Source organism: Tessaracoccus luoxuelianae (assembly GCF_055326245.1).
The window spans coordinates 1-55,064 of record NZ_JBUZNO010000006.1; the positions used below are offsets into that span (position 1 = coordinate 1).

At 69.0% G+C, this 55,064-nt stretch carries 62 protein-coding genes (1 of these 62 running past the window's edge); 36 read left to right on the forward strand and 26 right to left on the reverse strand.

The genetic code is table 11. The features are described from left to right. The first annotated feature begins 55 nt into the window (after positions 1-55). Positions 56-412 carry an SRPBCC family protein gene (locus ACZK39_RS09940; RefSeq protein ID WP_182781591.1) on the forward strand — a complete coding sequence of 119 codons (357 nt, stop codon included), beginning with the start codon at positions 56-58 and terminating at the stop codon, positions 410-412. 110 nt (positions 413-522) lie between these two features. After that, on the forward strand, positions 523-897 hold the full coding sequence (locus tag ACZK39_RS09945; protein WP_344676886.1) for a hypothetical protein: 375 nt from the start codon (positions 523-525) through the stop codon (positions 895-897). Positions 898-936: 39 nt separating this feature from the next. Here ACZK39_RS09945 and ACZK39_RS09950 read toward each other — a convergent pair whose 3' ends face one another. After that, the gene (locus ACZK39_RS09950) at positions 937-1,452 is read right to left on the reverse strand and encodes a hypothetical protein (RefSeq protein WP_463613223.1); all 516 of its coding nucleotides are present in this window, start codon (positions 1,450-1,452) and stop codon (positions 937-939) included. Between the two features lie 145 nt (positions 1,453-1,597). Here ACZK39_RS09950 and ACZK39_RS09955 point away from each other — a divergent pair, with 145 nt between their 5' ends. Further along, positions 1,598-1,732: a type II toxin-antitoxin system Phd/YefM family antitoxin gene (locus ACZK39_RS09955; RefSeq protein WP_385899803.1), complete on the forward strand. Its 135-nt coding sequence runs from the start codon at positions 1,598-1,600 to the stop codon at positions 1,730-1,732. Positions 1,733-1,880: 148 nt separating this feature from the next. Here the strand turns inward: ACZK39_RS09955 and ACZK39_RS09960 are convergent, their stop codons facing one another. After that, positions 1,881-2,348: an Rv1443c family protein gene (locus ACZK39_RS09960; protein WP_077343896.1), complete on the reverse strand. Its 468-nt coding sequence runs from the start codon at positions 2,346-2,348 to the stop codon at positions 1,881-1,883. A 329-nt stretch (positions 2,349-2,677) separates the two neighbouring features. Here ACZK39_RS09960 and ACZK39_RS09965 point away from each other — a divergent pair, with 329 nt between their 5' ends. The 3 genes from ACZK39_RS09965 to ACZK39_RS09975 all read left to right on the forward strand — a co-directional run bounded on the left by ACZK39_RS09965 (position 2,678) and on the right by ACZK39_RS09975 (position 3,930). Next, positions 2,678-3,121, forward strand: a complete 444-nt coding sequence (locus ACZK39_RS09965) for a hypothetical protein (protein ID WP_463613224.1) — start codon at positions 2,678-2,680, stop codon at positions 3,119-3,121. Between the two features lie 229 nt (positions 3,122-3,350). Next, positions 3,351-3,641: a BrnT family toxin gene (locus ACZK39_RS09970; RefSeq protein WP_385900477.1), complete on the forward strand. Its 291-nt coding sequence runs from the start codon at positions 3,351-3,353 to the stop codon at positions 3,639-3,641. Next, positions 3,631-3,930 carry a YlcI/YnfO family protein gene (locus tag ACZK39_RS09975; protein ID WP_182781596.1) on the forward strand — a complete coding sequence of 100 codons (300 nt, stop codon included), beginning with the start codon at positions 3,631-3,633 and terminating at the stop codon, positions 3,928-3,930. The genes ACZK39_RS09970 and ACZK39_RS09975 overlap by 11 nt, the downstream gene beginning before the upstream one ends. 75 nt (positions 3,931-4,005) lie before the next feature. On the opposite strand, the gene ACZK39_RS09980 is transcribed toward ACZK39_RS09975, so the two are convergent. Together ACZK39_RS09980 and ACZK39_RS09985 are read right to left on the reverse strand one after the other, a co-directional pair. Next, positions 4,006-4,785, reverse strand: coding sequence for a hypothetical protein (locus ACZK39_RS09980; protein WP_463613225.1), 780 nt, complete (start codon positions 4,783-4,785; stop codon positions 4,006-4,008). Between the two features lie 864 nt (positions 4,786-5,649). Then, positions 5,650-6,126: a hypothetical protein gene (locus ACZK39_RS09985; protein WP_463613226.1), complete on the reverse strand. Its 477-nt coding sequence runs from the start codon at positions 6,124-6,126 to the stop codon at positions 5,650-5,652. Between the two features lie 347 nt (positions 6,127-6,473). Between ACZK39_RS09985 and ACZK39_RS09990 the strand changes: the two genes are divergently transcribed. Further along, on the forward strand, positions 6,474-7,034 hold the full coding sequence (locus tag ACZK39_RS09990; RefSeq protein ID WP_463613227.1) for a hypothetical protein: 561 nt from the start codon (positions 6,474-6,476) through the stop codon (positions 7,032-7,034). 298 nt (positions 7,035-7,332) lie between these two features. On the opposite strand, the gene ACZK39_RS09995 is transcribed toward ACZK39_RS09990, so the two are convergent. Beyond that, on the reverse strand, positions 7,333-7,629 hold the full coding sequence (locus ACZK39_RS09995; protein WP_463613228.1) for a hypothetical protein: 297 nt from the start codon (positions 7,627-7,629) through the stop codon (positions 7,333-7,335). A 279-nt stretch (positions 7,630-7,908) separates the two neighbouring features. Then, complete coding sequence (locus ACZK39_RS10000; RefSeq protein WP_459055128.1) at positions 7,909-8,631, reverse strand: hypothetical protein; 723 nt, start codon at positions 8,629-8,631, stop codon at positions 7,909-7,911. Between the two features lie 427 nt (positions 8,632-9,058). Here ACZK39_RS10000 and ACZK39_RS10005 point away from each other — a divergent pair, with 427 nt between their 5' ends. Continuing rightward, on the forward strand, positions 9,059-9,379 hold the full coding sequence (locus ACZK39_RS10005) for a nucleotidyltransferase family protein (RefSeq protein ID WP_463613229.1): 321 nt from the start codon (positions 9,059-9,061) through the stop codon (positions 9,377-9,379). A 39-nt stretch (positions 9,380-9,418) separates the two neighbouring features. Continuing rightward, entirely contained in the window at positions 9,419-9,694 is a 276-nt protein-coding gene (locus ACZK39_RS10010; RefSeq protein WP_463613336.1) for a HepT-like ribonuclease domain-containing protein, read from the forward strand. Between the two features lie 95 nt (positions 9,695-9,789). On the opposite strand, the gene ACZK39_RS10015 is transcribed toward ACZK39_RS10010, so the two are convergent. Further along, positions 9,790-9,984: a hypothetical protein gene (locus ACZK39_RS10015; protein WP_463613230.1), complete on the reverse strand. Its 195-nt coding sequence runs from the start codon at positions 9,982-9,984 to the stop codon at positions 9,790-9,792. Positions 9,985-10,333: 349 nt separating this feature from the next. On the opposite strand from ACZK39_RS10015, the gene ACZK39_RS10020 reads away from it, so the two are divergent. After that, positions 10,334-10,498 carry a hypothetical protein gene (locus ACZK39_RS10020; protein ID WP_463613231.1) on the forward strand — a complete coding sequence of 55 codons (165 nt, stop codon included), beginning with the start codon at positions 10,334-10,336 and terminating at the stop codon, positions 10,496-10,498. 222 nt (positions 10,499-10,720) lie between these two features. On the opposite strand, the gene ACZK39_RS10025 is transcribed toward ACZK39_RS10020, so the two are convergent. Next, positions 10,721-11,815, reverse strand: coding sequence for a cobalt-precorrin-5B (C(1))-methyltransferase (locus tag ACZK39_RS10025; protein WP_463613232.1), 1,095 nt, complete (start codon positions 11,813-11,815; stop codon positions 10,721-10,723). Between the two features lie 229 nt (positions 11,816-12,044). Between ACZK39_RS10025 and ACZK39_RS10030 the strand changes: the two genes are divergently transcribed. After that, positions 12,045-12,416, forward strand: a complete 372-nt coding sequence (locus ACZK39_RS10030; RefSeq protein WP_463613233.1) for a hypothetical protein — start codon at positions 12,045-12,047, stop codon at positions 12,414-12,416. On the opposite strand, the gene ACZK39_RS10035 is transcribed toward ACZK39_RS10030, so the two are convergent. From ACZK39_RS10035 to ACZK39_RS10050, 4 genes are all read right to left on the reverse strand, one after another. Next, the gene (locus ACZK39_RS10035; protein ID WP_182781628.1) at positions 12,413-13,069 is read right to left on the reverse strand and encodes a response regulator transcription factor; all 657 of its coding nucleotides are present in this window, start codon (positions 13,067-13,069) and stop codon (positions 12,413-12,415) included. The two genes, ACZK39_RS10030 and ACZK39_RS10035, sit on opposite strands and share 4 nt — an antisense overlap. After that, positions 13,066-14,148 carry a sensor histidine kinase gene (locus tag ACZK39_RS10040; RefSeq protein WP_182781629.1) on the reverse strand — a complete coding sequence of 361 codons (1,083 nt, stop codon included), beginning with the start codon at positions 14,146-14,148 and terminating at the stop codon, positions 13,066-13,068. The genes ACZK39_RS10035 and ACZK39_RS10040 overlap by 4 nt, the downstream gene beginning before the upstream one ends. Positions 14,149-14,312: 164 nt before the next feature. Then, the gene (locus ACZK39_RS10045) at positions 14,313-15,128 is read right to left on the reverse strand and encodes an alpha/beta fold hydrolase (protein WP_463613234.1); all 816 of its coding nucleotides are present in this window, start codon (positions 15,126-15,128) and stop codon (positions 14,313-14,315) included. Positions 15,129-15,168: 40 nt separating this feature from the next. Then, positions 15,169-15,822 (reverse strand): precorrin-8X methylmutase, encoded by a 654-nt coding sequence (locus ACZK39_RS10050; RefSeq protein ID WP_182781631.1) that lies wholly within the window; start codon positions 15,820-15,822, stop codon positions 15,169-15,171. Between the two features lie 212 nt (positions 15,823-16,034). On the opposite strand from ACZK39_RS10050, the gene ACZK39_RS10055 reads away from it, so the two are divergent. From ACZK39_RS10055 to pyrE, 10 genes are all read left to right on the forward strand, one after another. Further along, positions 16,035-16,709, forward strand: coding sequence for an energy-coupling factor ABC transporter permease (locus ACZK39_RS10055; RefSeq protein WP_463613235.1), 675 nt, complete (start codon positions 16,035-16,037; stop codon positions 16,707-16,709). Then, positions 16,702-16,977, forward strand: a complete 276-nt coding sequence (gene cbiN, locus ACZK39_RS10060) for a cobalt ECF transporter S component CbiN (protein WP_220489042.1) — start codon at positions 16,702-16,704, stop codon at positions 16,975-16,977. Before ACZK39_RS10055 ends, cbiN begins: the two co-directional genes overlap by 8 nt. A gap of 142 nt (positions 16,978-17,119) precedes the next feature. Then, on the forward strand, positions 17,120-17,863 hold the full coding sequence (cbiQ, locus tag ACZK39_RS10065; RefSeq protein ID WP_182781633.1) for a cobalt ECF transporter T component CbiQ: 744 nt from the start codon (positions 17,120-17,122) through the stop codon (positions 17,861-17,863). Next, on the forward strand, positions 17,848-18,660 hold the full coding sequence (locus tag ACZK39_RS10070; protein ID WP_370585683.1) for an energy-coupling factor ABC transporter ATP-binding protein: 813 nt from the start codon (positions 17,848-17,850) through the stop codon (positions 18,658-18,660). The genes cbiQ and ACZK39_RS10070 overlap by 16 nt, the downstream gene beginning before the upstream one ends. Next, positions 18,657-19,256 carry a precorrin-6Y C5,15-methyltransferase (decarboxylating) subunit CbiT gene (cbiT, locus tag ACZK39_RS10075; protein ID WP_182781635.1) on the forward strand — a complete coding sequence of 200 codons (600 nt, stop codon included), beginning with the start codon at positions 18,657-18,659 and terminating at the stop codon, positions 19,254-19,256. The genes ACZK39_RS10070 and cbiT overlap by 4 nt, the downstream gene beginning before the upstream one ends. After that, the gene (locus ACZK39_RS10080; RefSeq protein ID WP_459055082.1) at positions 19,253-19,378 is read left to right on the forward strand and encodes a hypothetical protein; all 126 of its coding nucleotides are present in this window, start codon (positions 19,253-19,255) and stop codon (positions 19,376-19,378) included. The genes cbiT and ACZK39_RS10080 overlap by 4 nt, the downstream gene beginning before the upstream one ends. Then, a complete protein-coding gene (cobBC, locus tag ACZK39_RS10085) occupies positions 19,372-22,146 on the forward strand; it encodes a bifunctional hydrogenobyrinic acid a,c-diamide synthase/histidinol phosphate aminotransferase CobBC (protein ID WP_463613236.1) in 2,775 nt (924 codons plus the stop codon). The genes ACZK39_RS10080 and cobBC overlap by 7 nt, the downstream gene beginning before the upstream one ends. A 341-nt stretch (positions 22,147-22,487) precedes the next feature. Beyond that, positions 22,488-23,543 carry a nicotinate-nucleotide--dimethylbenzimidazole phosphoribosyltransferase gene (gene cobT / locus ACZK39_RS10090; RefSeq protein WP_459055078.1) on the forward strand — a complete coding sequence of 352 codons (1,056 nt, stop codon included), beginning with the start codon at positions 22,488-22,490 and terminating at the stop codon, positions 23,541-23,543. A 236-nt stretch (positions 23,544-23,779) separates the two neighbouring features. Next, complete coding sequence (locus ACZK39_RS10095; protein ID WP_463613237.1) at positions 23,780-24,589, forward strand: sortase domain-containing protein; 810 nt, start codon at positions 23,780-23,782, stop codon at positions 24,587-24,589. Continuing rightward, positions 24,586-25,128 carry an orotate phosphoribosyltransferase gene (gene pyrE, locus ACZK39_RS10100; protein ID WP_463613238.1) on the forward strand — a complete coding sequence of 181 codons (543 nt, stop codon included), beginning with the start codon at positions 24,586-24,588 and terminating at the stop codon, positions 25,126-25,128. Before ACZK39_RS10095 ends, pyrE begins: the two co-directional genes overlap by 4 nt. Here pyrE and ACZK39_RS10105 read toward each other — a convergent pair. Beyond that, positions 25,121-27,358, reverse strand: a complete 2,238-nt coding sequence (locus tag ACZK39_RS10105; protein ID WP_463613239.1) for a malate synthase G — start codon at positions 27,356-27,358, stop codon at positions 25,121-25,123. The genes pyrE and ACZK39_RS10105 overlap by 8 nt on opposite strands. Positions 27,359-27,390: 32 nt before the next feature. Beyond that, the gene (gene aceA, locus ACZK39_RS10110; RefSeq protein ID WP_182781639.1) at positions 27,391-28,665 is read right to left on the reverse strand and encodes an isocitrate lyase; all 1,275 of its coding nucleotides are present in this window, start codon (positions 28,663-28,665) and stop codon (positions 27,391-27,393) included. 133 nt (positions 28,666-28,798) lie between these two features. Between aceA and ACZK39_RS10115 the strand changes: the two genes are divergently transcribed. The 6 genes from ACZK39_RS10115 (at position 28,799) to fbaA (ending at position 34,289) form a co-directional block, all read left to right on the forward strand. Continuing rightward, positions 28,799-30,271 carry a helix-turn-helix domain-containing protein gene (locus ACZK39_RS10115; RefSeq protein ID WP_463613240.1) on the forward strand — a complete coding sequence of 491 codons (1,473 nt, stop codon included), beginning with the start codon at positions 28,799-28,801 and terminating at the stop codon, positions 30,269-30,271. Positions 30,272-30,344: 73 nt separating this feature from the next. Beyond that, positions 30,345-31,124, forward strand: coding sequence for a LemA family protein (locus ACZK39_RS10120; protein ID WP_182781641.1), 780 nt, complete (start codon positions 30,345-30,347; stop codon positions 31,122-31,124). Between the two features lie 204 nt (positions 31,125-31,328). After that, positions 31,329-31,874 carry a YceI family protein gene (locus tag ACZK39_RS10125; RefSeq protein ID WP_463613241.1) on the forward strand — a complete coding sequence of 182 codons (546 nt, stop codon included), beginning with the start codon at positions 31,329-31,331 and terminating at the stop codon, positions 31,872-31,874. Between the two features lie 91 nt (positions 31,875-31,965). After that, positions 31,966-32,601, forward strand: a complete 636-nt coding sequence (locus tag ACZK39_RS10130) for a TrmH family RNA methyltransferase (protein ID WP_459055070.1) — start codon at positions 31,966-31,968, stop codon at positions 32,599-32,601. A gap of 22 nt (positions 32,602-32,623) precedes the next feature. Continuing rightward, on the forward strand, positions 32,624-33,163 hold the full coding sequence (locus tag ACZK39_RS10135) for a hypothetical protein (RefSeq protein WP_182798691.1): 540 nt from the start codon (positions 32,624-32,626) through the stop codon (positions 33,161-33,163). A 97-nt stretch (positions 33,164-33,260) separates the two neighbouring features. Continuing rightward, positions 33,261-34,289 (forward strand): class II fructose-bisphosphate aldolase, encoded by a 1,029-nt coding sequence (gene fbaA, locus ACZK39_RS10140; protein WP_182781645.1) that lies wholly within the window; start codon positions 33,261-33,263, stop codon positions 34,287-34,289. 175 nt (positions 34,290-34,464) lie between these two features. Here fbaA and ACZK39_RS10145 read toward each other — a convergent pair whose 3' ends face one another. After that, complete coding sequence (locus ACZK39_RS10145; protein WP_459055067.1) at positions 34,465-34,815, reverse strand: rhodanese-like domain-containing protein; 351 nt, start codon at positions 34,813-34,815, stop codon at positions 34,465-34,467. A gap of 143 nt (positions 34,816-34,958) precedes the next feature. Between ACZK39_RS10145 and ACZK39_RS10150 the strand changes: the two genes are divergently transcribed. The 7 genes from ACZK39_RS10150 (at position 34,959) to ACZK39_RS10180 (ending at position 43,568) form a co-directional block, all read left to right on the forward strand. Further along, positions 34,959-36,476 carry a sugar ABC transporter ATP-binding protein gene (locus ACZK39_RS10150; protein ID WP_463613242.1) on the forward strand — a complete coding sequence of 506 codons (1,518 nt, stop codon included), beginning with the start codon at positions 34,959-34,961 and terminating at the stop codon, positions 36,474-36,476. Then, positions 36,473-37,480, forward strand: a complete 1,008-nt coding sequence (locus tag ACZK39_RS10155; RefSeq protein ID WP_370585674.1) for an ABC transporter permease — start codon at positions 36,473-36,475, stop codon at positions 37,478-37,480. The genes ACZK39_RS10150 and ACZK39_RS10155 overlap by 4 nt, the downstream gene beginning before the upstream one ends. 65 nt (positions 37,481-37,545) lie before the next feature. Then, positions 37,546-38,595, forward strand: coding sequence for an ABC transporter substrate-binding protein (locus ACZK39_RS10160; protein ID WP_182798689.1), 1,050 nt, complete (start codon positions 37,546-37,548; stop codon positions 38,593-38,595). Between the two features lie 147 nt (positions 38,596-38,742). Beyond that, the gene (locus ACZK39_RS10165; RefSeq protein ID WP_463613243.1) at positions 38,743-40,512 is read left to right on the forward strand and encodes an L-fucose isomerase; all 1,770 of its coding nucleotides are present in this window, start codon (positions 38,743-38,745) and stop codon (positions 40,510-40,512) included. Between the two features lie 110 nt (positions 40,513-40,622). Further along, the gene (locus ACZK39_RS10170) at positions 40,623-42,035 is read left to right on the forward strand and encodes a rhamnulokinase (RefSeq protein WP_463613244.1); all 1,413 of its coding nucleotides are present in this window, start codon (positions 40,623-40,625) and stop codon (positions 42,033-42,035) included. Further along, entirely contained in the window at positions 42,032-43,015 is a 984-nt protein-coding gene (locus ACZK39_RS10175) for a LacI family DNA-binding transcriptional regulator (RefSeq protein ID WP_463613245.1), read from the forward strand. Before ACZK39_RS10170 ends, ACZK39_RS10175 begins: the two co-directional genes overlap by 4 nt. Before the next feature lie 115 nt (positions 43,016-43,130). Beyond that, the gene (locus ACZK39_RS10180; RefSeq protein ID WP_182781652.1) at positions 43,131-43,568 is read left to right on the forward strand and encodes an RbsD/FucU family protein; all 438 of its coding nucleotides are present in this window, start codon (positions 43,131-43,133) and stop codon (positions 43,566-43,568) included. Between the two features lie 267 nt (positions 43,569-43,835). On the opposite strand, the gene lplAB is transcribed toward ACZK39_RS10180, so the two are convergent. Genes lplAB through ACZK39_RS10205 form a run of 5 tightly spaced genes read right to left on the reverse strand, consistent with a single transcriptional unit; the run spans position 43,836 to position 46,989 of the window. Beyond that, on the reverse strand, positions 43,836-44,885 hold the full coding sequence (lplAB, locus tag ACZK39_RS10185) for a lipoate-protein ligase LplAB (RefSeq protein WP_463613246.1): 1,050 nt from the start codon (positions 44,883-44,885) through the stop codon (positions 43,836-43,838). 23 nt (positions 44,886-44,908) lie between these two features. Beyond that, positions 44,909-45,145: a thioredoxin family protein gene (locus ACZK39_RS10190; protein WP_182798685.1), complete on the reverse strand. Its 237-nt coding sequence runs from the start codon at positions 45,143-45,145 to the stop codon at positions 44,909-44,911. 21 nt (positions 45,146-45,166) lie between these two features. After that, entirely contained in the window at positions 45,167-46,207 is a 1,041-nt protein-coding gene (locus ACZK39_RS10195) for a permease (RefSeq protein ID WP_463613247.1), read from the reverse strand. Positions 46,208-46,210: 3 nt separating this feature from the next. Beyond that, positions 46,211-46,513, reverse strand: a complete 303-nt coding sequence (locus tag ACZK39_RS10200; RefSeq protein ID WP_182781656.1) for an ArsR/SmtB family transcription factor — start codon at positions 46,511-46,513, stop codon at positions 46,211-46,213. A gap of 47 nt (positions 46,514-46,560) precedes the next feature. Further along, entirely contained in the window at positions 46,561-46,989 is a 429-nt protein-coding gene (locus ACZK39_RS10205) for a hypothetical protein (protein ID WP_463613248.1), read from the reverse strand. A gap of 126 nt (positions 46,990-47,115) precedes the next feature. Between ACZK39_RS10205 and ACZK39_RS10210 the strand changes: the two genes are divergently transcribed. Further along, the gene (locus ACZK39_RS10210; RefSeq protein WP_463613249.1) at positions 47,116-48,783 is read left to right on the forward strand and encodes an alpha/beta hydrolase; all 1,668 of its coding nucleotides are present in this window, start codon (positions 47,116-47,118) and stop codon (positions 48,781-48,783) included. On the opposite strand, the gene ACZK39_RS10215 is transcribed toward ACZK39_RS10210, so the two are convergent. The 5 genes from ACZK39_RS10215 to ACZK39_RS10235 form a co-directional block, all read right to left on the reverse strand. Further along, entirely contained in the window at positions 48,753-49,556 is an 804-nt protein-coding gene (locus ACZK39_RS10215) for a sulfite exporter TauE/SafE family protein (protein ID WP_463613250.1), read from the reverse strand. The genes ACZK39_RS10210 and ACZK39_RS10215 overlap by 31 nt on opposite strands. Beyond that, positions 49,553-49,900 carry a rhodanese-like domain-containing protein gene (locus tag ACZK39_RS10220; protein WP_220490761.1) on the reverse strand — a complete coding sequence of 116 codons (348 nt, stop codon included), beginning with the start codon at positions 49,898-49,900 and terminating at the stop codon, positions 49,553-49,555. The genes ACZK39_RS10215 and ACZK39_RS10220 overlap by 4 nt, the downstream gene beginning before the upstream one ends. Beyond that, complete coding sequence (locus ACZK39_RS10225; protein WP_463613251.1) at positions 49,897-51,270, reverse strand: rhodanese-like domain-containing protein; 1,374 nt, start codon at positions 51,268-51,270, stop codon at positions 49,897-49,899. Before ACZK39_RS10225 ends, ACZK39_RS10220 begins: the two co-directional genes overlap by 4 nt. A gap of 81 nt (positions 51,271-51,351) precedes the next feature. Beyond that, complete coding sequence (locus tag ACZK39_RS10230; protein ID WP_182781661.1) at positions 51,352-52,023, reverse strand: fructose-6-phosphate aldolase; 672 nt, start codon at positions 52,021-52,023, stop codon at positions 51,352-51,354. Positions 52,024-52,060: 37 nt separating this feature from the next. Next, complete coding sequence (locus tag ACZK39_RS10235; RefSeq protein WP_459055043.1) at positions 52,061-52,336, reverse strand: hypothetical protein; 276 nt, start codon at positions 52,334-52,336, stop codon at positions 52,061-52,063. Between the two features lie 9 nt (positions 52,337-52,345). Here ACZK39_RS10235 and ACZK39_RS10240 point away from each other — a divergent pair, with 9 nt between their 5' ends. Continuing rightward, positions 52,346-54,229, forward strand: a complete 1,884-nt coding sequence (locus ACZK39_RS10240) for a hypothetical protein (RefSeq protein ID WP_459055041.1) — start codon at positions 52,346-52,348, stop codon at positions 54,227-54,229. Between the two features lie 42 nt (positions 54,230-54,271). On the opposite strand, the gene ACZK39_RS10245 is transcribed toward ACZK39_RS10240, so the two are convergent. Continuing rightward, positions 54,272-55,064 carry the 3' portion of a serpin family protein gene (locus ACZK39_RS10245; protein ID WP_463613252.1) on the reverse strand. The gene runs 440 nt beyond the window's last position, so the window shows 793 of its 1,233 coding nt (coding positions 441-1,233); its start codon lies off the right edge, out of view; it ends in the stop codon at positions 54,272-54,274.

Genomic DNA, 55,064 nt, shown 5'->3' on the forward strand with positions numbered 1-55,064 from the left:
TGCCGAGAAGCGAGCTTTCGCGCGACGCTCACGGACCCTTGTCTAGCCTTGCCCCATGCAGATCCTGGGAGATAGGACCCGACAATTGCCGGCGCCGCCGCACGTCGTGTTCACCTCCCTGACACACCCAGGCCTTCCCGGTGCGCGTCCCTGGTTGGTGCTCCTGGACGACGAGGTGCCACCCGTCATCCTCAGCAGTCACGAGCCGCACCGTGTCCAGTGGAGCTCCCTGTGGCCCTCGCGGCCCAACGACCTCGTGGACCTCGAGCTCAGCCCCAAGGACGGTGGCACGCTGCTGCGGTTCATCCTGTCGACGCCCGACGAGGAACCCGACGCCAGCAAGCTCGGACACATGCGGAGACGACTCAACCACCTGCTGTTCGCTGACCTCCGCTTCTCCTACGGCCAGTGACGCACTCAACTGCCGCGGGTCACTCGTGCCTTTGGCGCTGATCCGATCGCTTTCACCCCGCCATCAGTGCGGTAGCGCCCCCAGGGCCCGGTCGCAGATAGGCTTCGATCATGTCAAGGGTGGATCCGCAGGACGATTCGATGATGCGGTGGGTTGTACACCACTACCGCTACGACCCGCTCCGCCGAGAACGCCGTCATGTGCTGGTCAGCGCCTTCGACAATGAGCGGGAGTTCGATGAGTGCATGAGCGAGCTCTCGAGGGAAGTCGAGAATCGGCGACGTGCTGAGCATGGAGATCAGCGCGAGCGTGTCACCGGAACGATTTGGGAGCCTGGTCACCTCGCGAGGGCAGCAACTGGACATCTGGTGCGCCGCGCGATCGAACACGGTGCGGATCCGAGCAGACTGCTCGACTCCGGCGAGTTGCCCGACAACATGGCGTTGCTGCACTTCGCCGACGGCGACTCTGAGGAGCAAGCCTAATCCTCAGCGGGCATCCGCCTATCCCGCTGGTTCCACGCTTTACTCCTCGCTGAGAGGCGCGGGCTCCAGCACAGCCCAGGCTTCTTGGTTGGTGAAGAGCTCCTTGAAGCGGATCTCCACTTCGTCGCTGCTATCAAGTGGCGGCATAGCCGCATCAACGTTGACTGCGGCGGGGAGTTCATCCGAACATTCCCAGGTCGCGCTGTCGGCGACCTTGACGCCGTTGACCCAAAGTTCTGGGGTGATCGAGCCTTCTCCGACACAGGACGCCCGCATCTGGTAGGCCAGTTTCGGGTCAGGGGTGGCGCCCTGTGCGGCTACTGCAGCGTTGTCGAGGTAGGTAATCCGGGCGACCTCGCCCTCGAGTTTCTCCGGCGCTACGAACGTCTCCGGCGCCGCGGACATCGAGGGATCCGGTGCTGCCGAGAGGGTGGACGTCGGGCTGGTCGGGGCTGGGTTGTTCTCCGTCGGGGAGGAGGTGGGTTCGGGTGCCGGGTCGACCGTGCAGCCAACAGTGACGAAGACGGTGGCGACAACAGCGAGGCGCAGCTTCATGAACCATGCATACACCACGAATTCGCTGCGGGTCCGAAGTCGTGCCCTGCAATCCTCCTCCAGCGCCCCGTCAACCCGAATTGTTCGTCGTGGAGCATGTGGTCAACGCTGAAGGCTGACCATCACCGGCCAGCGTGGCAACGCGGTGCTCATCGGCGAGGAGGACTGGCTCGCCATCCAGGAGACGCTGTTGCTTAAGTCGGTACCGGGGCTGGCCGATTCGATCCGGCGCGCCCTCGCGGAGGGCGTCGACGCGGGCTCGACCGAGCTTGACTGGTGAGTCCCTGCACTCTGGTGTACCCACGCCAAAGAACGCCAAGAAGGTGGCCTCCAGAGGGCTGAAGACGAAGACGCAGCACCTGCCGCCAGTAGCCCCTCACCGAACATCCGCTTCTGCCGCTTCGCGTGCGTCGCGACCCCCTCGATGGTCACTTGCCGAAGTACTCCTGCAACCGGCGGTGTCGATGCCTGAAGAAGGCATCTACCACGCGCTCCAAGAGGGCGGCGAGGCCCGGGATCGGCAGGCGCGGCCGAAAGGTCACGCGGTCGTGCACCCGCGTACCTCCTGCGACCGGCGTCAACGTCCGCTCGTGCTCCCAACACCGCATGCTCAACATCGTGGACCGCTCCAGGAACCGCCGGCCCGACTCGAGCTCGACAATAGTCAGGCGGTCGAAGTCGAAAGGGATGAGGCCGAACAGCCGGAGCCAGGCGCGGCCGACGGGTTGTCCAAGGGGGATGTCCTCGACTGACAGCCCGGCCGCTCCGGGTGGCATGCTCATCGTCATCCAGGGCCGCATCTCGAAGTTGATGCCGTCCGGATTCACGGCTCGATCCCACACATCGGACGCGGCAGCCGGGACGTTGACGTGATTCTCGACAGTCCTCGTCGTCACCCCACACTCCCTTGCTTTCCCGGGCCGTTGCTTCACCTTGCCACACGTCATGACGCGCGCGGCCGTCCGGATCTGCCGCGACCAGGGACTTTCTATTCCTCGTTGGGGTCGCTGTCTTGAAGTCGGACCAGGCCCAGACGGTTGAGCGGGGCGCAGATGTGGAGCACGTAGGTTCTGCCGCGTCGCTCGGTCTCTGCCCACTCGAGAATCTCGGAGACGTCGGCTCCAGTGATCTCAGTAGTTGTTGACCCCGGACCCGGGAACTCCACCTGAGTCTGGGAGACTCGATGTCAGGATTGGGCGAAGCTTACAGATTAGGGGGAGGACCCGTGAGAGCCAAGCCGCTGGCCTGGATCAACAGGAAGGTGCCGAGCACGATTCTCACGGTTGGCTTGGCCGCCTTCTGTATCTGGGCTGGTGTGGGAGAGCGCGCTGACTTGGACTTCCTCAAGGAACACGGCCGTCAGGCCACGGCCATTGTGATTTCGATCGACGGCGTGGGACGCCACACCACCACTGCCGTTCGGTTTGACAGCGTGCACGATGGCGTGGTGGAAGTGACGCTACATGAGGTCGTCGGCCCCGAGGAGGTGGGAGAGGAGATTGAGGTTGTTTATGACCCGGATGATCCCCAGCTCAACCTGGACATCCGAGCACTCGAAGACCCCTTTGTCCTCTATCGCTGGTGGTTCGCGGCTGGTGTGAGCGGCCTGCTGGCGGCCTTGACCGGTTTCGGGATCATCGACTGGCAACGCTGGTCAAAGCGGCGTTGAGAGGGCCACTGCGTGGGTCCGCCGACTCGAGCGAACGGAGCCGAGGCAGTGCACGCGGCCACACTCGTCGTGACCGACCCAGACCTGCAGATGCTCCCTCGCTGCCTGTGGCGTGACGGTCCCCTGAGCGATGCCGACATCCGCACATGCCGCGTGGTGCGCGGACGATTGTCTGAGACGGGTGACGACGGGCTTGGTGGCCGTATTGCGCGTGTAGTACGCTGGGATGGTGGATGAAGGCATCGACTGGCGGCATCGGGGCGACTACATCGCCAAGCATGGGCTGTCCCCGGTTGTTGCCGACGAAGCTTTCGCCGATCCCAACAGGTTGGTCATCGATCCGGATCCCGCGTCCGTGTCGGGCCGAACCATTCGGGTCATCGGCTGGGCAGCCTCCGTCCGGACACTGGTCACGATCATTGTCCTTCCCGATGAGGACGTCATTTGGGGAGTCAATGCCTGGCCATCGAACACCACCGATCAGCGCCGTTACAGAGAGGAGCGGACAGATGTCGATTAGTGATCTCATCGCGACCGAGGCCGAGGCGGCTGAACGCAACCCCGACGCCGTGATCAAGCCCGGCAGCAAGGTCACCCGCGGCCATCAGCGTGCCAAGACGCTCCAGGTTCGCCTGAACGTCGAGGAGTTGGAGACGTTGACGCGGCTGGCCGAACAGCGCGGGCTTCCCGTCTCCACTCTGGCTCGCGACCTCCTGCTGTCACAATTGGCGGGCCCAGACGAGTCCGCCAAGGCGCTGATTGCCAGGATCCGGGCAGAACTCGACGACCTTGCAACCCGCGTAGCCTGACGGGCCCCCGAACATCCGCCTCTGCCGCCGATGGTGCGGAGGTCTCCAGGGCAGAGCGTTGAGTGGCCGAGAGCCTTATGGCCCGACTGGCCTCAGAGGGCTGTCGTTTTCGGTCAGGAACGTGTTGTTGAGGAAGTACACCTGTCGCTCACGGAGGTCCGTGGTCCAACGGTCGGTGGCAACGCGTCCGACCTCAGTCCTCACCAAGCCCAGTTGTTTGAGCTCCTTGATGCCTCGGTGCCACGTGTCGTCCTTAATGGCAAGACACTGTCGGTCCCAGGGCGTGATTTGGGCACCCTCCTCGTCCGGCCGGCCTGCCAGCACGAGTCTCAGACACAGGTAGACGAAGAGTGCCCGCGCGCTCATGACGTTTGTCCAACCTCGGGCCCAGAGTTCAAGCGGAATCGTGATCCAGGGCGCTTGTGTGGGCTGGGGTGGGTGGATCGGGACGGAGACCATCGCTCCGTGACCAGCCCTCGGGGTCCGGGTCACCAGGCTTGTTCCTCCGGGACCGGCCTTCCCGAGCGTCGCGAAGGCGCGCCTGATCCGACGCGTCCCCGCGCCGGGGAGTGGATCCGCATCGTTCAACTCCTCGTAGCCGAGAAGTTCCGCCCAGTAGTGGTCCGGACGGGGTCTGAACAGTTCGTGAGGCGGCTTCCGCGTCAACATGACGAGTGTCAGGTACAGCTTCATCGGGACCTCTCCGAGCGCGAAGAGGTCAGCCAGGCCCGTAGACGCCTGATCCGGCCTCTTGATCCTCGCGTACTCCTCCGCGAGCTGCACTGTGCTGCGGCGCCCGGAGTGTTTCACCGCCTCGGTGAGCAGTCTCTTTGACGTGACGGTCACCGTTCCCATGTCAACCTCTCAAACTCGCATACCATGTCAGCGGCCCCAGCTGCGATCACGCTGTCGTGGGATCGTGGACTCTTGGCCTATGGTATCACCCGTGGTCATCTGGGATACGCGTCGCTGAAACGGTCAGACTCGTTGGCTTAGGCGTTGTTTGCCTGCGCAGCGGTTGTACTTTCATGCTGCTCGTATGGCTTCGCATGATGGCTGCAATGGCGTTCTAGGAGAGTTGAGATTGCAGGCCTCCGCCCTAGATCATTAGGTGGGGCCGAGACTTCACCTCGACCCCACCTTTGACGCTCAGAAAGGAGGTGGTTCGCATGAAGCGCGGATTTCGGCTGACGCTCACGTGGTCTCGTGGCTCAGTCTCCATCACGCTGGAGCCCTACAGACTGAGGGGGTGATCCCCGTCGTTGCACCGGCGGGGGCCACCCCCTCAGTCTGTACAAATCCGCCCTCTGTCCGCAACCGTAAGAAGGGCGCCCGTCGAACATGCGGATCTGCCGCGCCAGGGACGATTAACCTCGAGCTCATCGTCGGCGACTCCATCTGCCGCGGGGTCTTCGGCTTAGTTTAGAGCCACGTCCGTCAGCCACTGGGCGACTATTCCTGGCAGTGTGAACAACGCGCCACTCCACAAGCTCCAGATCGCCACGGCGGCGAAGCCGCACATGACAGCCAACTTGATCCAGCCGCTGCGGCCTTGCTTCCTTCGACTCGACACGTCCGTCTCCCTTTCCCGGGGCAGCGTCTGCCCGGTGCCCCAACCGTTTTGTAGCATGGCAGCAACCTCAGACAGATTCCTCGCACGCCCTTGGCGACGTGCGCAGACGCGCGCTCATGCCGCCGAGGGCGCTTTGGGACCGCGGGTCAGGCTTCCTGTGCTGCGGCTAGGTCACCGGTGACGTCGACGGCCTTCGGCAACGACAACAGGTCGGCCCCAAGACGGAACCGGAACCCGCCTTTGTGCGGGGTGCCCCGCTCCGCGATGGTCGCCGCCGGCAGCAGCACCGCGCGGGACAGTTCGACTGTGGCCGGGTCGAACAAGGCGTACACGCACGCGTCGAAACTGTCCGGCATGACATGCCCCCACTGCCCCGACCGCATCTCCGCTGCGGTCCGAACCCTCGCCTTCACCTGCACCCGCCCAAGATTGGGGGTGTCCACATCCCAGCCCTGATTGCCTCTCGCCGGCAGGGTGCCGTCATAGGCGCGCTGCACGAGAAGCTCGGCGTAGTCGCCGATCGGGGAGTTCGACGACCGCACGACCCCATTCGTCCTCAACTGTGCCAGGACGGCGTAATGCAGCCGCAACAGTGCCCGATTCGATAGTTCCCCCAATTCCATGACTGCCACTCCACCACACCTGAACCGGCCTGGTGCACGGTGCCCACCCAACTGGCGTCCCGGTTGCTCAGGTGTCCCCGATAACGTTCAACGGATCCAGGTGGCACGAATCAGGTCAGCTGACAGGGCTGCCAACTCTGGCACGCTGTGCGCTCGCTCATGCCGCGGTGCGCGAGGGTAGCCTTCGGCTTCGGTTCCCCGGGCAGTGACTCAGCGCCCCTGCTGGTAGAGGCCAGCACGTCGTTGTGGACCTCGGGGGTACCCGGCACGCCTGGATTCTGTAGGACCCGTTCGTCTCTCATCTCGTGTGCTTCTGATCCGATCTGGCCGATGGATAGGGTGTCCAAGTGGCGTTGATCCCTCCAGACGAATGGCTGCATGAGGTCTCCACGGCGCGACGCGCCGCAACGGGACCGTTGCGTGGCGTGATGCAACCCGGTGTCGTGCTGGGCTGGGGGTCTGCCGCCTTTGTGGGCTGGCTGGCGGTTTCCTGCGTGGTGGGCCTCCTTATCGTCGAAGGACTCGATTGGGTCACTGCGGCCCTCAGCGTGGCCGCGGGTGTCTTCGCTTGGCTTTCCGGGTGGCCCTTCGCGGTCGTGGTCACGTCCCGGGGCGTTCTCACAAGACGAGGCTTCGTTCGTTTCGATCGAATTGTGGCGGCTGGCTGGGCGTCGTCGGGAGAGCGCATGATTCCGCTGGCTGAGGGTTATGTGCCTGTCCTCGTTGTTGAGGGGGATTCCGGTGCGTTGGAGTGGTGGCCGCTGGCCGAGGTTCGCAAGGGCGCAGTGTCGTCAACTGAGAAGAGCCGAATGCGCTTGCTTAAGCGCCTCGTCGGGGCAAGGGATGTGGATCATGTTCCCATCCCGTCTGAAGTTGCCCCCTCGCTGAGCTGGCCTTGGGGCGCGTGAAACTATGTAGTGGCAAGAGCGCCGGTTGCCCGGAGCACGTGCGCTCCCACGCTGACGGCGCATCAGCATTTGGCACAGACTGACGCAGTGACACGCTTACGGCTCCGCGCAGGCCGGCCGAGGGGGATGCCGAACATCCGGACATGCCGCCGACCGAGCGTACGTTTCTCGCGTTTGCATGTCCAGCTGCGCTCCGCCTTGAGAAGTCTGATTCGGTCGGATTCGCGCGATCGTGATCCTGGGCTTGAGTCGGCGGGTCTTCGACGTCGAACTCGTGGGCCTGCTATTGATGCTGCGTCTACGCCGTGGCGATAAGTGTCGCAATCCCGAGCGCGATGACCGCGACCACCAAAACGACGATGATCAGCCAACGCAGGCGCTGGGTTCGCGTGGCCCGCGTCTCTCCAGCGGTGGAGCCGGGGGTGGGTGGCCTGTCGTGCTCGGAGAGTTCAGGCGGGATCTCGCCGACGACGGTCACGGGAGCGTCGCCGGCTGGGTTAACGCAGGTCCGGGCGGGATCGGGAAGTGGAGCGTTGATCCACCGCCCGGTGATCGGGTCGAACCGCTCTTCCGCGGGCGGCAGTACGCGTTCCATGGACCCAGTCTGACAGCGGGCCAGCCCTCTCGGACCCTTGCAGCTGGGAACACCCCGCCCGTCGGAGTGGATCCATGCCGCGAAACCAGATCGGGCTCAGGAGCCAAACGACCCGATGTCTGCCGACACCGCCTCCCACGCGGTGACGCTCGGACCTGAGGAGCTGAGTGCGCTCACGGCACGACGGAGGGCTGCACAGCCAAGGATGCAAACCACGCAGTGACAGCGACCAGCGAAAGCAGACCTGGGGCCACCGTGGGCCACAGTCGCTTGGCGACGTCATGGGCTCCAGCGGGTGGCTCCGGTTTCGCAGAAGCTGGTGCGGACTGCCGGGCCTTCGAGGCAGGCGGCGTCGACCAGGGCGCGATCGCCGATGGGCTCGTGAAGGGAAACGGTCATCTGGACGCTGTCGTTGCCCTGGCAGTTCTGGGGCTCGTTGCCAGGGAGCGGTTCGGCGTCGACCCGGATGATGATGTCGTCGATGCCGAGTGAGACAACTGGCTGGGCGATCGCTCCGGTCACCCCGCTGGAGCACTCTGCGCGAGTGACCTCGATAGTGACGGTCGTCGACGTGGCGGTCACGCGCTCGGAGTCGGCGAGGGTCCAGGTCGCGGCTGCGCCCACCTGGGGCGGGATCGTGGCGGTGACTTCGGGGATCGCCGGGTTCGAATCTGGCAGGGCGGTCCGGGTCGCGTCGTCGAGCAGCGGGCGGATGGCGTCGTACACCCGGTTGTAGAAGCCGCTGCCGGGGTCGTCGACGCGCCCGGGGGTGCCCGACTCGTCTTCATAGACGGCCGTCGGCAGGATCCGCAGCACCGGGAGGTTCGCGTCGGCGGGGGTGACGACGAAGCCGCGGAAGCCGGGCCCGGGGTCCGGCGGGTCGGCAGGGATCACCTCCCCGGCAGCCGCACTATCGCCGATCATCAGGTACATTTCCTCGGCAACGTCAGGGTCGAGCGGGAGCTGCGGGTTCTCCCGTCCCGAGTAAAGGTCGACTATCACGGTGGTCCGGCTGGGCGGGGCCGCGGGCGCGTCGGAGACTGGCGTGCTGCAGCCCGAGGCGGCCAGTCCGATGCCGGCCGCCACGATGATGCCAACGGCTGCCGCCAGCCAGCGCCGTACTGTAGGGGCGGCAGGTTGGGGGCCCGGTCGGGCGGCGCGGTCGACCGGACCGAGCGGGACCGCCGAAACCGGGATTGGCGACGCTCGGCGGAGACTCTCCCGGATCCGGGTCCCGAAATCACTCATGCCTTATTGCACACCCGCCTGTGCCGCCATGCCTACCCGGTCCCTGCCTCCACCTCGCCACAATGGCGACAGTCTCACGAACCCTGATCCGTTGCAGCAACGCTCCACCACACGTCCGTTCTATGCCGCTGTCGGGGGATCGGCAGTACCGAGCGCGTTGGTCGCGGGGTACCCTCGGTGGATGAGCATCGTGACGGCCGAGAGCGCGTCGCTGCGTGCGGCGATCATCGCGCATCGCGATGCCCTGGACGGCATCCTTTGTCGCTATCGCGCGGCCAACCCGAGACTGTTCGGCTCTGTGGCCCGTGGCGACGCCACTGGCGACAGTGACATCGATCTCTTGGTCGACCTTCTGCCGGGCGGGGGGAACGACCTGCTGCGCGTGGCAGGGGTCGCCGAAGAGTTGAGCCAGGTGCTCGGGGCGAGGGTTGACGTCGTGGCTGCGCCACTGCTGCGGGATGACGTGTCGTCCAGTGCTCTAGCCGAGGCGGTGCCGTTGTGATCCGATCTGATCAGGAGCAGTTAGCCGACATTCTCCACCATTCAGCGTTGCCAGGATTACGAGCCCTACCTCCAGTCCGACGAGTTCGCCTCGATGGCATACGACGCGGTCCTGCGCAACCTGGCCGTGATCGGCGAGGCGGTTCGAGCCCTTCCGGTTGAGACGCGAGACGGGATGCCCGACATTCCTTGGGCTGCGATCGCGGGGCTACGGAACATCGTCGTTCACGAGTACTTTCGGGTGAATCCGGACCTGATTCTTGACCTCGTTGATCACGAACTCGCCCCGCTGGCCGAACGGTTGCGTGGCATCTGACCCACCGGCAGCGCTACCCGATGGCAGAAGGACCGACATCCGGACATGCCGGCAGGGTTCAACTGCACATGCCGCGATGGGAGGAGTTCGCGCGATCAAGGAGAGTGTCGGCGTGCCCACCATCGCCAGGACGCGAGTAAGGCCGCTGCGGTCGATAGCAGCCACCAGAGTTTGTCCATCCCGGGCGGATCGGCCCAGGGGCCGTAGTAGAACATCGTGACCATGACGGCCGCGGTGACGATCGCGGCCACTGCGACGCCGATGATCAGTTCGAGGATGAATCGCACCACTCCTGGCCTCCTTCGCCTGGGCGCCGTGCGCATCACGTTACATGCGCACAGCCTTCGCTCAAGCGGGTGTCGTGCCATTGAGTTCGCCGGTAGCGGATGGTGGTCGCCTTGGTGGGCGGGTCCGCGTCGGCGGGGCTGGCGGCGGTCCTGATTGGTTTCCCAGGCCGCGGGGCCAGCGGTGGCGGTGGCGTACGCGGTGATCCAGGCGCGCGGACTGGCGGGTCGACCCACGGTCACGCCCCGCTCGTCGGCCAGGACGCGTCAGGGCACGGGTTGAGGTAGGTCCCAGCTGGGGCAGGCGGGGCCAGGGGCCGGATCCGCCTGCGCCGCCACCGTCGCCGCGCTCGCAGTGGCCGTCTCGCTGCAGGCCGTCCCGCTGACCGGGGTCGCGGCGACGTTCGCTGCAGGTTTTCTCGCCATCGGATCGGCCGCCGCGACGGGATGGGCGCAGGGGGTGGCCTTGGTTCCGCTCGCGCTGCGGGGCGGCCTTCATGAGCAGCTCAAGGACAGGTGAGCCGGCGAGAGACTGGGAGCCATGAATCTCAGCCCACACCTCGACCGTGAGGAAGTTGCACGTGTTTTGGATCTCGACGGCTATCTGCGTGATGAGTTGCGGCGCTCGGCTGTGGTGCGGCTCGAGATCGTAGGGGAGGGACTCAAGAACCTGAGGCGGTAAGACCCTGAAACGTCTGCGCTCATCCCCGACATTCACCGGACCGGCGTGCCGCATCCCTCATCAAGCTGAGTTGCCGACGATGGCGCCGCCCCGATCGATGCAGATGACGTCGACCGCCACGGGAGAACCGCGCAGGACGGTGAGGGCGTGATCGCGGGCCGCGGTGGCGACGGCGTCGCCCAGCGGGATGCGGCCTGCCTCGGCCAGGTCGAGGGCCTCTGCCGCGGTGTTGGCGACACGGATCGCCGTGGCGAGCGCCTCTCCGGCGCCTGCCTCGATGGCCAGGCCCGCGAGGTGGGACAGGTCCACCTGGGTGCGGTGGGAGTGCAGGTCGAGGTGTCCGGCGGCGAGCTTCGTGAGCTTGGCGAACCCGCCGCAGATCGTCAGGCGCTCGACGGGGTGCCGGGACAGGTACTTCAGCACCGCCCCCGCGAAGTCACCCATGTCCAGCAGCGCCAGCTCCGGCAGGCCAAACAGCTCGGCGACGACGCGCTCCGACGTCGAGCCTGTGCAAGCGGCCAGGTGCTGCAGGCCGGCGGCGCGGGCGACGTCGACGCCGCGCCGGATCGAGTCGATCCACGCGGAGCACGAGTAGGGGACCACGACGCCGGTGGTGCCGAGGATGGAGATCCCGCCCAGGATGCCGATGCGCGGGTTCCACGTGTGCCGCGCGAGGGCCTCGCCGTCGTCGACCCCGATGGTCACCTCGAGGTCGAGGGGCACGCCGTGTCGGCGGGCGACGGCGGAGAGGTTCGCCCTGATCATCGCCCGGGGTGCGGGGTTGATGGCCGGCTCGCCCACAGGGAGCGGGAGCCCGGGCAGCGTGACGGTGCCGACGCCGGGGCCACCGAGGAACCGCACGCCCGAGCCCGACGGGCCCGGGCGCACCCAGGCGCGGACGAGGGCGCCGTGCGTGACGTCGGGGTCGTCGCCGGCGTCCTTGGTGACGGCGGCCATCGCGACACCGTCGGTCACGTGCTCGAGGGTCAGGGCAAACGACGGCCGGCGACCCTGGGGCAACTCGACCTCCACCGGGTCGGGGAACTCGCCGGTGAGCAGGGCCTCGTAGGCGGCGGTTGCGGCGGCGGTGGCGCAGGCGCCGGTGGTCCAGCCGGGCCGCAGCTTGGAGTCCTCGAGTTGCCCGCGGCGCGCCATCTCAGCAGCCTCGAGTCACAGGGTGAGAGGCGGTGACGGGCACGTAGCCAGCGTAGCCGGGAGCGCCATCGTGAGTGGGCCGGGGTCGGACCGAGCGTCGCTCCCTGCCTTGCAGTGTGCAGAAGAACAGGTAGCGCGGACTCATGGGTGGGCACATAAGTACCCTCTGGGGTCCCGCTTCTGTTCGGCGACGGGCCGCAGCGTATATGTAGGCGGTATGAAGCACTTGATGGTGTGGCTGGTTTGGGCTGCGGTTGGTCTGAGCCTCGGCTGCACGGCGAGCCAGGCTGCCCCCGAGGTAGCTTGGCGGGAGGGGGCGCTCAACGACGGCGGACCCACGGCCCTGGTCAGCGGGATGCTGCAGCTCAACGATGGCTGCCTGTACCTGACTACCGAAGATGGGACCGACTATCTCCCGGTCTTCCGCGGCGCCCCGAGTTGGGCTGACCATGGTGCACTCGAGACAGAGCAAGGTACCTTCGAACTCGGTCGGCTGGTTGAACTGACCGGCGGTGAGTCCGCGGCCTCGGCTGAGGTCTCCGATGACACGCACATCCCCAAAGAGTGCGATCTCACCAAGCCGCGCTGGACCGTCAACTAGGACGGAGCAGGACTATCCGGGCGGGGCGACTCCGATGGCTGCGTTGACCAGGAGACGGACTGTGCCATGAGCTGGGGGCGGCTGCTGACGCCCGCGCGCCTCATGAGGGTGCCGACCCGCTTCTTGACCCCTGACACCGACATGCCCAGCGCCTCGGCCATCTGGTCGTAGCCGCGTCCGGCGTTGATGGCGCGGATCAGCTCGTGGTCGACGGCGTCGCGCAGCACTCCGTCGGGGGCCGACTCCCGGCTGGTCACCCTGGTGGTCAGCCCCCGCGCCGCGTCGGGGGAGTGGACGAAGATCCCGGCGTCCGCGGTCCGGATGGCCGCGGCGAGCGCCTTGGCCGGGGTGTCCTTGTAGAGAAAGCCGCAGGCGCCGGCGCCGACCGCCTCGGTGAGACTCGTGGTGCTGAGGCTGGTGAGCAGCAGGACCCGCGGCGGGTCCGGGCGGGAGGTCAGCGCGCGGCACGTCTCCACCCCGGAGATACCGGGCATCCGGATGTCCATGAGCCACAGGTCGACTGGGGGCGCAGCCAATGCCTCGTGACCCCCGGCGCACTGGTGGACGACGGCGATGTCGTCGACGCGGGCGAGGGTCGCGGCGAGGTAGCTCAGGACGAGCGGGTCGTCGTCGCAGATCCCGACGCTGATCATGTCTGCAATTGCCGCACGGTCAGCGGCATCTCCACCAGGCACGTCCACGTGCCGTTCGCGGATGCCAGCCGGAGACTACCGCCGGCGAGCGTGGCGCGGTGGCGCATGCCGAGCGTGCCGAGGCCCGCGCCGGTCGTCCGATCAGGCGGCATCTGGTTGGTGACGATCAGCTGGTAGTCGACGGCGGACAGCTCGCCCACGATCGTGCAGGGCCCGTGCTTCAGGCCGTGTTTGGCCACGTTGTGGAGCGCCTCGCGGAGGATCTGCGCTAGCGCGCGGTCGATGGACGCATGCAGTGTGGGGCTGAGGTCTCCGGAGGTGGTCACCTCGTGGCCGCGACGCTTGAGCTCGCGGACCTCCTGCGCCAAGGTCTCCCGGAAGTCCGCGTCCGTCGGCGCGCTCTCTCCCAGCTGCATCATGCGGATGGTGTCGCGGAGGGCGGCCCCAGCGTTGCGGGCCCGCTCGGACAGTGCGGCCAGCGCCTCCGGAGATGCTCCGCCCGCGTTGTGCGCGGCGTCGGCCTCCATCGCGATGAGAGTGAGCTCGCGGGCCACCGAGTCGTGGAGGTCGAGGGTGGCTTGGAGCCTGAGGTCCCGCTGGCGCCTGGACTCGGCCTCGGCGGCGTTGCGGGAGACGGCGTTGAGGCCGAATCCGACGAGCACGAACACGGCGTCCAGCGCGAACCACCCGAGGATCACCTCGAAGGGATTGAAGTCCTCCGCGAGCTTGCGAGCCGTGGCGGTCACCGACGCCGTGAACACGGTTGCTGCCATCACCGCTGCCTGGGCCCATCGCCCGTTCCTCAAAGCGGCGACGACAGGGAGCATGAGGAGATAGCCCCAGAAGCCGAGCAGGTTCTCGTCGACCGCGGCGGCCGTGACCGCCATGACGATGGTCAGCGGCGCCCCGACTCTCGGCCAGCGGACGGCCACCACCACAGTGAGGAACGCCGCGACGTCGAGGGCCACGATCTCTGGGGGCAGGACGAGGCGGGCCCGGGGAGCGAGGAGCTCTGCCGTGATGATCACGAGCGCGATGAGGACCTCCAGCGCGCCGCTCGAGAGTGCTTTCCGTCCCACGCCGTCATCCTATGGGTCGGCAACGCTCGCCTGACCAGCCGAGGAGCGCGGGAAGGTACTTTCGTACCCTCCCGGATGCGTTGGCGCCGAATCGCGGCGACACTGCGGCTATGCCGAGGTCTTGGGGGGACCTCGGCATCACTACTGCCGTGTCACGATGGCGCTCAGCGGTGGGCGTGCTCGTCGATGAGGTCGGCGATGAACTTCGGCGACGCGAACATCGTGGCGTGCGGCCCCGGCACCGTTGCGAACCAGCCGTGCTTGAACGTGCCCGCCAATTTCTCGGCCCAGTCGAGGGGAACGATGGGGTCGTCGAGCCCGCAGAGCACCAGGGTCTTCGCGTCGATCCGCCCCGCGACCAGTTCCATATCCATCTGAAGCAGGTGCGGGGTCTGCTGGACCATGTACGGCACCCCGGCTCGGAACAGATAGTCGTAGATCGCCATCGCCGCGACCTGCGGGGGCTCCTTCAACCCGTTGGCCATCAGCAGCCCCGCGACCTTCGCCAGCGAGCGGGCCGACGGCGTCACCACCGGCGCGATCAGGACGATGTGGTCGACCTCCTCGGGGAAGTCGGCGGCCAGCTGCGCCACCACCTGGGTGCCCATCGAATGGCCCACCACCACCGGGTGGTCGAGGTCCTTCTCCGCCAGGTACTTGCCGACGAGGGCGGCGTGATCGGCGATGCTCAGGTCGCGGTCAGGGCGGGGCGAACGGCCGTATCCGGCCAGGTCGATCAGGTGGACGTCGCCGTGGTTGGCGAGCTCTACCGCCGTTGGACCGTACGAACGCGCGGACACGCCGATGCCGTGGATGAGCACGAAGTCCGGGCTCGTCTTCTGCGGGACCTGGCAGGGGAACCGGTAGGACACCATCGACGCGTCGCCATAGCCGGAGCGGCTGGTGTGGTACTCCACCGTGCCGACGTACTTGTTCCTGTACACCACCTCGTCGCGGGGTGCGTGGCGGCGGGCGGGCATGCGCCTCAGCGTAGCCCTGCCGGCGGCATGCCAGCGACTCTCAGGCCTGGCGCGAGGTGTTGGTCAGCTCGTCGGTGCTGGCGATGGCGTTGACGGCGGCGACGGTGAGGGCCGAGCCGCCCCGTCGGCCGTGGACGACGAGATACTCGAGGCCTAGGTCGTTTGCCGCCAGCGCCTGCTTGGACTCGGCGGCACCGACGAACCCGACCGGGACGCCGATCACCGCCGCCGGCCTCACGCCGGTCTCCGCGACCACCTCGAGCAGCCGGAAGAGCGCCGTCGGCGCGTTGCCGATGGCGACGACGGCGCCGTCGAGGCGGGGCAGCCACAGGTCGATCGCGGCCATTGTCTTGGTCATCGACTTCTCGGCGGCCAGCGCCGCGAGGCCGGGGTCCTTGATGTGGCAGACGACGTCGTTGTCGCGGGGGAGGCGGGAGGCGATGATGCCGGTGGCCACCATGGAGGAATCGCAGAGGATCGGTGCTCCGGCCCGCAGCGCGGCGTTGGCGGCGGCCACGACGCCGGGAGTGAAGGCCACGTCGTCGGCGACGTCCGGGGCGCCGGCCGCGTGCACCATCCGCACGACGACGCGGGCCACGTCGTCGGGGAAGCGGGTGAGATCGGTCTCCTCGCGGATGATCCGGAAGGATTCGCGGTAGATGTCGGAGCCGTCGGTCAGGTAGTCGTAGCGCACGCCGTTCACCGTAGTGGACCCCGCAATAGCGGGGGACGCAGGGCTCTGGTTGACTGGCCCCACACATTCACACCGCGAGGGGACCAGGAAGCCGGAACGAGCCGGCACGGTCGCGCCACTGTGGACCGCCGTCGGGCGGGAAGTCAGGAACTGGACCCTCACGGCCGACTGCCTGGGGCGCGTCATCCCGGGCGAAGGGACCTGAGAGAGCGATGCACATCGCCGAGGGGATGCTTCCCCCGTTGCACTGCGCGGCCTGGCTGGCTGCGTCCACCCCGTTCGTCGTCCACGGTGCCCGCGCCGTGCTCACCACGGTGCGCGAGCACCCGGAACGCAAGCTGATCCTCGCCGCCGCGGGGGCGTTCACGCTGGTGGTCAGCGCCCTGAAGCTACCGTCGATCACCGGAAGCTCGTCGCATCCGACGGGGACAGGCCTGGGGGCGGTGCTGCTCAGGCCGCCGGTGATGGCGTTCCTCGGCACGCTGGTGCTGCTGTTCCAGGCGACGCTGCTCGCCCACGGCGGGCTGACGACGCTCGGGGCGAACGTGTTCTCGATGGCAATCGTCGGGCCGTGGGCGGCGTACGGGATCTACTGGGCGACGGCGCGGCTGTCGGCCCCGCTGTGGGCGTCGGTGTTCCTGGCGATGGCGGTGGCGAACATCGCCACCTACGCCGTGACGTCGGTCCAGCTGGCGCTGGCGTATCCGGACCCGGTGAGCGGGCTGGGGGGCGCGCTGGTGAAGTTCCTCGCGCTGTTCGCGGTCACGCAGGTCCCGCTGGCCGTCGCCGAGGGGCTGCTGGGTGTGCTGCTGGTCGGGTTCCTGACGCGTGCGGCGCGCCCGGAGTTGGCCCGGCTGGGTCTGCTCAAGGAGGACGCCGGTGTTTAGCCGTCGCGACGTGTGGATCGGGGTGGCGCTCGTGGTCGCCGTCATGGGGGTGTACCTCGGCAGCCTGGCGCTGGCCCCCACGGGGGCGGAGTTCCTGGGCAGCGACGCCGCTGCGGGGGACCTGACCGGCGGCGTGCCGTGGCTCGAGCCGCTGTTCGCGCCCGAGAGCGCGGAGCTCGAGTCTGGACTCTTCGCCCTCCAGGCGGGCCTGGGCGGCATCCTGCTGGGCTTCGTCCTCGGCCGGTTGACGGCTCGGCGCGCGTCATGAGGGAACTCGCGACGGTTGCCGGGGTGGCCCGTCGTCCGAGTGTGAATTCCTGGGTTGAGTTCACCCACGGGAGTCACACTCGGGGCGCGGTGCGCGGCAGCGACCGCCACCTCACCCGTCATTCGACGTCCGGCGCACGCCCGTGAGCATCCACGTCACCGCCGTCGACGACGCCGCCTGGGCAGGGCCCTGGCGGGCGATCCCTGTGGGGCACAAGGTGGGGCTCGCCGTCGCTCTGGTGCTGACCGCTCTGCTGACGCCGGCCTGGCCTGGGACCCTGCTGGTGGCGGGGGCGTCGCTGATCCTCATGCTAGGACCGGCCCGCATCCGGCCGGGTCTGGTGGCCGCCGTCGCGCTGCCTCCGCTGGCATTCCTCGTGGTGGGGGCGTTGCCGCTCGCGGTCGAGGTGGGCGACGGGCTGCGCATCACCGCCGACGGCGGGCTCCGGGCGGCGGAGATGCTCGCGCACGGCGTCGCGGGGACCTTGGCCGTCCTGCTGCTGGCCACTACCACGCCGATGAGTGACGTGCTGGGCTGGCTGCATCGCCGCGGCCTCCCCGGCCCGCTGCTGGAGATCGCCGCACTGATGTACCGGCTGCTGTTCGTGCTGCTCAGCAGCGCGCTGGCGCTGCAGGCCGCGCAGGCCGCCCGTCTCGGGGGCGACGCGCCCTTCAGTCGTCGGTTCCAGGCCGCCGTCGACGGCATCGGCACCGTCCTGCTGATGAGTTGGCGCCGCGCCACCCGGCTGCAGGCGGGCCTGGAGTTGCGCGGCTATGAGGATGCGCTGCCGACGCTACGGCCCGTGGGCCGCACCCGCCCCTGGGCCCCGGCTGCGGGGGCCGCCCTCGTCGCCGGCATCTGGCTGGCCTGCTGGGCGGTGGCGTGATGCTCCGGGCCGAGGGGGTCGTCGTCGGGTATCCGGGCGGCTCGGCCGTGTTGACGGGGGCGAACCTCTCCGCCGCGTCGGGGCGGCGGGTGGCGCTCCTCGGCGCCAACGGTTCGGGCAAGACCACACTTCTGCAGTGCCTGGCAGGGGCCCTGCCTGCCGCCGACGGCCGGGTCACCCTCGACGGGCAGCCGCTCACCCACACGCGGGCCGCGCTGCGGGCGCACCGCCGCCGCGTCCAGTTGGTGCTGCAGGACCCGGACGACCAGCTTTTCTCCGCCGATGTCACCCAGGACGTCTCCTTCGGCCCGCTCAACCTCGGACTCAGCGACGACGACGCCCGCGCCCGCACCAATGAGGCTCTCGCGCTGCTCGGCATCGCCCACCTCGCCGCCCGCCCCACGCACCAGCTGAGCTTCGGCGAACGCAAGCGCGTGGCGCTGGCGGGGGCGGTGGCGATGCGGCCAGACCTGCTGCTGCTCGACGAGCCGACGGCCGGGCTCGATCCCGCAGGGGTCGCCGACCTGCTGGCCACGCTGTCCGGTCTGGACGCGGGGATCGTGTTGGCCACCCACGACGTCGACCTCGCCCTGGCCTGGGCCGACGACGTGGCCGTGGTGCTGGATGGTCACGTGACGCAGGGGCCGCCGTCGCTGCTCGGAGACGAGGTACTGCTCCGCGCCGCCCAGCTGCGCCGCCCCTGGCCCCTGGAGCTCGCGGCCCGCCTGGGGCTCGCCGGCGCGCCGCGCGACCTCGACCAGGTGCTCGCTCTCCTTCCGGATGGAATCCGCCAATGATCATCGACCCCGACGGCGCCCTGCTCGGCCGCACCCCCGGCCTCCCGGACGACGTCTTCGAACACGACGGGCTCATCACCAAGCGACACATCCGCGCGTCCGCGTTGGCGCTGCTGCGGCCGCTGGCAGGCGAGTTGCTGTGGGACCTCGGCGCGGGAGCCGGCTCGGTGGCCATCGAGTGGTGCCGGGCGGCCGACGGGGCCCGGGCGGTCGCCGTCGAACGGGTGCCGGAGCGGGCGGCGAGGGTCGCGGCGAACTCGGCCCGGCTGGCGCCCGCGGGGGCGGTTCGGCTGGTGGAGGCCGGTGTCGCGGAGGCGGTGGATGGCCTGCCCCGGCCCGACGCGGTGTTCATCGGCGGGGGAGCGACTGCCTCGTTGCTGGAGCGGGCGGTTGATGCGCTTCCGGTGGGGGGCCGGCTCGTCGTGCACGGGGTGACGGTGGAGGCCGAGGAGGTGTGTGTCGCGGCGTACCGACGGTGGGGCGGGCAGCTCGCCCGGCTGCACCACGAGCACGCCGCACCCATCGGCCGCCTGTTGGGGTGGACGCCCGCGCGCGCAGTGGTGAGTTGGGCGTACGTGGTGGAGGGGTCGCGTTGAGCGCGCCCACACGCGCGACCTGCGGCAGCGGCCGATCGTCGCGGTGCCTCGTCACGGAGATGGCCCTCGTCAAGCACCCCTTCCAGCAGGGCCAGCGCGGTCAGGCGGGCATCGAATGGTGAGCCGGCTGGTGATCGCGGCGCCGTCGTCGGGGCAGGGGAAGACGACGGTGGCGACGGGGCTGATGGCCGCGTTGCGGGCGCGCGGGCTGGAGGTGGCGCCGTTCAAGGTGGGGCCGGACTACATCGACCCCGGCTACCACGGCCTCGCCACCGGCCGGCCGGGCCGGAACCTCGATCCGTTCCTGTGCGGCGAGGCGCGGATGGGGCCCCTGTTCGCGCACGGTGCGGCGGGGGCGGATGTCGCGGTGATCGAGGGCGTGATGGGGCTGTTCGACGGGCGCCTCGGCACCGGCGGATTCGGGTCGACGGCGCACGTGGCGCGGCTGCTGGACTCTCCGGTGGTGCTCGTGATCGACGCGCGGCACACCTCGCGGAGCGTCGGCGCGGTGGCGCTGGGCATGGCGCGGTTCGACCCCCGCGTGCGCGTGGCGGGGGTGATCCTCAACCAGGTGGGGAGCGACCGGCACGCCGCGGAGGCTCGCGCCGCCGTCGAGGAGGTGGGGCTGCCGGTGCTGGGGGTGCTGCCGAGGGCGTTGGACATCGAGGCGCCGTCGCGACACCTGGGCCTGGTGCCGGTGGCCGAACGCGACGACTCGAGGGTCGCGGCGATGGGCGAGGTGGTGGCCGAGCACGTTGATGTGGAGGCGCTGCTGGCGGTGGCCGTTGGGGCGCCGGAGCTGGACGTCGCCCCGTGGGATCCGGCGCGGGAGGTGTCGCCGCCGTCGGACCGGCGGCCGGTGGTGGCCGTGGCCGGGGGACGGGCGTTCACGTTCCGCTATCCGGAGACCGACGAACTGTTGGAGGCGGCGGGGTGCCGGGTGGTGGAGTTCGACCCGCTCGTGGATTCCGCGCTGCCGGAGGGGACGGCCGGGCTGTGGCTCGGCGGCGGGTTCCCGGAGGTGTACGCGGGGGAGTTGGCGTCGAATTCGCCGTTGACGGGGGAGATCCGGGCTGCTGTCGCGGGCGGGCTGCCGACGGTCGCGGAGTGCGCCGGGCTGCTGTACCTGTGCCGGAGCCTGGACGGTCGCGGGATGGTGGGCGCCGTCGAGGCGGACGCGACGATGGGGCCGCGATTGACGATGGGCTACAGGGTCGCGGTGTCGTCGCGGGACACGTTGCTCGGCCGCCCCGACGAGGAGGTGACGGGGCACGAGTTCCACCGCACGACGGTGAGTCTGGATGCGGCCGCGGGCGAGACCGCAGCTGTCGGGCCGGCCTGGCTGTTGGACGGCAGGGATGACGGTGTCGCGGGGGAGACCCTCCACGCGTCGTACCTGCACGTCCACTGGGCCGGCCACCCACAGTTGGCCCAGCGCTTCGCCGACGCAGCACATGCCCAGGAGCGAGTAGAAGCGGCCGTCTCTCTTCGCTCCCTGAGGAGGTCCGCCCGCGAAGCGGCGGGGACCGTCTCGAAGGGTCGAGAACCCAAGCCTGCGTGGGGACCTGGGTCACAACCCTTCGAGACGCCCGAGGCGCCTTCGGCGCCGGGGCTCCTCAGGGAGCGGGTGGGGGCGCCGGAGGTGCCTTCGGTGCCGGGGCTCCTCAGGGAGCGGGTGGGGGCGCCGGAGGTGCCTTCGGTGCCGGGGCTCCTCAGGGAGCGGGGGGAGACGGCGGAGCTGGACGATCCCGAGGCAGGCTCGACCCACCCGCGCGGCCAGCGTTCCTCCAGATCGGATCCCGACCCCCTGAGGGGGCCGAGACCCTGCCTGGAGGAACAGCAACCGCGCACCCCCGACCCGACCCGGCTCGTGCCCGGCACCGTGGACCTCCTGCACCACGGCGACCGCGACCTCGCCCCCGGCCTCGTCGACCTCGCCGTCAACGTCCGGGTCCCCGCGACACCCACCTGGCTGGCAGAGGAGATCTTCGGCGACGGCGATCTCGCCGCCTACCCCGACCCCCGCCCCGCCCGCGACGCCATCGCCGCCCACCACGGCGTCGACCCCGCCATCGTGCTCCCGGTCGCCGGCGCCGCCGAGGCGTTCACCCTCATCGCCCGCGCCCTCCCCGGCGACGCGCTGGTCGTCCACCCGCAGTTCACCGAGCCTGAGGCGGCGCTGCGGGCCGCCGGCCGCGACCCCCGCCGCCACCTGCTCCGGCCCGACACCGGCTTCCGGCTCGTCCCCTCCCAGGTTCCGGCGGCGGACCTGATCATCGTCGGCAACCCCACCAACCCCACCGGCGTCCTCCACCTCGCGGCGGACCTCGCCGCGCTCCCGGCCGGGATTCTCGTCGTCGACGAGGCCTTCATGGACGCGATCCCTGGCGAAACCGAGACCCTCATCGCGCCCACGATGCCGGGGCGCCTCGTGCTGCGCTCGCTCACGAAGACCTGGGGGCTAGCAGGCCTGCGGGTGGGCTACGTGATCGGCGACCCGGCCCTCATCGCGCTCCTGGCTGCCCAGCAACCGCCGTGGTCGGTGTCCACACCCGCGATCCGCGCGTCCGTGGCCTGCACCTCCCCGCGCGCCTCCGCCGAGGCCTCCCGCCTCGCGGAGGAGGCCGCACGGGCCAGAGCGGATCTCGCCGCGCGCCTCACGGACGCGGGACTTGCCGTCGTCCATGGTCACGCGCCATTTGTGCTGGCCGACGCCTCGGCGCTGTCGCCGATGTCGCTGCGGGAGCCGCTTGCCGAACGCGGATTCGCCGTGCGGCGCGGAGAGACGTTCCCCGGCCTCGGCCCCACCTGGCTGCGGTTCGCCGTTCGCACCCCCGACGTCCACCGTCGGTTGGCCGCAGCCTTCTCCGCCCTCAACGGCCGGCCGTGACGTCAGCCCAGCCAGGCCAGGGCGGCCGCGACATCGGCTACCTCGGGCACCCCAAGGGCGACGCAGGACGCCGGATCATCACGACGGCGGCGCCCCGCTCGGCGGCCACAGCCAGTTTCGCGTCGGTATGCGGGCCGCGGGCGTCCTTGGTCACCAGCACGTCGACCCCTCCGAAGCCTCCGATCCGCACCTCTCCCGCCACGAGGGGGGGGCGCGGGTCCGGCCGGCCAACGAGAGCACCGCATCGCGTCCCACCAACACCTCGGCCAGCCGTCAGCCCTCCGCGGTGCCACCAAGGATCAGAATCACCAGCCCATCCAACCATCGAAGACAAGGACGCCATGACCCTCCTCGACGACACCCTCGCCGCCCTCCGCCCCGCCTCCGCCGACGCCTTGGCGGCGGCCCGCGCCAGGCAGTTGACCCTCACCAAGCCCGCCGGGAGCCTCGGCCGGCTGGAGGAGATCGGCAACCGGCTCGCGGCCATCGCCGACGCCTGCCCGCCCCCGCTGCCCGAGCACGCCGTCATCGGCCTGTTCGCCGGCGACCACGGCGTCTGCGTGCAGGGCATCAGCCCCTGGCCGCAGGAGGTCACGGTCCAGATGGCGCTCAACATCGCCTCGGGCGGCGCGGCCATCAACGCCATCGCCCGCCAGGTGGGGGCCGACGTGTGGGTCACGGATGTGGGTGTCGCGGTGGAGGTGCCGGAGCACCCCGGGATCCGCGCCCGCAAGGTCCGGTCCGGGACCCGCGACTTCTCCGTCGAGCCGGCCCTCACGCTCGATGAGGCCCGGGCGGCCCTCGAGGTGGGCATCGAGGCGGCCAACGAGGCCATCGACGGCGGCGCCGACATCCTCCTCACCGGCGAGATGGGCATCGGGAACACCACGCCCGCCAGCGCGCTGATCGCCGCGTTCTCGGGCCTTCCCGTGACCTCCGTGACGGGCCGCGGGGCCGGCGCCGGCGACGACATGCTGAGCAGGAAGATCGCCGTGATCGAGGGCGCGTTGGCCCTGCACCGCCCGGACCCCGCGGACCCGCTGGGGGTCCTGGCCGCAGTCGGCGGGCTCGAGCACGCAGCCCTGGCGGGCTTCATCCTCGGCGCGGCGGCGCGCCGGGTGCCGGTGATCATCGACGGGGTGATCGCGGCATCGGCGGCGTGTGTCGCGGCGGGTTTCGACGAGGCGGTGACCGGATACCTGATCGCGGGTCACGCGGGCGTCGAGCCCGGCATCAAGGCGGCGCTCACGTGGCTGGACCTGCAGCCGCTCGTGGACCTGGATCTCCGCCTCGGCGAGGGCACCGGCGCCGCGCTGGCGTTGCCGACGGTCCAGGCGGCCGCGCGCATCCTGCGGGAGATGGCGACGTTCGACTCCGCGGGTGTCGCGGAGGGGTGACGGGCGCTACCCTCACCGCTCTCCCCTCGGCCCGAGGCGCCCAAGCGCGGAGACGGGACCCCAGTGCCGGTCACCCCACCTCCTCCTGAGCGTGAAGCCTCGAACTCGCGTCCCGCTGCCGCGGGCGTCGCGCCTGACTCCTGGCCTCTACCGTGCGGCGGCCTTGAATCGCTCGATGTGGTTGGCGCCTGGGAGCGGGACCACCACGGCGGGCCGGTTAGGGAAGAATGGCGCGCATGGAAGCGAAGCGGGCCGCCGGCGAGGGCGAGGGTGACGAGCCTGCGGTCGCTGCTGAGCAAGACGGCTCGGGCAAGCCCGTCAGCCCATCCCGTGCCGTCGAGCCCGAGTCGGACCAGGCAGGGCCTGAGCAGCCGTCCCGCGGCGCCGAGTCGCGGCGTCGCGTGTCGCCGCTGACCGTCAGCGGGCTCGTGATCCTCGCCGCGACACTCGCAGTCACCGGATTCCTCGCCTGGCAGGTCTTCGGCACCACGTGGCTCGCCCGCGGCGCGGCCGCCGAAAGCGTGGCCCAGCTCCGCGACCAGTGGGCCACCGCGACACCTACGCCGCCCGCCGAGGACGGCGAACTCCCAGCGGAGCTGGCCCCCGGCCCGGGCGAGCTGGCCTGGATCCTGCGCCTCCCGGGACAGAACCTCGAATGGCCCATCGCCGCAGGCGTGGACGAAGACCTGCTCACAGAATCCGTCGGGTGGTACCCGTCGACGGCGCTCCCGGGGCAGGTCGGCAACGTCGCCCTCGCCGGGCTCAGGCTCACGCACGGGGCACCCTTCGCGGACCTGCTCAGCGTCCAGGTGGACGATGAGGTGGTCATCGAGACAGCCCAGGCCATCTACACCTACCGGGTCACGCTCCCGCCCTCGCAGCTGACGGTGCACCGCGACGACTCCTGGGTCCTCGAGCCCGTCCCCGGGAAACCCGACCTCGCGCCCACCGAGGCCATCCTCACTCTGACCACCCACGAAGACCTCATCGACACCCCGGACCGCGCCGTCGGTTTCGGCGTCCTGGATACAACGGAGATGAAATGACAGACCGCAGCGAACTCATCGGACACATCAAGGCCCTCGCCGTCGTGCACGGCAAGGTCACGCTGGCGTCCGGCAAAGAGGCCGACTACTACATCGACATGCGCCGCGTCACCCTCGACGGCGCCGCCTCGCCCCTGGTCGGTCGCGTGATGAACGAGCTGGTCGCGGACCTGGACTTCGACGCCGTCGGCGGGCTCACCCTCGGCGCTGACCCCGTCGCCACCGCGATGCTGCACGCCAAGGCTGCCGAGGGTGGCCGGCTTGACGCCTTCGTGGTGCGCAAGTCCGCCAAGGGGCACGGGATGCAGCGCCGGATCGAGGGCACCGAGGTGGCGGGTCGCCGCGTGCTCGTGGTCGAGGACACCTCCACGACGGGGGGCTCGGCACTGACCGCCGTCGAGGCCGTGCGCGAGGCGGGGGGCGAGGTTGTCGCGGTGGCCGTGGTGGTGGACCGCGGGACCGGCGCCGCCGAGAAGGTCGGCGACGCCGGTCTTGAGTACCGCTACGCGGTGGATCTGGCGGACCTCGGCCTCAGCTGAGCCCGTACCGCGCCTTGTACTCGCGGCGCCGCGCGTGGAGGATCGGCTCGGTGTAGCCCGACGGCGACCACGCGCCCTGGATCACCAGGTCCCTCGCCGCGCACCACGCGATCGAGTCCTCGAACGCCCCACCGCCCGCGACACCCGGCGACATCGGCCGGTAGGCCGGATCGTCGGCGTTCTGCGCGTCGACCACCCGCGCCATCCGCTTCAGCGCCTCGACGACGAACCCCTCGGTGACGATGCCGTGCCGGATCCAGTTGGCCAGCATCTGGGAGCTGATCCGGCAGGTGGCCCGGTCCTCCATGAGCGAGGTGTCGGTGATGTCGGGCACCTTCGAGCACCCGACGCCCTGGTCGATCCAGCGGACGACGTAGCCCAGGATGGACTGGCACGAGTTGTCCACCTCCTGCTGCCGCTCCTCGGCGGTCCACCGGGTGCTGGGCGCCAGTGGGATCTCGAGCAGCTGATCCAGCGACGCCCGCCGCCCACGCTCCGCGATCTCGTCCAGCCGCCCCCGCGCGTCGACGCGGTGGTAGTGGGTGGCGTGCAGTGTCGCGGCGGTCGGGGAGGGGACCCACGCGGTGGTCGCCCCCGAGGAGGGATGAGCGATCTTCTCGGCCACCATGTCCGCCATCAGGTCCGTCTTCGCCCACATGCCCTTGCCGATCTGCGCCCGGCCCGGCAGGCCGCAGGCGATGCCGACGTCGACGTTCCAGTCCTCGTAGGCCTGCATCCAGGCGGCCTGCTTCATCTCCGCCTTGCGGATCATTGGCCCGGCCTCCATCGAAGTGTGGATCTCGTCGCCGGTGCGGTCCAGGAAGCCGGTGTTGATGAAGATGATCCGGTCCGCCGCCTCCGCAATGCAGGCCGCGAGGTTGAGGGTGGTGCGCCGCTCCTCGTCCATGATCCCCATCTTCAGCGTGGTGCGGGGCAGGCCCAGCACGTCCTCGACGGCGGCGAACAGGTCGCTGGTGAAGGCCACCTCGGCCGGCCCGTGCTGCTTGGGCTTGACGATGTAGATCGATCCCGTGCGTGAGTTGCGCCGCGGGTTGTGCGACGACAGCCCCGGGATGGCGCACAGGCTGGTGACCAGTGCGTCGAGGATGCCCTCGGGGAGCTCGCGGCCCTCGGAGTCGAGGACGGCGGGTGTGGTCATCAGGTGCCCCACGTTGCGGCACAGCATCAGCGCCCGCCCGTGCAGGGTGAGCTCCCCGCCGTCGGCCCGGGTGAAGGTGCGGTCGTCGGCCAGGGTCCGGAGGAACGAGTGCCCGCCCTTCTCCATCTCCTCCGAGGCGGTGCCTGCGTTGAGCTCGAGCCAGGTGCGGTAGCCGATCGCCTTGTCGGGGCCGTCGACGGTGGACACCGAATCCTCGAAGTCCATGATGGCGGTGACGGCGGACTCCAGGACGATGTCGTCGATCCCCGCCAGATCGGAGCGGCCGATCGGCCCGGTGGGGTCGATCCGGAGCTCGATGTGCAGGCCGTTGTTCTCGATCAGGATGGCCGACGGCGACTCCGCCGGACCGCGGTAGCCCACGTACGCCCACGGCGTCGCGAGTCCGACGGTCTCGCCCGAGCCGAGCGTCGCCCGCAGCTCCTTCCCTGCCCCGTAGCTCACCACCTCGCTGTGGGAGCCCAAGGCCAGGGGGGCCGCGCGGTCCAGGAACTCCCTGGCCCACGCGATGACCCGCTGGCCGCGCGCCGGGTTGTACCTGGCCCCCCGGCCCGCCCCTCCGTCGTCGCTGATGGCGTCGGTGCCGTACAGCGCGTCGTACAGCGAGCCCCACCGGGCGTTGGCGGCGTTGATCGCGAACCTGCGGTTGGTGACCGGGACCACCAACTGCGGGCCCGCCATCTCCGCGATCTCCGCGTCCACGTTCGTGGTGCGGGCCCGGACCCCGGTGGGCTCGTCGAGCAGGTACCCGATCTCCCGCAGCAGCGCCCGGTAGTGCGGCGCATACGGGGTGCCGGGGGTGGCGCGATGGAAGGCGTCGATGGCGCCCTGCATCCGGTCCCGCTCATCGAGGAGGCCGCGGTTGCGCTCGGAGAACTCCCCGAAGACGCGCTCGAAGCCGGCCCAGAACCGCTCGCGGTCCACCCCGGCCACGGGCAGTGCCTCGCGGTCCAGGAAGTCCACGAGCGTCCGGTCCACCCACAGGCGCCCGACGGGGGCGTGGGTCTCCGACGGGGGGTGGGGCTGGGTGGGGGCGGTGAGTGTCATCGTCATGGGAGTGCTCCTTGCTTGAGTGCGAGGTGGGGTCAGAACTGCGCGGACTCGGTGGAGTCCTCGAGGGCGGTGGTGGAGCTGGAGGGGTTGATCGCGGCGGCGATGGCGTCGAAGTAGCCGGTGCCGACCTCCCGCTGGTGACGGGTGGCGGTGTAGCCGCGTGCCTCGGCGGCGAACTCGCGCTCCTGCAGCTCCACGTAGGCGCTCATCTGGCGGGTGGCGTAGCCCTCAGCCAGATCGAACATGGAGTAGTTGAGGGCGTGGAACCCGGCCAGGGTGATGAACTGGAAGGCGTAGCCCATGGCGCCCAGCTCGCGCTGGAACTTCGCGATGGTGTCGTCGTCGAGGTGCTTCCTCCAGTTGAACGACGGCGAGCAGTTGTAGGCCAGCATCTGGTCAGGGTGCTCAGCCTTGATGGCCTCTGCGAACTCCTTGGCGGCGGCCAGGTCCGGGACGCCGGTCTCCATCCAGAGCAGGTCGGCGTACTTTGCGTAGGCCTTGCCGCGGGCGATGCTCGGCTCCATGCCGGGGCGCACCTTGTAGAAGCCTTCGCTGGTGCGCTCGCCGGTGATGAACTCCTGATCGCGCTCGTCGACGTCGGAGGTGATCAGGGTGGCGGCCTCGGCGTCCGTGCGGGCGATGATCACCGTCGGCACGCCCGCGACATCAGCCGCCAACCGGGCCGCGTTGAGGGTGCGCTCGTGCTGCTGGGTGGGGATGAGCACCTTGCCGCCGAGGTGGCCGCACTTCTTCTCCGCCGCCAGCTGATCCTCCCAGTGCACGCCGGCCGCGCCGGAGGAGATCATGGACTTCATCAGCTCGTAGGCGTTGAGGCTCCCGCCGAAGCCGGCCTCGGCGTCGGCGACGATGGGGACCAGCCAGTCCTCGACCGTGCGGATGCCCTCGGCGTGCTCGATCTGGTCCGCGCGCAGCAGCGCGTTGTTGATCCGCCGGACCACCTGGGGCACCGAGTTGGCCGGGTACAGCGACTGGTCCGGGTAGGTGTGCCCGGAGAGGTTGGCGTCGGCGGCCACCTGCCAGCCGGAGAGGTAGATGGCCTTGAGGCCGGCCTTGACCTGCTGAACGGCCTGGTTGCCGGTCAGCGCGCCCAGCGCATTGACGAAGTCCTCGCTGTGCAGCTGCTCCCAGAGCTTCTCGGCGCCGCGCCGTGCCAGGGTGTGCTCCTCCTGGACGCGGCCGCGGAGGCGGACCACGTCGTCGGCTGTGTAGTCGCGCTGGACGTGGGTCCAGCGGGGGTTGATCTTCCAGTCGTACTTCAGGAGCTCTGCGGACATCGGGTCGTTCATGGGATTTCCTTCCGGTGGTGGCGGCTTCTCTGCTGCCTCGTGCGGTGCGATGTCACCATCCTGGGCGGATCCGCCAGCATTTAGTCAGAAATTCTTGGTGAAGAAACGCAGAAATTCCGTTAGCATCAATTTCATGCCAGTCAACGACGATGGACCCGTCCGAGCCCCAGACCTCGAGGGGCCTTTCGACCCGTTTTCACTGGGACGACGGCTCCGCCACCTCCGCAAGGAGCGCGGCCTCACCCTGTCGCAGGTATCGGAGGAGTCCGGGCTGGCCGCCTCCCAGCTGTCGCTCATGGAGAACGGCAAGCGCGAGGCCCGCCTTTCGCAGCTCCAGACGCTGGCCCGGGTCTACGAGGCGACCCTGGATGACCTGACCGCACCCGTGCCCAGCCGCCGGGCGCAGCTCGAGATCGAGCTGGAGCGCCTGATGCGGTCCCCGCTGGCCCGGGCCAAGGGGTTGCCCGTGGTGCGGATCTCGCCCCGGATGCCAATCGATGTGCTCGAGGCGCTCGTCGCCCTGCACCGGGAGCTCGCCCACGACGCCGCGGAACGGATGGCCACGCCTGAGGAGGCGCGGCGGGCGAACGCGCAGCTCCGCGACGAGATGCGGGGGCGCGACAACTACTTCGGTGCCATCGAGGAACAGGCCGCCGCCCTGCTGAAGCGATGCGGGTACGTCTCCGGCCCTCTGTCTCAGCACCTCATCGGTGAGATCACGACGCACCTCGGCTTCACGCTGCACCACGTGGGGGACCTGCCGCATTCCACGCGCTCGGTGATGGACCTGAAGAACAAACGCATCTATCTGGCCGCGGCCTGGTCCAGGGAGTACGACCCCCGATCGGTCCTCCTGCAGGCGCTCGGCCATCACATCCTGGACCACGCGCCGCCGGCCAACTACGGCGACTTCCTCCGTCAGCGCATCGAGACCAACTACTTCGCCGCGGCCCTCCTGCTCCCGGAGGGACCCGCCGTCGAGTTCCTCCAGAAGGCGAAGGCGCGCCGGGAGCTGGCGCTGGAGGACCTGCGGGATTCCTTCGCCGTCAGCTACGAGGCGGCCGCGCACCGGTTCACCAACCTGGCGACGAAGCACCTCGGGATCCCAGTGCACTTCCAGCGAGTCCACGAGTCGGGGATCATCTACAAGGCCTACGAGAACGACGGAGTGGCGTTCCCCCGCGACAATCTCGGCGCCATCGAGGGTCAGCCCGCCTGCAGGTACTGGACCTCTCGCGAGGTGTTCGATGTCGCGGACAAGTTCAACGCCTTCAACCAGTACACGGACACGCCCACGGGCACCTTCTGGTGCACCGCGCGGGTCGAACAGACCGGCTCGGGTCTGTTCTCCACGGGGATCGGGGTGCGGTACCGGGACTCGAAGTGGTTCCGCGGCCGCGACACGAGGGAGCACTCCGTGTCCAGATGCCCGGACCCCTCCTGCTGCAGGCGCGCCCCCGAGGACCTGGCGACGAGGTGGTCGGGGCACTCCTGGCCGAGCGCCCGCACCCACGCCCACCTGCTGGCCGCGCTGCCTCCCGGCACCTTCCCAGGCGTCGACGACACCGAGGTGTACCAGTTCCTGGACGCCCATCACCAGCAGTAGTGGGCCTCTGGTGTTGCTGCGGGTGAATCCTCGGCTGCGCTACCGTGAAGACGACTGTTAGAAGGAGACCCCCGTGGACATCATCCTGATCATCCTCATCGTCCTGGTCGTCGTCGCTCTCGCCGTGGTGGGCTGGGGCGTGAGCGCCTACAACGGCTTCGTCCGTAGCCGCAACCTGATCCAGGAGTCGTGGCGCCAGATCGATGTTGAGCTCAACCGCCGCTACGAGCTGATCCCCAACCTGGTCGAGACCGTCCGCGGCTACGCCGCGCACGAGCGCAACACGCTCGAGCAGATCACCGCCCTGCGCAACACCGCCCGATCCCTCTCCCAGCAGAGCCACGGGCAGCCGAGCGAGCAGCGCGCCGCCGTCGAGTCCGAGCTGACGCAGGCCGTGCACAACCTGCTGGTCTCGGTCGAGGCCTACCCGGATCTGAAGTCCAACACCAACTTCCTCGAGCTGCAGCGCGAACTGACCGATACCGAGGACCGGATCGCCGCCTCGCGCCGCTTCTACAACGCCAACGTGCGTGATTACAACACGCGCATCGAATCGGTCCCGAGCAACATCATCGCCGGCTTCGCGAAGTTCGAGAAGGCCACCTACTTCGAGGTCAACGACCCGATCGTGCGCCAGGCCCCCGACGTGAACTTCGGAGAGATCTCGCAGCGTCCCACCGCCTCACCTGAGCCGCAGCAGCAGATCCAGGCGCCCAGGTACGACGACGTGGCCCAGCCCTACCAGCCGCCGCAGCGCGCCCAGGACCAGCCCCCGGCCCAGCCGGCGGTGCCCCCGCCGTCGCAGAATCCCACGCAGGGCGAGGGCGGCTACCGTCCCCCGTTCTCCAGCTGACCTGCGCGCCGAGGCCCGCTCCCATGCGTGGGGGCGGGCCTCGCGCATGCCCAGGGGAAGGATCGTCGCTGGTTGAGCCCGCCGCGGCGCGAAGCGCCCGCGGCGGCGTCGAAATGGACTCGGGTGTGATGAATCTCTGAACTGGTTGACATTTCAACAACAGTCGTTTAAGGTTGTACCAACAGCCCACGAAAGGAACACCTCATGGCCCTCAACGAACTCAACGGCACCTACGTTCTCGATCCCTCCCACAGCACCTTCTCCTTCGTGACCCGCCACGCGATGGTCACCAAGGTCCGCGGCTCCTTCGAGCAGTTCGAGGGTGCAGCAGTTGTCGACGCCGCCAACCCCGCCAACACCAAGCTGGACGTCACCATCGACGCTGCGTCGATCACCACCCGCAACGCCGACCGCGACGGTCACATCCGCTCCGCCGACTTCTTCGACGTCGAGAACCACCCCACCTGGACCTTCAAGGGCACCGACTTCGCGATCAAGGGCGACGTCGTCGAGGTGACCGGTGACCTGACCATCAAGGACACCACGCGCTCCATCACCCTCCCGCTGGAGTACCAGGGCGCGGCGAAGGACCCCTTCGGCAACGTCCGCGTCGGCTTCGAGGGCTCCACCGACATCCTGCGCTCTGACTTCGGTCTCACCTGGAACGCCGCCCTCGAGACCGGCGGCTTCCTGGTCTCGGACAAGGTCGCCATCGAGGTTGAGATCTCCGCGATCCAGCAGGCCGCCTGATCCACCCACACAGCGCCCCGGCCGATCGGCCGGGGCGCTGTCGCGTCCCCGTCGCTTGCCTCTCAGGACGGAGTGGGACAAGCTTCGCTCCGTGACCGACGCCGAGCCCCACGACCCGACGGCGCCCACCGTCGGTGTCGGCCCGCACCCCCAGCCCTGGCCCGACGACGAGCGCCTGGATCCCGAGCTCCTCGCTGAGGGCGACCGCCGCAACGTGATCGACCGGTACCGCTACTGGCGGATGGAGGCGATCGTTGCGGACCTCGACCGGACGCGGGTGCCTCTGCAGGTGGCAATCCAGAACTGGGAGCACGACTTCAACATCGGCTCCATCGTCCGCACGGCCAACGCCTTCAATGTCGCGGCGGTGCACATCGTGGGTAGGCGACGGTGGAACCGCAGGGGAGCGATGGTGACCGACCGCTACCTGCACGTTGTCCACCACGAGGACGAGGCGTCGCTGTTGGCTCACCTCGCCGAGCAGGGCGTGACCCCGATCGGGGTCGACAATCTTCCAGGGTCGGTGCCGCTCGAGACCGCACAGCTCCCAGAGCGCTGCTGCCTGGTCTTCGGCTCCGAGGGCCCGGGCCTGACCGAGGCGATGGTCGCGGGGTGCGAGCGCCTCGTCGCGATCACGCAGCGGGGATCGACCCGCTCGATGAACGCCGGCGCCGCCGCGGCCATCGCGATGTACCACTGGAGCCTCCAGCACGCCGGCCCTCGCTGACCCGCGGGCTATTGTGGCGACCATGCAGCCAGAGCGTTTCGCGGCGGGCCTGACCCCCCTTCCGACGGCGGCCCGCGTGACACAGAAGCGCGGTGCGCTCCGCTGGCGGATCATCTCCACCGTCATCTCGCTGGCCATCCTGGCCGTCATCATCCTCACCATCGGACGCGACTGGCCGCAGGAGTGGACCATCGCCATGGTGGCGATCTGGGTGGGCTCGTCGGCTTTCTGGATCGTGGTCTCGGTGTTCGGCCTGCAGCGCGCCAAGCGTGACCTTGGCCGCATCCAGGACGGAGTCGCGTTCTACCTCGATCCCGACGGTGTCGAGTTCGTCACCCCGCCTGCGCCGCCAGTCCCGTGGGATCGCGTCACGGCCCTCAAGCTCACCGGAGGACTCTCCGGTGCCGGGCCGTCCGTCGTACTGGAGGCCGACGGTGTCGCGGTGGCCAAGGTGCCCGCAAGCTTCGTCGACGCCAGCCCGGCGGTGATCGACTCGGCTGCCCGGGCCTACTCGCTCGGCCGCGTCGGATTGGACGTCTCAGCGCTCGACAGGGTGCTCTGAGCTGAGCGCTCCTGAGTGCTGACCCCGCCCTCCCTCCCGGGACCCTGAGGCGATAAGGTTGGGGCGACCCGAAGTCTCACTCAGAAAAGAGGCATCCATGCCCATTGCTACTCCCGAGATCTACGCCGAAATGCTCGATCGGGCCAAGGCGAACAAGTTCGCCTACCCGGCTATCAACATCACCTCATCGTCGACGGTGACCGCGGCCATCCAGGGGTTCGCGGAGGCTGGCTCTGACGGCATCATCCAGGTTTCGACCGGCGGCGCCGAGTACGCCTCCGGGTCCACCATCAAGGACAAGGTCACCGGCGCCGCTGCGCTCGCGGCGTACGCGCAGGAGGTGGCGAAGAACTACCCCATCCAGATCGCGCTGCACACCGACCACTGCCCCAAGGACAAGCTGGACTCGTTCGTCCGTCCGCTGCTGGCCATCTCGGCCGAGCGCGTGAAGAACGGACAGCTCCCCCTGTTCCAGTCCCACATGTGGGACGGCTCGGCCGTGCCGATGGAGGAGAACCTGCAGATCGCTGACGAGCTGCTCGCCCTCACCAAGGCCGCCAACATCATCCTCGAGATCGAGGTCGGTGTCGTCGGTGGCGAAGAGGACGGCGTCTCCGCCGAAATCAACGACAAGCTCTACACCACCATCGAAGACGGCATGCGCACCATCGAGGTGCTCGGCCTGGGCGAGAAGGGTCGCTACATGACGGCCCTCACCTTCGGCAACGTGCACGGTGTGTACAAGCCGGGCGCGGTCAAGCTGCGTCCCGAGGTGCTCAAGGAGATCCAGGACGCCGTCGGCGCCAAGTACGGCAAGGACAAGCCGTTCGACCTGGTCTTCCACGGCGGTTCCGGCTCCACCGCACAGGAGATCTCCGACGCGGTTGACTTCGGCGTCATCAAGATGAACGTGGACACGGACACGCAGTACGCGTACACCCGTCCCGTCGTCGGTCACATGTTCAGCAACTACGACGGCGTCCTCAAGGTCGACGGCGAGGTGGGCAACAAGAAGCACTACGACCCGCGCGCGTGGGGCAAGCTGGCCGAGGCCGGCATGGCCGCCCGCATCGTGGAGGCGTGCGAGAACCTCCGCTCCGCCGGCACCACCATGGGCGCCAAGTGAGCTGAACCACGGTTCGAACGGCGTGTGGCCGGTCCCTTCGGGGGCCGGCCACAAACCGTCTTTTGGCTGGGGACAATTCAGAGAGGGGGAGGAAACAGGGGAGACGAAACAGTGTTCAAAGGGGTGGGGGTCTGTGCCCTTCGGGGGCCGGCCACACGCCGTTTTCGGTCTGGGGCTACTTCAGGGAGGTGTAGGCGCCGCCGTCGATGAGGCTGGTGAAGCCCAGGTCCTCCATGATGTCGATCGCCGCAGCGGACCGGTTGCCGGAGCGGCAGTACACGACGTAGGTGTCGTCCTTGGGGAGCTCTCCGACGCGGTCGGCGAAGTCCGCGGCCTGGACGTCGATGTTGAGCGCGCCTTCGATGTTGCCGGCCGCGTACTCGGAGGGGGTGCGCACATCGATGACCGTGGCGCCGTCGGTGATTGCCGTGCGTGCGGCGTCGGCGCCGGCGTCGGAGCATCCGCTGAGCCCGAGCAGGGCGGCGACGGCGACGAGGAGGGCGAGGAGGGGCATGCGTAGCTTCATGCGCACAGTCTATACCCCTACGGGTATACGTTCGTCACAGTTCGGTAACGACGGTGGCACCTCGGTTCGCGGAATGATAGCGTTAGCATCCGTCGGGCTGGGCGCGAGAGCCCAACCGATCCGGCAGGTACGAAGGAGTACGTGTGACCAAACTTCTAGAGCTGAAGAACGTCTCGAAGACGTTCCCCGGCGTGAAAGCGCTGAGCAACGTCCACCTGGATCTCAATGCGGGCGAGGTGCTCGGCCTGTGCGGCGAGAACGGCGCCGGCAAGTCCACGCTGATGAAGATCCTCACCGGCATCTACACCCCAGACCCCGGGGCGGAAATCTGGCTGCAGGGCAAGCGGGTGGAGGTACGCAACACCAACCATGCCCGTGACCTTGGCCTCAGCATCATCCATCAGGAACTCAACATGGTTCCTGACCTCACCGTCGCCCAGAACCTGTTCCTCGGCCGCCCCGGCAGCCACAAGGGCGGCTACATCGACGACGCCAAGCTCAACCGTGAGGCCGCAGAGCTGATCGACAGGCTCGGCATGAACCTCAATCCCAAGACCTATGTCCGCGACCTCTCCGTCGCGCGCCAGCAGATGGTCGAGATCGCGCGCGCCCTGTCCTACGATTCGCGGATCCTGGTCATGGACGAGCCGACGGCGGCCCTCACGCTCGCCGAAACCGACGCGCTCTTCGGCATGATCCGCGACTTCATCACGCCGGAGACCGGCCTGATCTACATCTCCCACCGTATGCCGGAGATCGAGGAGATCACCGATCGAGTCTCCGTGCTGCGCGACGGCCAGTACATCGGAACTGTCGTCACCAAGGAGGTCGAGATCCGCGAGATCATCTCGATGATGGTGGGCCGCGAGGTCTCGGGCGATGCCCGCCCCCGGACCAAGCCGATCTCCGACGAGGTGGTCCTCAAGGTTGAAGGCCTCAACAGCAAGAAACTTGTGCGGGACGTGGGCTTCGAGGTCCGCAAGGGCGAGGTGCTCGGGTTCGCAGGGCTGATGGGCGCTGGGCGCACCGAGGTGGCTCGTGCCGTCTTCGGCGCGGACCCGCGCACCAGCGGAGACATCTTCGTGCACGGCCAGAAGGTGAACATCCGCACCGCGGCAGACGCCGTCCGCGCCGGCATCGGCTACCTCTCCGAGGACCGGAAGCAGTTCGGCGTCCTGCTGGATCAGGACGTCAAGGCCAACACGGCCATGGCGGCCATGAAGGACTTCCACATCGGCGGCTTCATCCTCGACGGCAAGATCAAGACTGTCGGCACCGAGTACTCGCAGAAGCTGCGCGTCAAGACCCCCAACGTGAATCAGCTGCTGGGAAAGCTCTCGGGCGGCAACCAGCAGAAGGTGGTCATCGCGAAATGGCTCGTGCGCAACTGTGACGTGCTGATCTTCGACGAGCCCACCCGCGGCATCGACGTCGGCGCCAAGGAGGAGATCTACAACCTCATCGAGCAACTGTCCGGTCAGGGCAAGGCGATCATCGTCATCTCGTCCGAGCTGCCGGAGGTGCTGCGCGTGTCGCACCGCATCGCCGTCATGGCACACGGGCACATCACCGGTTTCCTCGACAACGAGGACGCCTCCCAGGAGAACATCATGGAGCTCGCCACCGTCGGCATGGCTCAGTTGAAAGGACACGCAGCGTGAGCACTGACACCGCCACCAAGGCAGCACCAGCCGAACCCTCCCGGGTGCAGCAGTTCCTCAAGTCGTCACTGCAGCAGGTGTTCGTCTTCGCCGCGCTGATCGTGGTGTTCGTCTTCTTCATGATCTTCGCGCCCAACTTCAACGCCGGCGTCGTCATCCCCAACATCCTGCTCCAGGCCGCCGCCATCGGCACGATGGCGCTCGGGGCGACGTTCGTGATTGCCACGGGCGGCATCGACCTGTCGGTGGGCACCGGCATGACGTTCACCGCCGTCATGGCGGGCGTGTTCATGTCCGCGGAGTTCATGAACCTCCCCCTGGGCATCGGCCTGCTCCTCACCATCGTGGTGGGCGCGGCGATGGGCCTGGTCAACGGCCTCCTCATCGCGTATCTCCACATCCCGCCGTTCATCGCCACGCTCGCGATGATGATGGTCACCCGAGGGTTGTCGCTGATCATCTCCAACGCCTCCAGCATCAAGATCGCCAACCCGGACTATTCGCTGATCTCCAACGGGCGGATCATCCCCTTCCTGTCCAACGCGGCGCTCATCTTCGTCTTCATGGGCATCATCGCCGCCGTCATCCTCGGGAAGACCCTGCTCGGGCGCTACGCCCTGGCGATCGGCTCCAACGAGGAGGCCACCCGGCTGTCGGGCATCAATGTGAAGTTCTGGAAGGCGCTCGTCTATGTCACCGCCGGCGTGTTCACCGCCTTCGGCGCCATCCTCTACTCCGGCCGCTTCGGCTTCGTCCAGCCCGCTGAGGGTCTGGGCATGGAGCTCCAGGTCATCGCGGCCGTGGTCATCGGCGGCACCTCGCTCTCCGGTGGCCGCGCCAACATCGTCGGCACCATGATGGGCGCCCTGCTCATGATGACGCTGACCGTCGGCCTCCAGATGATGGGCGTCGCCCAGCAGTGGCAGCTCGTCGTGACCGGCGTCGTCGTCCTCCTCGCCGTCTACGCGGACATTCTGCGCCGTCAGCGCGCCTCCGCCGTCTAGATCCACCCACAACTTCATCCACGTCACGGGAGGGCGGTCCTCCCAGAAACCGAAAGGAAACCGCCATGCGCATGCTGCGCTCCGCACTGGCAGTGTCGTCAGTGCTTGTCCTGGGCCTCACCGCCTGCTCCACCTCGTCCACCACCACCTCCTCCGCGCCGGCCCCGGCAGAGAGCAGCTCGGCTCCCGCCGAGTCGTCGGCTCCCGCCGAGTCCTCGGCTCCCGCCGAGGGTGACGTCCCCATGGGCGACGGCACCCAGACCATCTACCTCGTCTCCAAGGGCTTCCAGCACCGCTTCTGGCAGGCCGTCAAGCAGGGCGCGGAGGAGGCCGGCAAGGAATACAACTACAAGGTCGAGTTCGTCGGCCCGGAGAACGAGCAGGCCGTCACCCAGCAGCTCGATCAGCTCCGCACCGCCCTGCAGTCGGCTCCGGCCGCCATCGGCTTCGCCGCCCTGGACTCCGGCGCAGCCGGCCCCGTCCTGGCCGAGATCCAGGCCGCCAACATCCCGATCATCGCCTTCGACTCGGGTGTGGATTCCGACATCCCGCTGACCACCGTCTCCACCGACAACAAGGCCGCGGCTGCTGAGGCGGCCAAGAACATGGTCGAGCTGCTCGGCGGCACCGGCACCGTCGGCATGGTCTGCCACGACCAGACCTCGGCCACCGGCAAGCAGCGCTGCGAGGGCTTCCAGGAGTACATGGCCGCCAACGCGCCCGACATCAAGGTCCTTGACCCGCAGTACGCGGGCGAGGTGGGTCTCGCCGCCAACACCGCCAAGGCCCTCATCCAGGCCAACGCGGACATCACCGGCATCTACGGCTCCAACGAGGCCTCGGCCATCGGCGCGCTCCAGGGCGCCATCGAGTCCGGCAAGGAACTGACCGTCGTGGGCTTCGACTCCGGTAAGGCCCAACTCGACGCCATCCGCAACGGCCAGCAGGCCGGCGCCATCACCCAGTCGCCCGTCAAGATGGGCTACGAGACCGTCGTCGCGGCCATCCGCGCCATCGACGGCCAGGAGCTGCCGAAGATCATCGACTCCGGCTTCGCCTGGTACGACGCCAGCAACATCGACGATCCCGACATCGCCGCAAACCTCTACGAGTGAGAGATACGGGGTGGGCCTTCGGGCCCACCCCGTCCCACGCCCCCACATCCCGTACCCCGGGCGTAGCCCCTGCCGGCCAGCTGCGCCCACCGCACCGCACCGGCACCCAAGAGAACCGCAAGACATTGATCAAAGAAGGTGTGTTTCGTGTCCAACTACCCCAAGATCGGCATTCGCCCCATCATCGACGGGCGGCGCAACGGCGTCCGTGAAAGCCTCGAGGACCAGACCATGAACATGGCTCTGCGCGTCAAGGAGCTGTATGAGGCCGAACTGCGCTACCCAGACGGCACCCCCGTCCAGGTGGTCATCGCCGACTCGACGATCGGCCGAGTTCCCGAGGCTCAGGCCACGGCTGAGAAGTTCAAGCGCGAGAACGTGGGCCTGACGCTGTCGGTCACGCCGTGCTGGGCGTACGGCTCCGAAACCATCGACATGGACCGCACCATGCCCCACGCCATCTGGGGTTTCAACGGCTCGGAGCGTCCGGGGGCCGTCTACCTGGCCGCCGCGCTCGCCGGCCACACCCAGCTGGGCATCCCCGCCTTCGGCATCTACGGCGAAGAGGTCCGCGACGCCGACGACGACTCCATTCCCGACGACGTGCGCCAGCGGCTGCTGGACTACGCGGGCGCCGGCCTCGCCGTCGCGTTGATGCGGGGCAAGTCCTTCCTCTCCATCGGCGGGGTGTCCATGGGCATCGCCGGCTGCGTGGTCAAGGAGGAGTTCTGGAACTACTGGCTCGGCATGCGCAACGAGTACGTGGACATGGTGGAGCTCGAGCGCCGCATCAAGCTCGGCATCTACGACGAGGCCGATTACGAGCAGGCCTACGCCTGGGTGCGCGAGAACCTCGTCCAGGGGGAGGACTTCAACCCCGAGGAATGGCAGCGCTCCGCCGAGGACCACGAGGAGTGGTGGGCATACGTCACCAAGCTCGTCCTCATCGGCCGCGACCTCATGATCGGCAACCCGAAGCTCGCCGAGAAGGGGTTCGCCGAGGAGGCGCTGGGGCACGGCGCGCTCGTCTCCGGCTTCCAGGGGCAGCGGCAGTGGACCGACTATCTGCCCAACGGCGACCTGATGGAGACCCTCCTCAACACGCAGTTCGACTGGAACGGCAAGCGCCAACCACAGGTCATGGCCACGGAGAACGACAACCTCAACGGCGCGTCGATGCTGTTCAACTACCTGCTGACCAACCGTGCGCAGATCTTCTCCGACGTGCGCACCTACTGGAGCGCCGATGCCATCGAACGCGTCACGGGGCACCGCCCCGAGGGCCGCGCGGCCCAGGGCGTCATCGACCTGCGCAACTCCGGCGCCACCACCCTGGACGGCACCTTCGCCGCGAAGGACGCCGACGGCAACGCCTGCATCAAGCCCTGGTGGGAGCTGACGGACGAGGACATCGCCGCGATGACCGAGGCCACCACCTTCCACCCGGCCAACACCGGCTACTTCCGCGGCGGCGGCTTCTCCACCCACTTCCGCTCCGCGGGAGACGTGCCGGTCACCATGACCCGCATCAACTGGGTCGACGGGCTGGGGCCGGTGCTGCAGCTGGCCGAGGGCTACACCGTCGAACTGCCCGACGAGGTGGCCAAGACCATCGAGCTGAGGACCGATCCGGGGTGGCCCACCACCTGGTTCGTGCCCACCATCACCGGCGAGGGCGCCTTCACCTCTGTCTACGACGTGATGAACGCCTGGGGCTCCAACCACGGCGCGATCAGCTACGGCCACATCGGCCACCAGCTCATCACGATGGCCTCGATGCTCCGCATCCCCGTCAACATGCACAACGTGTCAAGGGAGCGGATCTTCCGCCCGAAGAACTGGCTGGGCTTCGGTTCCGCCGATCTGGAGAGCGCCGACTACCGCGCCTGCGCGCAGTTCGGTCCGCTCTACAACTGACGTCTCGGGTTCCCCCAGCCTGAGGCGGTGACCCCGCCGCGACCCATACTGGGAACGCGGCGGGGGTTAACCCCCCCCCCCGCCGTCCCGATCCCACCAGGAGGACCACCGTGAATCCAGTCACCGCGCTGGCCGTGGACCTCGGCTCGTCGTCGGGCCGGGTCATCGCCGGCACCTTCCGCGACGGCAGGGTTGAGGAGGTGGAGGTGCGGAGGTTCGCCCACGAGGCGATGCTGCGCGGCGGCTACCTGGCGTGGGATCTGGACTTCATCTGGGCCGAGGTGGTCGCGGGGCTGCGGGACGCCGTCGCCCGCTTCCCCGACGCCATCAGCGTCTCCGTCGACACCTGGGGCGTGGACTACGTCCCCCTCGATGCCGAAGGCGATCGGCTCACCCCCGGCCGCGCGTACCGCGACGAACGCACCGCCCGGACGCACGCGTCTTTCCGCGCTCGTCTCAGCGACCAGGCCGCCTGGGACGCCACCGGCATCGCGCCGGCCACCATCAACACCGCCAACCAGCTGTTCGCCTTCCTGGCGGAGGAGCCGGAGGTCGCGGCGAGGGTGGATCAGATCCTCCTGCTGCCCGACTACTTCACCTACCTGCTCTCCGGGGTCCGGGGCTGGTCCCGGTCACACGCGTCATCGACGGGTCTCTGCCGCCCGGGGGCCCACGAGTTCAGCGACGAGGTCTTCGACGCGCTGGGCATCCCGCGACACTGGGTGGGGGAGGTCACCCGCGAACACGCCGTCATCGGGCCGTGCACCGTCGCCGGGTTGGAGCAGCTGTCGGTGGTCACCGCCGGTGCGCACGACACCGCTTGCGCGGTTCACGCACTTCAGCGCGACGTGGACGACGAGTCCCTCTTCCTGTCCTGCGGGTCCTGGTCCGTGTTGGGCGTGCTCCGCGACGAGCCGCTCATGTCGCGGGAGGCGTACCAGTTGGGCCTCACCAACGAGGCCCGCGCCGACGACGGGCTACGCCCCCTGTTCAACATCACGGGGCTGTGGATCCTGCAGGAGTGCCAGCGTGAGTGGAGGGCCACCGGCGGCGTCCACGACATCGTGGAACTGGTGGGGCGGGCCAGGGCCGCCGAGCCGCTGGGCTACCTGATCAACCCCGACGAGCCGCAGTTCGCGCAGCCCGGAGGCATGGTGGGGCGGGTGACCGACGCGCTGCGCGCCCAGGGCGCTGACGTGGAGGGGCTCGACGAGGGGGCCGTCGTGAGGGTGGTCCTCGAGTCGTTTGCCGCCCGGTACGCGCGAGGGGCGGCGGATCTCGCGGCCCTCACCGGCCGCTCAGCCAAGCAGCTGAACCTCGTCGGTGGTGGCTCCCGCAACGCGCTGCTCTGCCAGCTCACCGCCGACGCGATCGGGGTGCCGGTCATCGCCGGGCCGGTGGAGGCCTCCGTCCTCGGCTCGCTGCTCGCGCAGCTCGAGATCATGGGCCAGCTGGATCCGCGGGACCGCAACGCCGTGATCGGCGCGTCGGCGAGAACCGTGCGCTACGAGCCGCGGCCATGAGCAGGCGGGGGGAGCGGGCGAATCTCCGCGACATCGCCGAGGCCGCGGGGGTCTCGATGCAGACGGCATCGCGGGTGGTGCGCGGCGTGGACGTGGTGGCCGAGGCCACGCGCGCCCGCGTGCTGGCCGCCATTGAGGAGCTCAACTACCGGCCCAACATGGCGGCGCGTTCACTGTCGGCCCGGCGCACCGGGTCCATTCACATCATCGACGCGGTGCCGCTGCTCCACGGCCACGCCACCACCTACGTCGTGATCTGCCAGCAGTTGGCGGCGCTGGGCCTGCACATCTCCACCTCCGTCGTCAGGTTTGAGCTCGGCGGGCTTGCGCTGCGCGAACTGGTGCCGGTAGGGGCAGACGGTGTGGTGATCCTCGGCGGACGCTACGAGCCGGGGGAGTGGGTCAACACGGTGGCCAGCCGGCTGCCCACGGTCTACGTGGGTCAGGTCAACGAGTTGCCGCCGCTGGCCGTCGGGGTCGCGGTGGATCACCGGGCGGGGGCGGTGATGGCCGTCGAACACCTCGTCGGGCGGGGGGCCACGCGGATCGCCCACGTGGAGGGGCCCACCGAATGGATCGACGCGCGGTTGCGCCACGAGGGCTACCTCGCCGGCTGCGCGGCGGCCAACCTCGAGCCGATCGTCCTCCAGGCCGGATCCTGGGACGCCGCGGATGCCAGCCCGTTGATGACCGGTCTGGATGGGCGCGTGGACGGGATCTTCGCGGCCAACGACCACCTCGCACTGGGCTCCATGACCGCACTCCAGTTGGCGGGGCGGAGGGTGCCCGGCGAGGTCCGGGTGGTGGGGTTCGACGATGCGTTGGGCTCGGAGTCGTTCCTGCCGCCGCTGACCACCGTCCGTCAGGACTTTCGGGCGGTGGGAGAAGCGGCCGTGGCAGCGCTGAGCCTCCTGCTCAACGGTGACGAGGCCCACTCCGCCATCATCACGCCCACCCTGGTGGTGCGCTCCAGCACGTGATCACCACGGCGGCAGGAAGCCGTGCACCGTCCCGGTTCACCCCTTCGGCCGTTGAACCTCAGGACAACCCAATCCGCCGGAGGCCCTCCGCGTCGGCCCAGATCAAAGGAGAACAATGCTCTACGGACCCATGACCCACCCCCAGCTCCTCGGCGCCCTCGGTCGCGCCGGCCACAGCTCCAAGGTCCTCATCACCGACGGCAACTACCCGGCGGCCACCGGCGCCCCCGTCTCGGCGGAGCGGATCTACCTCAACCTGGCGCCCGGGCTGCTGACGGTCTCAGACATCCTCGAGGTGCTGAAGCTCACCATCCCGATCGAGCAGGCGGGGATCATGGTCCCCGCCGCGGACGCCACAGAGGTGCCCGAGTCCATCCCGGCGCACGACGAGTACCGCGCGGCATTGCCGGGCATCGAGGTGGTGGAGATCCCGCGTTGGGACTTCTACGACGTGGCGAAGTCCGAGGACGTGTCCGTGGTGATCGTGAGCGCGGACCAGCGGCTGTACGCGAACCTGATCCTCACTGTCGGGGTCCGCCAGCCCGGCGAGTAAGTGTCCGGTGACTCGATCCCTGAGGAGGTGCACCGCTGAAGCGGGGGTGGCGGTGTCTTCCCTTCGATCCCTGAGGAGGCGCACCGCCGTAGGCGCGGGTGCCGTCTCGAAGGGTCGTGTCGTGACCTGGCAAGGGTTCTTGCTGCGGGTTTGAGTGACGACCCTTCGAGACGTCCCACGGTCGCTTCGCGACGCGGAACTCCTCAGGGAGCGGGGTAGTGGGTCCCACGGTCGCTTCGCGACGTGCAACTCCTCAGAGGAGCGAGGTCAGGGGATCCGCTTGGTCCACGCCTCGGAGGAGAACTTCGTCTCCACCAGGTGCTGAGCGGCGGCCAGCTCCGCGTCGGTGTAGCCCCGACGCTGGGTGGCGTAGCGCCCCTCGAAATGGGCGAGGAACGACGCAATGATCTGATCGCGGGGGAGGCGGGTCTGCGATCGCAGCGGGTCCACCCTCTTATTCGCCGACTTCGTGCCCTTGTCGGAAAGCTTCTCGCGGCCGATGCGCAACACCTCGAGCATCTTGTCCGCGTCAATGTCGTAGGCCATCGTCACGTGGTGCACCACCACTCCACCCGTCACGCGACGCTGAGCGGCGCCGGCGATCTTGCCCTTGTCCGAGGCGATGTCGTTGAGCGGCACGTAGCGGGCGTTCACGCCCAAGTCGGCGAGCGCACCCATCACCCACTGATCCAGGAACTCGTAGCTGCGCTCGAAGCTCAACCCCTCCACCAGGGACGCCGGCACGACGAGGGAGTAGGTCACGCAGTTGCCCGGCTCCATGAACATCGCGCCGCCGCCCGTGATCCGCCGCACCACATTGATGCCGTGGCGCTCCCGGCCCTCGTCGTCGATCTCGTTGCGGTAGGACTGGAAGGATCCGATCACCACCAGCGGCTGGTCCCAGTCCCAGATGCGGAGGCTGGGGTTGGCCTCGCCCCGGGCGAGCCTGCCTGCGATCACCTCGTCGAGGGCGACGTGCATCCGCGGATCCATCGAGACCGGGCCTATGACGTCGAACAGATGATCCGACCAGTCGGAGGCGTGCCCCAGGGCGCGGCGCACCGCGATGCCCACTGCCTCGGGGGTGAAGCCGATCAGTGTCGCGGCGGGGTCCAGCCGGGCGACGATGGCGGCGGCGAGATCCGCGACAGACGACGTGTCCGGCATGCCGAGCAGGGCGCCGTTGATGTCGTCGAGCGCCTCGTCGGGCTCCAGGAAGAAGTCCCCAGAGACCGCCGCCTCGGTGATCTGACCGTCGTCACTCTCGACGTCGACCGCGACCAGCTTGCCGCCCGGGACCTTGTACTCACCACGCATGCCCCGACCCTATCGGGGCACTCCTAGCGGGCTTGGATCAGCTCCACGATCTGGGTGGGCGTGGGAACGCGACCGTAGGAGACGACGTCGCCGTCGATGACCAACCCGGGGGTGGACATCACGCCGTGGGCCATGATGTCGGCGTATTCGGTGACCTTCTCCACGTCGGCGTCGACGCCGAGCCGGGTCAGCGCTTCCCGGACGTTCTTCTCGAGGTTGACGCAGTTCTTGCAGCCGGGGCCGAGGACCTTGATCAGCATGGGGGTTCCTTCTCTCTTGGGTCAGACGAACAGGTTGAAGACGAATCCGATGGCCATGATGGCCATCGCGACGCTGCCGAAGTACAGCGCCAGGAGCTTGGGCTTGAGCACCTGCTTGAGCAGGATGAACTCCGGCAGGGACAGGGCGACGGTGGCCATCATGAACGACATCACCGTGCCGAGCGCCATGCCCTTGGTCCACAGCGCTTCGGCGATGGGGATCACCCCTGCCGCGTTGGCGTACAGGGGCACGCCGGCCAGCGTGGCGAGCACGACGGAGAACGGGTTGTCCGCGCCGGCGTAGGTGGCGAAGAAATCGGTGGGCACCCAGCCGTGGATGACCGCGCCCACTCCGACGCCGACGAGGATCCACTTCCAGACCCGGCCCACAATGTCGCGGGTCTCCTCGAGGGCCGCCTCCACCCTCTCGTGCAGTGTCGGGCGGTGGCCGTCGGCGTGCAACACGGCGACGGGGGTCTTGAAGACGAAGTCCGCGACGAGGTGGTCCAGCTTGAGCCGGCTGTAGATGAAGCCCAGGGTCACGGCTGCGGTCAGCCCCGCGACCACGTAGGCGATGGTGTTGGGGATCCCGAAGGTGTCTGCCAGCAGCACCACGGCCACCTCGTTCACCAGCGGAGACGCGATGAGGAACGTCAGCGTGACTGCCAGCGGGATGCCCGCGCTCACGAAGCCGATGAACAGGGGAATGGAGCTGCAGGAACAGAACGGCGTGATGGCCCCGAACAGGGCGGCCAACACGAGCGAGAGCCACAGCGGCTTCCCCTCCAGGAACACGCGCACCCGCTCGGGGCGCAAAGTGGTGCGGACCATGCCGATCACGAAGATCATGCCGACCAGCAGCAGGAGGATCTTGGAGGTGTCGTACAGGAAGAAGTGGACGGCGCCTGGGATGCGCTGGGCCAGGTCCAGCCCCATGGCGCGCTCGAACAGCGCGTCCCAGAGGACCTCATTGAGCGCGTACAGCCCGGCCCAGACGACGGCGGCCGCCGCAAGGGCAGCGATCAGGCCTCTGGTGGAGCGGGGGGTGAGTGTCGCGGACACCGGTCAGCCTCTCAACTCGCCGGGCAGGGCGGAGCGGACAAGCGCGGCGGCGCCGTCGGCCAGCGTGTAGTCGATCCAGCGGCCGCGACGGGTGCCGACGATCAGGCCCGCCTCGCGCAGCACCTTGAGGTGGTAGCTGAGCAGGTTGGGGGCGATGTCGATCGTGGCTTGGAGGTCGCAGACGCATTGTGTCGACGACGACAGCCTCGACAGCACCCGCCACCGGATGGGGTCCGCGACGGCCTGCAGCACCGCCACCGCGCGATCCTCGCGCAAAGTCAGTTCAATGAGGCTTGATTCAAGCATGGTTGAACTGTACGCCCCCCGGTGGAGGGGGTCCGGGCCGGGGTGGGTTAGGCGGCGGAATCCGGGGTGGCAAGGAGCCGGCGTACCCCGCTGCGGGCGAACATGAGGACGAGGATGAGAGCGGTGACGGCCCAGAAGCCGCCGAGTTTCACGCTGTCACCGAAGAGCAGGGCGATCAGCTCTAGGACGACGAACTTGCTGCTGACGAGCAGCGCCCAGAGCAGAAGACCAGCGACGATGCGGCCCACCGGCGTCGTGGCTGCCTTGAAGCGTGCCTTGGCCCGATCCTTCAGTGCCACCACCACCTCCAGCACCAGCTTGAGGATGACGGCCGTGAGCAACGAGAGAGTGAAAGTCTCTGAGATCACAGCGGGCATGTACTCCGCGGCCAGGTTGAGGACCACCACGTAGACGAAGACATCGACCACATCTGCGGCCGACAGCCACCGACGCCGGGGTGCCGCAGGATTTGCCATGGGCTCATCCTAGGGACGCGTCCCCCCGGATCGGGGGAGGTGCCCACGAGGCACACTGCCGTAGCCTGTGTGCCGGCGGTCACGCCCGGTGGGGGCGTTGGACCCGCACCGCACACGGAGGGTCACATGAAGCAGCACCTTCAGCAGTACCTGCGCAGCCTGAACCCGGTTGGTGTCGCGATGGGGGCCGTCCTGCTGGCGCTGTCGCTCACGCCGTCGCTGCTTCCGAGGCCCGCGGTCCTGCAGGGTGTGGGCTCCGGCATCGTGTTCGGCGTCGGCTACCTGATCGGCGTGGCGCTGGCCGTCCTGGGGGCGAGGCTGACCCGGTGGCGTCCACCGCAGGAGTGGCTGCATTGGCTGCGTCTGGTGGGATGGCCCCTGTACGGCGCGGTCCTGATCGCTGCCATGATCGGCGGCGTCGCCGCGCAGAACGAGGTGCGCCGCCTCGTCGAGCTGCCCCCGCAGGCCAACGTCAACATTCTCGGGTTCGTGCTGGCGTTGGCTGTTGCCAGCCTGGCGAGCCTCGGACTCGGCCGCCTGGTCCGCTCCGCGTGGCGGCGCACGCTGGGTCGGATGGTGGAGGGCGGACGCACCCCCGCCGTCGCCCTCAAACTGGCGAGCCTCCGGGCCGCCGTGGCGTCGGTCCTGATCCTGGTCCTGCTGGGCATCGGCTTCTTCGGGCTGCTCAACGTCGCATACCGGGGCATCAACGGCCAGCCGGCGGGCGGTGTCGTCGCGCCGGACTCCCCGGAGCGCTCAGGCGGGCCGGGGTCGGAGGTGTCGTTCGAGGAACTGGGGCGCCAGGGTGGAGACTTCGTCACCGGTGGCCCGACGGCCAACGAGATCAGCGCGCTCACGGGGAAGCCGGCGATGACGCCCGTGCGCGTGTATGTGGGCGTCGGGGCCGGCGGAACGCTCGCGGACCGGGTGGCCACCGCCGTACGGGAACTCGTGCGCACCGGCGGCTTCGAGCGCGAGGTGCTCGTGGTCGCGGCCACCACCGGCTCAGGCTGGGTGGAGCCGCAGGGCGTGGACTCCGTCGAGTACCTGCACTCGGGTGACACCGCCACGGTGGCCCTCCAGTACGCCTACACGCCGAGCTTCGTGTCCGCGGTCACGGCGCCGGAGCTCACGGTCGAGGCCGCCTCCGCGCTGTTCACCGGGGTGCGGGGCCACTGGCTCACCCTGCCGGAGGACGAGCGTCCCAAGCTGGTGGTCTACGGGCTCAGCCTCGGCGCCCAGGGCCTGATGAACGCATTCGGCAGCGTGGATGCGCTCACCGAGCGCACCCAGGGTGCGCTGCTCGTCGGGCCCACCTACGCCACGCCCCTGTGGCAGGAGCTGCAGGCGACGCGCGATGCAGGATCACCGCCGTGGCAGCCGGTCCTCGACGGCGGGCAACGGGTGCGCTGGGCCTCGCAGTCCGGAGACTTCGACACGCTGGAGGGGGACTGGTCCGAGCCGCGGGTGGCCATCCTCCAGCACGCAACTGATCCGATCACCTGGCTGGGGCCTGAGCTCATCTGGCAGCGCCCGGAGTGGTTGACCGAGGGCGGCAGGGCGCCGGACGTGAGCCCGCACATGCGCTGGATCCCGGTGGTGACGGCGGTCCAGGTCTTCCTGGACATGCTTGTCAGCGTGGACGTCCCCGCCAGGCACGGGCACGCGTTCGGCGACGTGATGATCGACGGCTGGGCGGCCGTCACCGGCGACGGGGGCCTTGATGAGGCGACGATCGCGAAGATCCGCGCCGTCATCGAGGACTATTGGGTGATCAAGCCCGTCAACGTCTGAGCCAGGATCGCCAGCGAAGTCACGCCGAGCAGCGCCGCGAAACCGAGGCCCAGGGTCCTGGCCGGGAGCCGTCGGCCCACCCTGCCGCCGAGGATGGCGCCGACGGCGGCCAGCGCGCTGAACCACCCGATCATCGCCCAGTCGATGTCGGTGGCCACCGTCAGCCTGGTGGCGAGCGCCACCAGCGAGTTCAGCACGATGACCAGCAGAGACGTGGCCACCGCCTGCTGCATCGTGAACCCCAGGGCGAGCACGAGTGCCGGGACGATGGCGAACCCGCCACCCACTCCGAAGAACCCTGTGAGCAGGCCTACCCCGGTCGCGGTCAGCGCCACGAGGCCGACCTGGCGCCAGTTGACGCGAAGCGGTTCGCGTTCAATCATGGGCGGCACATGGCGCGGCGAGGCCGACGACGGGCGAAGGAATTTCTTCGCCATCACCGCCGCGACGATGAGCAGCAGTACCGCGAACAGGGCCATGAGAACGTTGCCCGGCATCTGCATCGACAGCAGCGATCCGCCGATCGCCCCCGCGGAGCCCAGTGCGGCGAACGCCACCCCTTCGGAGGGGCGGACAAGACCGGCCCGCCAGTGCCCGATCATCCCGGCGCTGGCTGTGACGCTGACCACGATCAGCGAGCCGGCCATCGCGGCGGCGGGCGGCTGACCCGCCAGGTACACCAGCACCGGGACGGTGATGATCGCCCCGCCTCCCCCGAGCGCCCCCATGATGAGGCCCACGGCGATGGCTAGGGGGGCGATCCACCACGTCATCGGCTGCCTGAGCCCGCCCCGTGGAGGCGCGCCGAGACGGGGAGACCAGCGGAGATCCAGCCCAGGGTCCCGCCGCTGACGGAGATCGCCTGACGCCCGGCGTCGGCCAGCGCGCGCGCCCCGGTCATCGACCGGCGGCCGCTGCGGCAGACCACATAGATGGGGCGGTCCGTCGGCACCTCGTCGACCCGCGACGCGACCTCGCCGAGCGGGATCAGGATCGCCGACGGCACATGGCCCTCGGCGTACTCATCCGGTTCACGGACGTCGAGGATGAAGTCGCCCCGCTTCCAGGCGGCGTGCAGCTCCGAGATGGTGCACTCGACGACATCGGCCGTGCTCACTGCGCACTCGCCATCGGCAGGCCGTTCTTTTCTGCGTTCTCGAAGTTGTCGTCGATGATGACGACGTTGAGGCCCTTCGCCGCCAGGATCGAGCCAGCGATGGAGGAGCGGTAGCCGCTCTGGCAGTGCACCCAGATCTCGCCGTCTGGGGCCTCGCCGATGCGCGTGAGCAGGTCGTGGAGCGGGATGTTGACTGCGCCGTCGATGTGCGCGGTGTCGTACTCGGAGGTGCGCCGCACGTCGAGGATCTCCACCTGGCGGTGGTGCCGGACCTGGCTGAGGTCGCCGAAGTTCGCCTGCTGCAGCGTCGCGGGGGCGTCGGTCCAGTCCTCCGGGGTGCCGGTGGCGCTGGCGGCGACGTGCTCGATGCCGATGCGCACCAGCTCCCGCTGCGCCTCGGCCACCTGCTCCCTCGACTCGCCGAGAAGCGTCAGCGGGGTGCCCCACGGGATCATCCAGCCGATGTAGGTGGAGAGCTGGCCGTCCAGGCCGAAGTTGAAGCTGCCGGGCACGTGGCCGGCGGCGTAGGCCGTGCGATTGCGCAGGTCCACCACCCACTCGCCCTTCTCCAGGCGGGCGCGGATCTCGTCCTTGTCCGCCTGCGTGGGTTCGGCGAGGTCCGGCGCGCCGGGACCGGACGAGTTGGCCGGCGCCATGTGCGCGTAGTAGGCGGGGTAGACGTCCAGGCCGGCCAGGATCTCTTCGATCCACTCGGTCTCGTCCTGCGTCAGCACAGGATTGGTCCGCTTCTCGCGCCCGATGGTGGACTCTGTTCCGCTGGTCTGGGTGGCCGCGCAGAAGCTGCCGAAGCCGTGCGTGGGCATGATCTCCGTGGCGTCGGGGAGCTCGGTGGCGAGGCGGTGTGCCGAGTGGTACTGGTGCCGGACCAGGTCGTGGGTGTGCGCGGCGCCGAGCAGGTCCGGGCGTCCGGTGGCACCGAACAGCAGGGATCCCCCGCTGAAGACCGCCTGACCCTGGGCGTCGTCGTCGTCCGCGGTGGGGTTGAAGAGGACGTAGGACAGGTGGGTGAACGTGTGCCCGGGAGTGGCCAGCGCCTTGACCGACATGGTGGGTGACACCTCCACCACCTGCTCGTCGACGATGGGGGTGCGCTCGAACGTCACCGTGTCTGCGGCGTTGACGTAGTAGTCCGCGCCGCGTTCACGGGCCAGGGCCAGGCCGCCGGTGACGTAGTCGTTGTGGATGTGGGTCTCGAAGACTGCACTCAGCTGCACGCCCTCGTCGTCGAGGATCGTCGTGACGCGATCGATGTCGCGCTGGGGGTCGATGACGAACGCCACGTTCCCGTCGTGGACCACGTAGCTGCGGTCGCCGAGGGTCGGGGTGGCAATTGTGATGATCTTGGCCATGGGTCACTCCTTCGTTTCACAGGAGTATATACCCCAGGGGGTATGCGTCGTCGAGCCTCAGCAGACCATGACGGGGTGCGCTCAGGGGAGCGTGGTCGTCCCGTGCACCTCTTTCCAGTCCGAGATGAAGGCGTCGACGGCGTCCTCGATCATGGGCGCCGACAAGGCCTGGCGCAGCAGCTTCGGCGACAGCGTGACGGCGTGCGCGCCCGACTCCAGAGCGTGTGAGACCTGCGAGATGTTCTTGAAGCTGGCCGCCATGATCTTGCTCGGTGCGTCGAAGCGGTCGATGAAGCTGGCCAGGGTGCTGATCATCCCGCGGGTGTCGATGTCCAGGCTCTGCATGCGGTTGTAATAGGGCGCCAGGTAGTCGACGCCGGTCGCGATCGCGAGGAATCCCTGCGTCTTGGAATAGATGGCGGTCGCCGTGACCCTCACACCCTCCTCCTTGAGGGTGCGCATGGCCTGGATGCCGGCCTCGGTGGTGGGGATCTTGGGGTAGACGTTGGCGTCGATCTTGTCCAGCAGGCGGTGGGCCTCGTCGATCATCCCCTGCGCGTCCTTGGCCAGCACCTGCACGTGAAGCGTGCGGTTCGGGCCGATGATCGAGCGGATCCGCTTCAGGTGGGCGTAGAAGTCGATCTGGCCCTCCTTCTTGAGGATCGACGGGTTCGTCGTCACGCCGGTGACAGGGTAGATCGGGGTGAGGCGCTCGATGTCGTCGAGGTTGGCGGTGTCGAACAGGATGTCCATGGGAGCCTTTCGGGAGAGCGGGGCGGAGGCCCTGTGACTATTCCAGCACCGGGGTGCCGCGGACGGGGAGTGTCGCGGCGGATCCGGGCAGATGCCCACCGAGCCGCTTCCGGGCGTCGCGATGGAGGGGGACAAGGGGACCCACCGCCGCTGTGGCCGGCAGCGGGCGCTCAGAGACGAGGTCGAGATGACGGACGACGGCGCAGCGGATCGTACGGGCGCGCCCGCTGAGGCGGAGGCCCGCAGCCCTTGCCCACGGGGTGACCGGCGGATCAGCCGGGGCCGCGCACGCAGGCGCGGACGGGTCAGCCATACTGCGGGGGTGCATCGCCTCTCCGTCCGCGACCTTCGTCGCAGCCGCGCCCACCTGGCCTGGCTGAGGACCACCTGGACCTTCCTCGCCCTTGCCATCGGCATCGGCGTGCTCGAGCCCCTCGGGGCCCACGAGTTCGCCCGTCCGCCGCTGTTGTCGGGGGGATACATCGCGATCGGCCTGGGGCTGACCGTGGCCGTCTCCGGCGTGCTGGTGTGGCTCGCGCCGCGTGTGGCGCTGGGGAGCGCGGTCGCGTGCGCCGTCGTCGGCGTCGCCTGGTCGGGCCAGCAGGCGTTGTGGTGGGCCGCCGGGCTGACCGCGGCCGTGATGCTCGGATTCGTTCTCGTGCGGGACTCGCGATCCCGGCCGCGCGGGGACGTGGTGGTCCCCGCCATCGGCGTGCCATTCGAAGGGTCCTGGGCCGCAACCCCGGCGCTGCGTCGATGGCTCGGGGTCGGCGGGGTGGCGGCGGTCGTGGTGGCTGGCCTCGTCGGGCTTGCGATTCACCAGATGGAGACGCGGGACGCGGCCCGGTTCGAGGCCGGGGCGTCGCTGGTGAGCGTCCCCGTCTCCGCGATCGAGGAGGACGAGGACGGCTACCAGTACCTGACCGTGATTCTCGACGGCGTGGATCGGGAGATCGAGAGCCCCTGGAACGACGACGTCGCGGTGGGCGATCAGGTGGACGTGCTCACCGACGGGTCGCGGGCAGTGCTGGTCGGCGCGGGCCAGGACAATCCGGCGTGGCTCCTCGGCCTGGTGGCCGCGGTGCCCATGGCCGCGGCGGCGGTGTGGGGACGCTACGTCGCGCCGCATCGGCGGCGGGCCAGGCTGGTGGCGCAGGGCGCGCCCGGTGTGACGGTGCGGGTGGTGTGCAACGGCGAGATCGCGCTCGTGCTCCCCACCGACGCGGACTGGCCGGCCCTCGAGCTCACTCACCTCGACGGCCTGGCGGAACGGGACAGGGTGGCCGAGGCCGCCGTCGACGCTGACGCATGGGAGCAGGAGGACGACGACGAGGAACTGGCCGACATGCCCATGCCTGCCACGGCCATGGAACTGGCGCACTGGGCCGACGACATCCACCGCGAGGTCGTTGCCGAGGAGATGGAGGGTCTCACCGGTGAGGTGAAGACGCTGGCCGAGGCCGTCATCGGCCCCGACACCAACGGCGCCGAGCCGTTCATCCTCGTCGGAGGCTGGGCGCACGGCTCCACGGTGGCGTTGGCCAGAGCGACAGGGCAGGTCTGGCTGGCCGAGGTTGAGGAGCCCCAGCCCTTCAGGGGTCGGCGGCGGTTCCTTCGTGCCATCAAGCCCGGGCAGCCGGGCTGGGAGGTGGACGAGGCGGCTCCCACCACGGTTCAGGAGAACTTGGCGCTGTGGGCACTGCGTCACGGGCGGTGGACGCGCTGGGTGGCGGCGTTGGCCGTGGCGGGGGTCGGCGCCCTGGCGGTGCCCTTCATGCTCGAGGAGGTGTGGGGCGACTGGTTCGACAACATCCGCCTGATCCTCGCCGTCCTCGTGGTGGTGACCGGGCCGTTCTGGGCGACGTCGTGGTCCTGGGGCGAGTTCAGCCGGTTCCGGCAGGGCTTCGGCTGGTACGGGCTGCTGCTCGACGACGTGGTGGGTCCAGCACGCGTCGACCTGATCGCGCCCGGCAGTCACGCCGTTGGTGTGCGGCTCCGCGCCCCAGAGGACATGCTGAGCATCGACCCGGCCGTGGTGCGCGCGGGCGCCACCACCGAGGCCGCGGCAGCCGAGCTGCAGTCGTGGCTCGCCGCCGGCCCGGAGGGCGCCAGGGGTGGGCGCCGCCCCACCCCCGCCCTCGTCGCGACGGTGCTGATGGTGGTCGCCTGGGTCGCGCAACTCCTCCCGCTTGGCCTGGGGGCTTAGCCCGCGGCGCGGCGGCGCCGAGCCGGACCCGACCGGAGGGTGCTACTCGCTGGGGGCCGCGGGGTCCTCGACGATGGCCAGGAAGATGGGCCAGCGTGTCCGGGTGTCCAGCACCCGCATGACGTAGGGCCGGTCCACCCAGAGCTCGGCGTCGTAGGACGGCATCCCCGTGCCGACGGCGCCCTCCGTCAGCACCGCCCCGACGGTGCCCTTCGGGCTCACCGTCAGGGTCACCTGCTGCACGAGCTGGCCCAAAGCCCCCCCGGGCAGGATCATGCTCAGGTCGGACAGGACGATCCCGGCCTCCTGGACGGGTTGCAGCAGGTCCCAGGTCTGCTTCTGGTCCGACGTCGGCATGACGACGGAGATCTGTCCTTCGCCGGCTGCCTCGAGCCCCTCCGCGACGGCCACGAGTTCGTCGACGGTGAGCTCGCTCGGAGCCACCCCCGGTGAGGGGAGGATCACGTCCATCGCGAGCACGTCGTCGTACGGCAGCCGTACCGCGCTCCACCGCGACCCCTCCGCGAACCGGGCCGGCACGATCTCCGCCATCCCCGGCACCTCCGTCGGGGCGCCACCGGTGGGGGTGAACGGCACCGGCCACTCGCTGGTGAACGGCGTGCGCCATCTGGCAGCGAACAGCACCGCGTCCTGCAGCACGAGCCGCAGGTCCGGCGTTACCTCGATGGCGGACTTCTCGATCAACCCGGCTGTGTGCTTGTTCGCCCACGCGTCGAGCACAGCCTTGGCCCCGTCCCGGTCCACGCGCGCGACGCCGGAGTCGTAGAACCGCGACAGCCGGTCCAGGAAGGCCTCCTCGACGATCGCCTCGTCC

Coding starts and splice junctions, on each gene's coding strand:
- ACZK39_RS09940 (WP_182781591.1), top strand. CDS start 56: ATGCAGATCCTGGGAGATAGGACCCGACAATTGCCGGCGCCGCCGCAC.
- ACZK39_RS09945 (WP_344676886.1), top strand. CDS start 523: ATGTCAAGGGTGGATCCGCAGGACGATTCGATGATGCGGTGGGTTGTA.
- ACZK39_RS09950 (WP_463613223.1), bottom strand. CDS start 1,452: ATGAAGCTGCGCCTCGCTGTTGTCGCCACCGTCTTCGTCACTGTTGGC.
- ACZK39_RS09975 (WP_182781596.1), top strand. CDS start 3,631: ATGTCGATTAGTGATCTCATCGCGACCGAGGCCGAGGCGGCTGAACGC.
- ACZK39_RS09980 (WP_463613225.1), bottom strand. CDS start 4,785: ATGGGAACGGTGACCGTCACGTCAAAGAGACTGCTCACCGAGGCGGTG.
- ACZK39_RS09985 (WP_463613226.1), bottom strand. CDS start 6,126: ATGGAATTGGGGGAACTATCGAATCGGGCACTGTTGCGGCTGCATTAC.
- ACZK39_RS09995 (WP_463613228.1), bottom strand. CDS start 7,629: ATGGAACGCGTACTGCCGCCCGCGGAAGAGCGGTTCGACCCGATCACC.
- ACZK39_RS10005 (WP_463613229.1), top strand. CDS start 9,059: ATGAGCATCGTGACGGCCGAGAGCGCGTCGCTGCGTGCGGCGATCATC.
- ACZK39_RS10025 (WP_463613232.1), bottom strand. CDS start 11,815: ATGGCGCGCCGCGGGCAACTCGAGGACTCCAAGCTGCGGCCCGGCTGG.
- ACZK39_RS10030 (WP_463613233.1), top strand. CDS start 12,045: ATGGTGTGGCTGGTTTGGGCTGCGGTTGGTCTGAGCCTCGGCTGCACG.
- ACZK39_RS10035 (WP_182781628.1), bottom strand. CDS start 13,069: ATGATCAGCGTCGGGATCTGCGACGACGACCCGCTCGTCCTGAGCTAC.
- ACZK39_RS10045 (WP_463613234.1), bottom strand. CDS start 15,128: ATGCCCGCCCGCCGCCACGCACCCCGCGACGAGGTGGTGTACAGGAAC.
- ACZK39_RS10055 (WP_463613235.1), top strand. CDS start 16,035: ATGCACATCGCCGAGGGGATGCTTCCCCCGTTGCACTGCGCGGCCTGG.
- cbiT (WP_182781635.1), top strand. CDS start 18,657: ATGATCATCGACCCCGACGGCGCCCTGCTCGGCCGCACCCCCGGCCTC.
- cobBC (WP_463613236.1), top strand. CDS start 19,372: ATGGTGAGCCGGCTGGTGATCGCGGCGCCGTCGTCGGGGCAGGGGAAG.
- cobT (WP_459055078.1), top strand. CDS start 22,488: ATGACCCTCCTCGACGACACCCTCGCCGCCCTCCGCCCCGCCTCCGCC.
- ACZK39_RS10095 (WP_463613237.1), top strand. CDS start 23,780: ATGGAAGCGAAGCGGGCCGCCGGCGAGGGCGAGGGTGACGAGCCTGCG.
- pyrE (WP_463613238.1), top strand. CDS start 24,586: ATGACAGACCGCAGCGAACTCATCGGACACATCAAGGCCCTCGCCGTC.
- ACZK39_RS10105 (WP_463613239.1), bottom strand. CDS start 27,358: ATGACGATGACACTCACCGCCCCCACCCAGCCCCACCCCCCGTCGGAG.
- aceA (WP_182781639.1), bottom strand. CDS start 28,665: ATGAACGACCCGATGTCCGCAGAGCTCCTGAAGTACGACTGGAAGATC.
- ACZK39_RS10115 (WP_463613240.1), top strand. CDS start 28,799: ATGCCAGTCAACGACGATGGACCCGTCCGAGCCCCAGACCTCGAGGGG.
- ACZK39_RS10125 (WP_463613241.1), top strand. CDS start 31,329: ATGGCCCTCAACGAACTCAACGGCACCTACGTTCTCGATCCCTCCCAC.
- ACZK39_RS10135 (WP_182798691.1), top strand. CDS start 32,624: ATGCAGCCAGAGCGTTTCGCGGCGGGCCTGACCCCCCTTCCGACGGCG.
- fbaA (WP_182781645.1), top strand. CDS start 33,261: ATGCCCATTGCTACTCCCGAGATCTACGCCGAAATGCTCGATCGGGCC.
- ACZK39_RS10145 (WP_459055067.1), bottom strand. CDS start 34,815: ATGAAGCTACGCATGCCCCTCCTCGCCCTCCTCGTCGCCGTCGCCGCC.
- ACZK39_RS10160 (WP_182798689.1), top strand. CDS start 37,546: ATGCGCATGCTGCGCTCCGCACTGGCAGTGTCGTCAGTGCTTGTCCTG.
- ACZK39_RS10175 (WP_463613245.1), top strand. CDS start 42,032: ATGAGCAGGCGGGGGGAGCGGGCGAATCTCCGCGACATCGCCGAGGCC.
- ACZK39_RS10180 (WP_182781652.1), top strand. CDS start 43,131: ATGCTCTACGGACCCATGACCCACCCCCAGCTCCTCGGCGCCCTCGGT.
- lplAB (WP_463613246.1), bottom strand. CDS start 44,885: ATGCGTGGTGAGTACAAGGTCCCGGGCGGCAAGCTGGTCGCGGTCGAC.
- ACZK39_RS10190 (WP_182798685.1), bottom strand. CDS start 45,145: ATGCTGATCAAGGTCCTCGGCCCCGGCTGCAAGAACTGCGTCAACCTC.
- ACZK39_RS10200 (WP_182781656.1), bottom strand. CDS start 46,513: ATGCTTGAATCAAGCCTCATTGAACTGACTTTGCGCGAGGATCGCGCG.
- ACZK39_RS10205 (WP_463613248.1), bottom strand. CDS start 46,989: ATGGCAAATCCTGCGGCACCCCGGCGTCGGTGGCTGTCGGCCGCAGAT.
- ACZK39_RS10210 (WP_463613249.1), top strand. CDS start 47,116: ATGAAGCAGCACCTTCAGCAGTACCTGCGCAGCCTGAACCCGGTTGGT.
- ACZK39_RS10215 (WP_463613250.1), bottom strand. CDS start 49,556: ATGACGTGGTGGATCGCCCCCCTAGCCATCGCCGTGGGCCTCATCATG.
- ACZK39_RS10225 (WP_463613251.1), bottom strand. CDS start 51,270: ATGGCCAAGATCATCACAATTGCCACCCCGACCCTCGGCGACCGCAGC.
- ACZK39_RS10230 (WP_182781661.1), bottom strand. CDS start 52,023: ATGGACATCCTGTTCGACACCGCCAACCTCGACGACATCGAGCGCCTC.
- ACZK39_RS10235 (WP_459055043.1), bottom strand. CDS start 52,336: ATGGCTGACCCGTCCGCGCCTGCGTGCGCGGCCCCGGCTGATCCGCCG.